Annotated in this window: 51 protein-coding genes (2 of these 51 cut by a window edge); 23 read left to right on the forward strand and 28 right to left on the reverse strand. The window is 71.4% G+C overall.

Features of this window, described 5'->3' with window-relative positions; translation table 11 throughout:
• Positions 1-163 carry the 3' portion of a pyridoxamine 5'-phosphate oxidase family protein gene (locus BJ964_RS46610; protein WP_188126650.1) on the forward strand. It extends 329 nt beyond the left edge of the window, so 163 of the gene's 492 nt are visible here — the last part of the coding sequence; the start codon falls outside the window, past its left edge; the stop codon is at positions 161-163.
• Here the strand turns inward: BJ964_RS46610 and BJ964_RS46615 are convergent.
• From BJ964_RS46615 to BJ964_RS49455, 3 genes are all read right to left on the reverse strand, one after another.
• Complete coding sequence (locus tag BJ964_RS46615) at positions 117-998, reverse strand: alpha/beta hydrolase family protein (protein WP_188126651.1); 882 nt, start codon at positions 996-998, stop codon at positions 117-119. The genes BJ964_RS46610 and BJ964_RS46615 overlap by 47 nt on opposite strands.
• Positions 999-1,007: 9 nt before the next feature.
• A complete protein-coding gene (locus tag BJ964_RS46620) occupies positions 1,008-1,562 on the reverse strand; it encodes an NADAR family protein (RefSeq protein ID WP_188126652.1) in 555 nt (184 codons plus the stop codon).
• A gap of 64 nt (positions 1,563-1,626) precedes the next feature.
• The gene (locus BJ964_RS49455) at positions 1,627-2,721 is read right to left on the reverse strand and encodes a glycoside hydrolase family 26 protein (protein WP_188126653.1); all 1,095 of its coding nucleotides are present in this window, start codon (positions 2,719-2,721) and stop codon (positions 1,627-1,629) included.
• 276 nt (positions 2,722-2,997) lie between these two features.
• Here BJ964_RS49455 and BJ964_RS46630 point away from each other — a divergent pair, with 276 nt between their 5' ends.
• Positions 2,998-3,594, forward strand: coding sequence for a hypothetical protein (locus BJ964_RS46630; protein ID WP_188126654.1), 597 nt, complete (start codon positions 2,998-3,000; stop codon positions 3,592-3,594).
• A gap of 170 nt (positions 3,595-3,764) precedes the next feature.
• Complete coding sequence (locus BJ964_RS46635) at positions 3,765-4,181, forward strand: hypothetical protein (RefSeq protein WP_188126655.1); 417 nt, start codon at positions 3,765-3,767, stop codon at positions 4,179-4,181.
• Between the two features lie 50 nt (positions 4,182-4,231).
• Here BJ964_RS46635 and BJ964_RS46640 read toward each other — a convergent pair whose 3' ends face one another.
• Both BJ964_RS46640 and BJ964_RS46645 read right to left on the reverse strand, forming a co-directional pair.
• Positions 4,232-6,067 (reverse strand): AMP-dependent synthetase/ligase, encoded by a 1,836-nt coding sequence (locus BJ964_RS46640; RefSeq protein WP_188126656.1) that lies wholly within the window; start codon positions 6,065-6,067, stop codon positions 4,232-4,234.
• Between the two features lie 109 nt (positions 6,068-6,176).
• A complete protein-coding gene (locus BJ964_RS46645; protein ID WP_188126657.1) occupies positions 6,177-7,382 on the reverse strand; it encodes a TetR/AcrR family transcriptional regulator in 1,206 nt (401 codons plus the stop codon).
• Positions 7,383-7,496: 114 nt separating this feature from the next.
• On the opposite strand from BJ964_RS46645, the gene BJ964_RS46650 reads away from it, so the two are divergent.
• The 4 genes from BJ964_RS46650 to BJ964_RS46665 all read left to right on the forward strand — a co-directional run bounded on the left by BJ964_RS46650 (position 7,497) and on the right by BJ964_RS46665 (position 12,540).
• Entirely contained in the window at positions 7,497-8,711 is a 1,215-nt protein-coding gene (locus BJ964_RS46650) for an acetyl-CoA C-acetyltransferase (RefSeq protein ID WP_188126658.1), read from the forward strand.
• Positions 8,712-8,725: 14 nt separating this feature from the next.
• The gene (locus BJ964_RS46655; RefSeq protein WP_188126659.1) at positions 8,726-10,870 is read left to right on the forward strand and encodes a 3-hydroxyacyl-CoA dehydrogenase NAD-binding domain-containing protein; all 2,145 of its coding nucleotides are present in this window, start codon (positions 8,726-8,728) and stop codon (positions 10,868-10,870) included.
• A 135-nt stretch (positions 10,871-11,005) separates the two neighbouring features.
• On the forward strand, positions 11,006-11,695 hold the full coding sequence (locus tag BJ964_RS46660; protein WP_188126660.1) for a phosphotransferase: 690 nt from the start codon (positions 11,006-11,008) through the stop codon (positions 11,693-11,695).
• Positions 11,696-11,760: 65 nt separating this feature from the next.
• Positions 11,761-12,540, forward strand: a complete 780-nt coding sequence (locus BJ964_RS46665; RefSeq protein WP_188126661.1) for a PIG-L deacetylase family protein — start codon at positions 11,761-11,763, stop codon at positions 12,538-12,540.
• Positions 12,541-13,291: 751 nt separating this feature from the next.
• Here BJ964_RS46665 and BJ964_RS46670 read toward each other — a convergent pair.
• Positions 13,292-13,546, reverse strand: a complete 255-nt coding sequence (locus tag BJ964_RS46670; protein ID WP_188126662.1) for a hypothetical protein — start codon at positions 13,544-13,546, stop codon at positions 13,292-13,294.
• A 1,549-nt stretch (positions 13,547-15,095) separates the two neighbouring features.
• The gene (locus BJ964_RS46675; protein WP_188126663.1) at positions 15,096-16,856 is read right to left on the reverse strand and encodes an ABC transporter ATP-binding protein; all 1,761 of its coding nucleotides are present in this window, start codon (positions 16,854-16,856) and stop codon (positions 15,096-15,098) included.
• 138 nt (positions 16,857-16,994) lie between these two features.
• Between BJ964_RS46675 and BJ964_RS46680 the strand changes: the two genes are divergently transcribed.
• From BJ964_RS46680 to BJ964_RS46715, 8 genes are all read left to right on the forward strand, one after another.
• Positions 16,995-18,332 carry an acyl-CoA synthetase gene (locus BJ964_RS46680; protein ID WP_188126664.1) on the forward strand — a complete coding sequence of 446 codons (1,338 nt, stop codon included), beginning with the start codon at positions 16,995-16,997 and terminating at the stop codon, positions 18,330-18,332.
• A gap of 36 nt (positions 18,333-18,368) precedes the next feature.
• Complete coding sequence (locus BJ964_RS46685; RefSeq protein WP_229807282.1) at positions 18,369-20,594, forward strand: putative bifunctional diguanylate cyclase/phosphodiesterase; 2,226 nt, start codon at positions 18,369-18,371, stop codon at positions 20,592-20,594.
• A 43-nt stretch (positions 20,595-20,637) separates the two neighbouring features.
• On the forward strand, positions 20,638-21,405 hold the full coding sequence (locus BJ964_RS46690; RefSeq protein WP_203832717.1) for a metallophosphoesterase: 768 nt from the start codon (positions 20,638-20,640) through the stop codon (positions 21,403-21,405).
• A gap of 194 nt (positions 21,406-21,599) precedes the next feature.
• Positions 21,600-21,836, forward strand: a complete 237-nt coding sequence (locus tag BJ964_RS46695) for a hypothetical protein (RefSeq protein ID WP_188126665.1) — start codon at positions 21,600-21,602, stop codon at positions 21,834-21,836.
• A 208-nt stretch (positions 21,837-22,044) separates the two neighbouring features.
• The gene (locus tag BJ964_RS46700) at positions 22,045-23,025 is read left to right on the forward strand and encodes an efflux RND transporter periplasmic adaptor subunit (RefSeq protein WP_203832718.1); all 981 of its coding nucleotides are present in this window, start codon (positions 22,045-22,047) and stop codon (positions 23,023-23,025) included.
• Positions 23,022-23,711 (forward strand): ABC transporter ATP-binding protein, encoded by a 690-nt coding sequence (locus tag BJ964_RS46705; protein ID WP_188126666.1) that lies wholly within the window; start codon positions 23,022-23,024, stop codon positions 23,709-23,711. Before BJ964_RS46700 ends, BJ964_RS46705 begins: the two co-directional genes overlap by 4 nt.
• A complete protein-coding gene (locus tag BJ964_RS46710) occupies positions 23,708-25,000 on the forward strand; it encodes an ABC transporter permease (RefSeq protein ID WP_188126667.1) in 1,293 nt (430 codons plus the stop codon). Before BJ964_RS46705 ends, BJ964_RS46710 begins: the two co-directional genes overlap by 4 nt.
• Positions 25,001-25,124: 124 nt before the next feature.
• A complete protein-coding gene (locus tag BJ964_RS46715; protein WP_188126668.1) occupies positions 25,125-26,111 on the forward strand; it encodes an ABC transporter substrate-binding protein in 987 nt (328 codons plus the stop codon).
• Here the strand turns inward: BJ964_RS46715 and BJ964_RS46720 are convergent.
• From BJ964_RS46720 to BJ964_RS46730, 3 genes are read right to left on the reverse strand one after another with little or no spacing between them, the layout of a single operon-like run.
• Positions 26,108-26,863 carry a pseudouridine synthase gene (locus BJ964_RS46720; RefSeq protein ID WP_188126669.1) on the reverse strand — a complete coding sequence of 252 codons (756 nt, stop codon included), beginning with the start codon at positions 26,861-26,863 and terminating at the stop codon, positions 26,108-26,110. The two genes, BJ964_RS46715 and BJ964_RS46720, sit on opposite strands and share 4 nt — an antisense overlap.
• A complete protein-coding gene (scpB, locus tag BJ964_RS46725; protein WP_188126670.1) occupies positions 26,832-27,902 on the reverse strand; it encodes an SMC-Scp complex subunit ScpB in 1,071 nt (356 codons plus the stop codon). Before scpB ends, BJ964_RS46720 begins: the two co-directional genes overlap by 32 nt.
• Positions 27,899-28,840, reverse strand: coding sequence for a segregation and condensation protein A (locus tag BJ964_RS46730; RefSeq protein WP_188127567.1), 942 nt, complete (start codon positions 28,838-28,840; stop codon positions 27,899-27,901). The genes scpB and BJ964_RS46730 overlap by 4 nt, the downstream gene beginning before the upstream one ends.
• A gap of 102 nt (positions 28,841-28,942) precedes the next feature.
• Between BJ964_RS46730 and BJ964_RS46735 the strand changes: the two genes are divergently transcribed.
• On the forward strand, positions 28,943-29,467 hold the full coding sequence (locus tag BJ964_RS46735) for a GNAT family N-acetyltransferase (RefSeq protein WP_188126671.1): 525 nt from the start codon (positions 28,943-28,945) through the stop codon (positions 29,465-29,467).
• A gap of 37 nt (positions 29,468-29,504) precedes the next feature.
• On the opposite strand, the gene BJ964_RS46740 is transcribed toward BJ964_RS46735, so the two are convergent.
• A complete protein-coding gene (locus BJ964_RS46740) occupies positions 29,505-29,747 on the reverse strand; it encodes a hypothetical protein (protein WP_188126672.1) in 243 nt (80 codons plus the stop codon).
• Between the two features lie 192 nt (positions 29,748-29,939).
• Between BJ964_RS46740 and BJ964_RS46745 the strand changes: the two genes are divergently transcribed.
• Positions 29,940-30,206, forward strand: coding sequence for an acylphosphatase (locus BJ964_RS46745; protein ID WP_188126673.1), 267 nt, complete (start codon positions 29,940-29,942; stop codon positions 30,204-30,206).
• A 28-nt stretch (positions 30,207-30,234) separates the two neighbouring features.
• Here the strand turns inward: BJ964_RS46745 and glpK (BJ964_RS46750) are convergent, their stop codons facing one another.
• Both glpK (BJ964_RS46750) and BJ964_RS46755 read right to left on the reverse strand, forming a co-directional pair.
• Positions 30,235-31,710 (reverse strand): glycerol kinase GlpK, encoded by a 1,476-nt coding sequence (gene glpK / locus BJ964_RS46750; protein WP_188126674.1) that lies wholly within the window; start codon positions 31,708-31,710, stop codon positions 30,235-30,237.
• A gap of 34 nt (positions 31,711-31,744) precedes the next feature.
• A complete protein-coding gene (locus tag BJ964_RS46755; RefSeq protein ID WP_188126675.1) occupies positions 31,745-32,506 on the reverse strand; it encodes an IclR family transcriptional regulator in 762 nt (253 codons plus the stop codon).
• Between the two features lie 81 nt (positions 32,507-32,587).
• On the opposite strand from BJ964_RS46755, the gene glpK (BJ964_RS46760) reads away from it, so the two are divergent.
• Positions 32,588-34,066: a glycerol kinase GlpK gene (gene glpK, locus BJ964_RS46760; protein ID WP_188126676.1), complete on the forward strand. Its 1,479-nt coding sequence runs from the start codon at positions 32,588-32,590 to the stop codon at positions 34,064-34,066.
• 22 nt (positions 34,067-34,088) lie between these two features.
• The gene (locus BJ964_RS46765) at positions 34,089-35,795 is read left to right on the forward strand and encodes a glycerol-3-phosphate dehydrogenase/oxidase (protein WP_188126677.1); all 1,707 of its coding nucleotides are present in this window, start codon (positions 34,089-34,091) and stop codon (positions 35,793-35,795) included.
• Positions 35,796-35,838: 43 nt separating this feature from the next.
• On the opposite strand, the gene BJ964_RS46770 is transcribed toward BJ964_RS46765, so the two are convergent.
• The 7 genes from BJ964_RS46770 to ald form a co-directional block, all read right to left on the reverse strand.
• A complete protein-coding gene (locus BJ964_RS46770; protein WP_203832719.1) occupies positions 35,839-36,585 on the reverse strand; it encodes an HNH endonuclease family protein in 747 nt (248 codons plus the stop codon).
• Positions 36,582-37,979: an AAA family ATPase gene (locus BJ964_RS46775; RefSeq protein ID WP_188126678.1), complete on the reverse strand. Its 1,398-nt coding sequence runs from the start codon at positions 37,977-37,979 to the stop codon at positions 36,582-36,584. Before BJ964_RS46775 ends, BJ964_RS46770 begins: the two co-directional genes overlap by 4 nt.
• Before the next feature lie 106 nt (positions 37,980-38,085).
• Positions 38,086-39,330 carry an MFS transporter gene (locus BJ964_RS46780; RefSeq protein ID WP_188126679.1) on the reverse strand — a complete coding sequence of 415 codons (1,245 nt, stop codon included), beginning with the start codon at positions 39,328-39,330 and terminating at the stop codon, positions 38,086-38,088.
• Positions 39,331-39,363: 33 nt separating this feature from the next.
• Positions 39,364-40,035, reverse strand: a complete 672-nt coding sequence (locus BJ964_RS46785) for a zinc metalloprotease (protein WP_188126680.1) — start codon at positions 40,033-40,035, stop codon at positions 39,364-39,366.
• An 11-nt stretch (positions 40,036-40,046) separates the two neighbouring features.
• Positions 40,047-40,979, reverse strand: coding sequence for a ParA family protein (locus tag BJ964_RS46790; RefSeq protein WP_183221662.1), 933 nt, complete (start codon positions 40,977-40,979; stop codon positions 40,047-40,049).
• A gap of 111 nt (positions 40,980-41,090) precedes the next feature.
• Positions 41,091-42,005, reverse strand: coding sequence for a site-specific tyrosine recombinase XerD (gene xerD / locus BJ964_RS46795; protein WP_223196232.1), 915 nt, complete (start codon positions 42,003-42,005; stop codon positions 41,091-41,093).
• Positions 42,002-43,117, reverse strand: a complete 1,116-nt coding sequence (gene ald, locus BJ964_RS46800) for an alanine dehydrogenase (RefSeq protein ID WP_188126681.1) — start codon at positions 43,115-43,117, stop codon at positions 42,002-42,004. Before ald ends, xerD begins: the two co-directional genes overlap by 4 nt.
• A 91-nt stretch (positions 43,118-43,208) precedes the next feature.
• Here ald and BJ964_RS46805 point away from each other — a divergent pair, with 91 nt between their 5' ends.
• Positions 43,209-44,420 carry a barstar family protein gene (locus tag BJ964_RS46805; RefSeq protein ID WP_188126682.1) on the forward strand — a complete coding sequence of 404 codons (1,212 nt, stop codon included), beginning with the start codon at positions 43,209-43,211 and terminating at the stop codon, positions 44,418-44,420.
• Between the two features lie 20 nt (positions 44,421-44,440).
• Here the strand turns inward: BJ964_RS46805 and BJ964_RS46810 are convergent, their stop codons facing one another.
• Entirely contained in the window at positions 44,441-44,836 is a 396-nt protein-coding gene (locus BJ964_RS46810) for a PPOX class F420-dependent oxidoreductase (protein WP_188126683.1), read from the reverse strand.
• Positions 44,837-44,888: 52 nt separating this feature from the next.
• Here BJ964_RS46810 and BJ964_RS46815 point away from each other — a divergent pair, with 52 nt between their 5' ends.
• Positions 44,889-45,971 (forward strand): nucleotide disphospho-sugar-binding domain-containing protein, encoded by a 1,083-nt coding sequence (locus BJ964_RS46815; RefSeq protein ID WP_188126684.1) that lies wholly within the window; start codon positions 44,889-44,891, stop codon positions 45,969-45,971.
• On the forward strand, positions 45,968-46,573 hold the full coding sequence (locus BJ964_RS46820; protein WP_188126685.1) for a YdbC family protein: 606 nt from the start codon (positions 45,968-45,970) through the stop codon (positions 46,571-46,573). The genes BJ964_RS46815 and BJ964_RS46820 overlap by 4 nt, the downstream gene beginning before the upstream one ends.
• Before the next feature lie 1,167 nt (positions 46,574-47,740).
• On the opposite strand, the gene BJ964_RS46825 is transcribed toward BJ964_RS46820, so the two are convergent.
• The gene (locus BJ964_RS46825) at positions 47,741-48,988 is read right to left on the reverse strand and encodes an MFS transporter (protein WP_229807285.1); all 1,248 of its coding nucleotides are present in this window, start codon (positions 48,986-48,988) and stop codon (positions 47,741-47,743) included.
• Between the two features lie 48 nt (positions 48,989-49,036).
• The gene (locus BJ964_RS46830; RefSeq protein ID WP_188126687.1) at positions 49,037-49,615 is read right to left on the reverse strand and encodes a TetR/AcrR family transcriptional regulator; all 579 of its coding nucleotides are present in this window, start codon (positions 49,613-49,615) and stop codon (positions 49,037-49,039) included.
• 93 nt (positions 49,616-49,708) lie between these two features.
• Between BJ964_RS46830 and BJ964_RS46835 the strand changes: the two genes are divergently transcribed.
• Positions 49,709-50,884: a macrolide family glycosyltransferase gene (locus tag BJ964_RS46835; protein ID WP_188126688.1), complete on the forward strand. Its 1,176-nt coding sequence runs from the start codon at positions 49,709-49,711 to the stop codon at positions 50,882-50,884.
• Between the two features lie 15 nt (positions 50,885-50,899).
• On the opposite strand, the gene BJ964_RS46840 is transcribed toward BJ964_RS46835, so the two are convergent.
• The 5 genes from BJ964_RS46840 to murJ form a co-directional block, all read right to left on the reverse strand.
• Positions 50,900-51,475 carry an NUDIX domain-containing protein gene (locus BJ964_RS46840; protein WP_188126689.1) on the reverse strand — a complete coding sequence of 192 codons (576 nt, stop codon included), beginning with the start codon at positions 51,473-51,475 and terminating at the stop codon, positions 50,900-50,902.
• Position 51,476: 1 nt separating this feature from the next.
• A complete protein-coding gene (locus tag BJ964_RS46845) occupies positions 51,477-53,156 on the reverse strand; it encodes a CTP synthase (protein WP_188126690.1) in 1,680 nt (559 codons plus the stop codon).
• Positions 53,157-53,363: 207 nt separating this feature from the next.
• On the reverse strand, positions 53,364-55,529 hold the full coding sequence (locus BJ964_RS46850; protein WP_188127570.1) for a hypothetical protein: 2,166 nt from the start codon (positions 55,527-55,529) through the stop codon (positions 53,364-53,366).
• Between the two features lie 62 nt (positions 55,530-55,591).
• Positions 55,592-56,704 (reverse strand): glycosyltransferase family 4 protein, encoded by a 1,113-nt coding sequence (locus BJ964_RS46855; RefSeq protein WP_188126691.1) that lies wholly within the window; start codon positions 56,702-56,704, stop codon positions 55,592-55,594.
• 97 nt (positions 56,705-56,801) lie between these two features.
• On the reverse strand, positions 56,802-57,671 hold the 3' portion of the coding sequence (gene murJ / locus BJ964_RS46860) for a murein biosynthesis integral membrane protein MurJ (RefSeq protein WP_229807281.1). Its footprint extends 648 nt past the window's final position; only the last 870 of its 1,518 coding nucleotides appear in the window; its start codon lies beyond the right edge, outside the window; its stop codon occupies positions 56,802-56,804.

Below are 57,671 nucleotides of genomic sequence, written 5' to 3' on the forward strand. Positions count from 1 at the left end.
GGCGATCGTCAGCCCGCGGATCGACGAGGCCGAACGCGCCAGTTTCCTCGCCGACCCGTCACGCTGTGTGCTCGGGGTGATCAGCCCGGACCGGATCGTCTACACCGATCACTGGCTCAAACGGGACGGGTACGCGCCCCGTCAGACTCTGAAGCTCTCCTGAGGAAGGCGACCGCACCGGCCACCGCCTCGGCACGGGCGGCGGCGCCCGCCGGATCGTCCGGGAACAGGTGATGGTGCTCGACGGCGTCGCCGAGGGTGCTGCCCGTCGCGCCCGGAATCAGGTCGAGGTAGCGCAGCGCGATCTGCTCGGGCGGGGTGATCACGTCGGCGCCGGCCCAGCGGATCTCCACCGGGCGGTTCACCGCGCGCAGGCTCACCTCGTCGGCCATCCCGCCGTCGCCCGGGCAGATCAGGTAGGCGGCCCGCACCCGGTCGTCGCTCTGGTCGGCGGCCGCCTCGGCCAGGAACGCGCCGATCGTCTCTCGCGTGACGGCGCCGCGCAGCCACTCGAACGCGGTCGGGAACTCGGGCATCGCCGGTTCGGGCACCCGGCCCTCGGCCAGCAGCCGCAGCGACGCCGGGTCGAGACGGACACCGACCAGGGCGGCCGACGCGTAGCCGCCGGCCGAGAATCCGGCCGCGGCCACCCAGCCGATCCGGTGCTCGGCCTCGATCACGTCGAGCGCGTGCCGCAGATCGGCGGGCCGCTCCCAGATCCGCAGGAACGCCGGCGCCAGGTAGCCGTCCACCCAGTTGTTGCCGTGGTGGTCCACCGCGGCGACCAGGAAACCGGCCCGGGCCAGCGGCTCGGCGAGCCAGGCCAGATCCTGTCCGGCGGCGCCGGTGCCGTGCGACAGCAGCACCAGCCGGGCCGGGTCGCCGGTGGCCGGGCCGTCCGGCTCCCACAGGTGGATCCGCACCGGCCGGGCCCGCTCCGGGTCCTCGAAGGACGGACGGCTCCGGTCGATGGACTCGATGGTCCGCGGCGTGGGCACGGACGGACGTTACCGCAACTCCTCGCGCACCCGCATGAGCGCGAATCCCAGCAGGTTGAGGCCGCGCCAGCGGGACGGGGCCGAGGCGGCGTCGTCGTCGCGGGACAGGCCGATGCCCCAGATCCGGTCCCGCGGGCTGGCCTCGACCAGGATCCGGTCGCCGGTGCCCAGCAGATAGGTGCGCAGCGCCGGGTCACCGCCGAACTTCGCCAGGTTGCCGGCCACCACGATCGGTACGCGGTGATCGTTCCACGTCCTCTGATCGAACCCGGCCACCCGGCCGCCCAGCTTCTTCGCCTCGTGCGGATGCCCGGCGGCCAGGATCCGCTGTGCCATGGCGCCGTCGCCGAACAGCACCGCCTTGCGCCACATCATGTAGTGCTCGGCCGTGGCGAACCGGGTGCCGTCGACGGTGAACGGCGACGGGAACCACTGGCTGAGACAGCCGGCGCCGATGCTGCCGTCGTGCTCGGGCTGGTGCCCCCAGAAGAACAGGAATTTCAGCCGCTGCTCGGTGACCTCCGCCACCACCAGGTCATCAACGGTACGCATCGCTCCGGACATGCCCGGAAGTCTGCCCGCCCCGGTCACAAAAGGCCCACGGTTTTCTCCGCCCGTACGATCGGAATCAACCGCTGAAGCGGGGGCTGCGGGCCATGGCCTGGTAGGCGGTCAGCGCGGCGGAGTCGGTGTCGAAGCGGAAGTTGTGGTCGGTGCCCTCCTGGATGTCGGTGTCGAACCAGACGACGGCGCCGACCGCGGGGGTCTTCTCGACCCAGGAATGCAGCTGCTTGATCCACTTGGCCTTGCCCTGGACCGCGGCGGTCTCCGACAGGATGATCGGCTTCTTGCCGCCGAACCGGTCGGTGACCGGGTCGAACAGGGTCGACGGGGTCTCGTTGAAGAAGTTGTAGCCGGAGATGCCGACCCAGTCGACGTAGTCGTCGCCGGGGTAGTAGCCCTGCACCCTGTTCCAGGAGTCGCCGGGTGACGAGTTCCAGTTGGGACTCCACACCCAGGACACGTTGTCGGCGCCCTGCTCGGCGAAGATGCGGTGCAGGCGACGCCACACCTTCACGTAGTTCGCGGCGCTCTGCCCGTTCTGTGCGCCGCCCCACTCGAACCAGTCGCCGTTCATCTCCCAGCCCCAGCGCAGCAGGATGGGGCGTTTCATGCCCTTGAGCTTGCGGGCGACCGAGCGGATGTTGCCGTCCGAGCCGCCGTCGAGGATGCCCGCGTAGGGGGCGCCGTGCCAGGAGACCATCAGAACGCTGCTCTTGGCGACCTCCGGCTCGGAGGTGGGCACGTAGCCGTCCCACGGGTAGAAGCGGTGGACGATCCGCTGCTCCCGGCCCAGCTGCCGGCGGCGCAGGGCGAGGCTCTGCTGGAGGCTCTTGCCGCCGAGCGCCAGATAGGAGCCGAGCATCACCCGGTCGGCCGGGGCCTGGACGGCACCACCGAGACCGGAGGACGCCACGGTGGACGCCGAGGCGGATGGGGCCGCAGCGCTGGAGGTGACGGTCATCGCCGGGCCGAGCCGGGCGGTCGCCCCGGGGGACGCGGACGGCGGCACGGACGGCGGCGCGACTCCTCCCGCCTGTACGGACGGCGTCTCCGCCGACGACGCCGAGCCACAGCCGGCGGCGCCGGTGAGAGCCAGCAGGGTCAGCAGCTGACGGCGCTTCAGCACACGCCCGTTGCCCGGCTCCAAAACGACACCCACCCCCGATGAGACGACCTGTGAATCCGCCTCATCATGCCCTACCGCCACGGAACGCGTCTCACCTGAACAGCCGGATGACCCAGCCCACAGCCGGATCCCGGGCACTTTCCATCATGTCCGACAAAGCCTCCGCGGGCATTCTTGTCCGGTTGTCACCGGACCGTCCGCGACCGTCTCGGCCGTTTCCCGGACGGTGACCGAAATGGCACGTAACTTCATCGGCGAGTGCCGGGGACGCTGTTCCAGCGGTCTCGGTGAGAATCAGGAGATTTGTTTATGAGAATTCGTAAGAATCGTGTTCTGGCCACCGGGTGCCTCGTCCTGGCGACTGCCGGGCTCGCCCTCACCACCGCCGCTCCGGCCGTGGCCGCGCCGGGCACCGTCGTCGTGGGAGCGGACTATCCGCCACCCGGCGACCCGTACGGCGACGGTTATCCCGGCGGGGGCGGCTACCCCGGCGGAGGCGACTATGGCGGAGGCAACTATCCGGGCGGGGGCGGCTACCCCGGCGGGGGTGGCTATCCCGGCGGAGGTGGCTACCCCGGCGGAGGCGGCGAACCGGGCGGAGGCGGCTACCCCGGCGGCGACTACCAGGGCGACAGCGGAATGCCTGGTGGTGGCTACCAGGACGACAACCGCAAGCCCGGCGGCTACCAGGACGACTACCGCAACACCGGGAAGGCGTCGAAGAAGCAGTTCAAGAAGGGCTTCAAAGAGGGCTTCAAGGACGGCCTCAAGCTGTCCAAGAGGTCGTGCAAGCGCCCGTCGAGCTTCCGGGAAGCGCCGGCGAAGAGCGGCGGCGCCTTCGAGCGCGGCTATGCGCAGGGATTCGACTCGGGCTTCACGAAGGGGTCCGGCAAGAACTGCCACTGATTGATACCACTCCGCGGGTTCGCTCGCGCGCTGTTACCTGAACGACCTCAGAATTCCGGCCGAACGTCTCTACCACACCGTTTCGCCGGATGCCCGCGGACTTGGAGCGTAGCTTTTTTGCCGAGTGCCGGAACACCGCAAAAGGCTCCGGCGACAACGGGGAGAGATTCATGAAACTTCGCAAGAGTTGTGTCCTGGCCGCCAGCACGCTCGTCCTGGCGACAGTCGGAACGTCACTGACCGGATCGCCCGCGATGGCGGCGCCGAACACCAGCGCCGCGAACACCGTCGCCTCGGTCTACCCGCCGCCGGGCGGCGACGACGACGAGTACGACTACGGCTACCGGGACCGTTACCGCGACCGCTACGACGACACCTACCGCGGCTACGGCGAGCGTTACGCCTTCCGGGCGGGCTTCGACCGCGGCTACGAGGAAGGCTTCCGTCAGGCCAAGCGGTTCTGCCGCAAGGCGCGCGAATACAACTACCGGTACGGCGGCGGCTACCGCAGCGCCTACGAGCGTGGTTACGAGCGCGGCTACGACACCGGCTTCGCGCGGGGATGGCGCATCTTCTGCTACCACTGAGTGCTAGTTGACGTCACCGGCCGGAACAGCACTGTTCCGGCCGGTGCCGTTCATCCGCCGTACAGTGCGCCGATCTCGCCGGCGTAGCGCTCCTGGATCACCCGGCGGCGCAGTTTCAGCGTCGGGGTGAGCTCCCCGGTCTCCGGGGTCCACGAGCGCGACAGGATCCGGAACGTCTTGACCTGCTCCGGACGGGACAGTTTCGCGTTGGCGACCGCCACCGCCGCCTCGATCTCGGCGATCAGCACCGGATCGTTCGCGAGCTCGGCGACGGCGCTGGACGGCAGCCCTTTGGACCGGGCCCAGAGCGGGGCGATCTCCTCGTCCAGGACGATCAGCGCGGTCACGTACGGCCGCCGGTCACCCACCGCGACCGCCTGCGCGATGAGCGGATGCGCCCGCAGCAGGTTCTCGATCTGCGCGGGTGAGATGTTCTTCCCGCTCGAGTTGATGATCAGTTCCTTCTTGCGGTCGGTGATGGTGAGGAAGCCCTCGTCGTCGAGGACGCCCACATCACCGGTGGCCAGCCAGCCGTCGGCGTCGGTGATCGGCTCGACGCCGCCGTCGGCGCGCAGGTAGCCGGCGCAGACCAGCGGCCCGCGGACCAGGATCTCCCCGTCCTCGGCGAGCCGGATCTCCATGCCGCCGTTGGGCCGGCCGACCGATCCGGTACGGAAGTGCTCCGGCGTGTTGATCGTCGCCGTACCGGTGGTCTCGGTCAGGCCCCACACCTCCAGCACGTCGATCCCGATGCTGGCCAGGTAGTCGAGCACCTCGACCGGGATCGGCGCCGCACCGCTGCCGGCCCACAGCATGTTGTCCATGCCGAGCCGGGCGCGCAGCGGCTTGAGCACCTGGGCGTCCAGGGTGGCGTGCTTGGCGGCCAGTTCCTCGGGGACCGGCTGTTCGGCCCCGCGCAGCCGGTAGACCTGGAGGGCGACCTCCCGGGCCATGTCGACGGCCGCCTTGATCTGCGGGTCGGCGGCGGCGAGCTGCCCCTGCACGCCGGCGACCATCTTCTCCCAGATCCGCGGTACGCCGAAGAACGACATCGGCCGGATCTTGACCAGCCCGCCGAGCAGCTGGGCCGGGTCGGAGCAGATGGTGACGTGCCCGGCCCGGTAGATCGGGTTGTAGACGCCGAGGACGCGTTCGGCGATGTGCGCGAGCGGCAGGTACGCCAGCGACTCGGTGTGCTCCGGGGTGTCGATGGTGTGCTGCATGACCACGGTCTGGTAGATCACGTTGTGGTGGGTGAGCACGACGCCCTTGGGGTCGCCGGTGGTGCCGGAGGTGTAGAGCAGGGTGACCGGCTGGTCCGGCCGGACCTCCCGCCACGCCTTCTCGAACGCGGCCGGGTCGGCCTGATGCGCGGCGGAACCGCGGACGGCGACCTGGCGCAGCGAGACCACCCGGTCGGCGCCGGTGTCGCCGGTGTTCTCCGCGTCGACCACCACCACTCGGCGGATCTCCGGTACGTCGTCGAGGATCGGCTGCCAGCGTTCCAGCGCCGCCCGGTTCTCCAGGACGACGATCTCGGCGTGGCTGTGCCGGGCCAGGTAGCGCAGCTGGTCGGTGGAGAGGGTGGCGTAGACGGTGGACGGGACGGCGCCCAGGTGGGCGGCGGCGAGGTCGACGATCCAGTGTTCGGGCCGGCTGGACATCATGATCAGCAGCCGGTCGCCGGAGCTCAGCCCCAGGTCGGCGAGCCCGCGGGAGACCACGGTGATCTCGTCGCGCAGCTGCCGCCAGGTCAGCGTCTCTGGTGAGCCGAGCCGGCTGAGCGCCGGCAGATCGGGGTGTTCGGTCGCGTTGCGGTGCACCAGTGCGGGAATCGTCAGATCGCGGGCGATGTCTGAGCATCGCTGTGCAAGGGCGGGATCCATGAGCTGCCTCCTGGAGAGCCGAAGACGGACGGCTATGGCGCGACTGTAAACGCGCACTAACTTCCTGGGAAGGCAAGGAGCGAATCCGGCCTAACTTTTTCGGCGCGGATCAGGCACGGAGCACCGTCAGAGCGAGCCGGACGAGGTGCCGGTCCATACCCGAGCGACGATCGAAACGAACCAGCCGGCTCAGGTCGGTGACCAGGTTGAGACCGGCATGGACCAGCACCCGGGCCTCCGGCACGGGCAGTCCGGGGCGCAGCCGGCCGAGCAGCCGGACCCACTCCTCCACATGCAGCCGCTGCACCTTGCGCAGCTCATGCCGGTCGGCCTCGGGCAGGTTGTTGTTCTCCGCGAGGTAGACCGACACCAGCGCGCTGCGCTCGAAGGTCAGCTCCACGTAGGACTCCGCCATCCGGCGCAGCGCGTCCTCGTCGTCGGTCGCGCCGGCCAGGGCGGCGGCGGTCGACTCGGCCACCCGCTCCGAGGCCCGATAGAAGGCGGCCGCGAGGATGTCGGCTTTGCCGGGGAAGTAACGATAGACACTGGACGCGTTGATCCCCGCGGCACGACCGATGTCCTCCACACCGACGGCGTGGTAGCCGTACCGATGGAAGAGCTTGACCGACTCGGCCAGCAGGATCTCCCGGCGCGCGGTCACCCCCAGCGTCGGCTCCGGTTCCGGGTACTCCGTCGTGGGCGCCGCCGGCGTCGCCGGCTCGTCGCGCAGCACCGCCCAGGCCACGCGGCGCAGGACGGCCTCACCCCGGCCCCGCGCGATCACCGCCCGGTGCGTGCCCAGGCTGCCGAACACGCTGAGAGCGGCGCGGACCATGGCGGCCGCGTCCCGGCCGGAGAGCTCGGGCCGCAGACCCCGCAACGGTACGGCGAGACGCTCCGCCAGCACCCCGAGGTCCACCATGAACTCCTCCCGGTGCTCGGGCGCCAGATAGCGCCACTCCCACTGGTAGAGCCCGGCCACCCGGCGGTGCTCGACGGCCAGCCGGGCCAGCACCACCAGCAACCGGTCGAGCCGCTGCTCCGGATCGGGACCGTCGGGCAGGTCGGTGGCGGCCAGCACCGCGTCGGCGAGCTGGCGGGTGGCGTGGATCAGCATCGCGTACTTGTTCGGGAAGTGGCGGTAGATGGCCGGACCGCTGATCCCGACCACGGTGGCGATCTCGTCGAGACTCACCCCGTGGTAACCCCGGTCACAGAACATCTCCGCAGCGGCCAGGGCGAGCTGCGTCTTACGGTTCTTCGGCCGCTTGCGGACCTCGGCTGGGGCCGGCTCGCCGGCCGCGGCGATGCTCATGACGCACAGCCTATCGGTGATCTGTGGTTCGCCCGACCTTCGTCGCCATATCCTTGACACCTAGCGGAAACATCGGCAAAAGTTAGCCGCAATTCGCATCCAGGGGAGCAGTCGATGACGACCGAGGCCTATCTGTACGACGCCGTGCGCACGCCGCGCGGCCGGGGGAAGAAGACCGGATCCCTGCACGGGGTGAAACCCATCTCACTGGTGGTGGGTTTGATCGACGAGCTGCGGCGACGTTACCCGGGCGTGGACCCGGCCGACATCGAGGACGTGGTCCTCGGCGTGGTGTCCCCGCTCGGCGACCAGGGCTCCGACATCGCCAAGACCGCCGCGCTGGCCGCCGGCCTGCCGTACGAGTCGGCCGGCGTCCAGCTCAACCGCTTCTGCGGCTCCGGCCTGGAGGCGGTCAACATCGCCGCCCAGAAGATCCGCTCCGGCTGGGAGGACCTGGTCCTCGCCGGCGGTGTCGAGTCGATGTCGCGGGTGCCGATGGGCTCCGACGGCGGCGCCTGGGCGATGGACCCGGACACCGCGCTGAACACCGACTTCATCCCGCAGGGCATCAGCGCCGACCTGATCGCCACGATGGACGGGTTCAGCCGTGAGGACGTCGACGCCTTCGCCGTCGGCTCCCAGCAGAAGGCGGCGAAGGCCTGGCAGAACGGGTACTTCGACCGTTCCGTCGTCCCGGTCCGTGACCGCAACGGCCTGCTCATCCTCGACCGCGACGAGCACATCCGCGCGGACAGCACGGTGCAGAGCCTGGGCAAACTGCCCGCCTCCTTCGCCACCATCGGCGACCAGGGCGGCTTCGACGCCGTGGCGCTCCAGAAATACCACTGGGTCGAGAAGATCAACCACGTGCACAGCGCCGGCAACTCCTCCGGCATCGTGGACGGCGCGGCACTGGTCATGATCGGCTCCGAGCGGGCCGGGCAGCGCGCCGGGCTCACCCCGCGCGCCCGCATCGTCTCCGCCGCGCTCAGCGGCGCCGACCCCACGATCATGCTGACCGGCCCGGCCCCGGCCGCCCGCAAGGCGCTCGCCAAGGCCGGCCTGACCGTCGACGACCTCGACCTCGTCGAGATCAACGAGGCGTTCGCGGCCGTCGTGCTGCACTTCATCGACGACCTCAAACTCGACCCGGAGAAGGTCAACGTCAACGGCGGCGCGATCGCCATGGGCCACCCGCTGGGCGCCACCGGCGCCATGATCCTCGGCACCCTCGTCGACGAGCTGGAGCGGCGCGGTGGCCGGTACGGCCTGGCCACGCTCTGTATCGGCGGCGGCATGGGCATCGCCACCATCGTCGAACGGCTCTGAGGGGAAAACCGACAGTGACTGACACCATTCGCTACGACCGCGGTGACGACGGCATCGTCGTGCTCACCCTCGACGACCCGCGCCGCGGCGCCAACACCATGAACGACGCGTACGTCGCCAGCATGGAGGCCACCGTCTCCCGCCTGGAGGCCGAGCGCGACCAGATCACCGGCGTCATCATCACCTCGGCGAAGAACTCCTGGTTCGCCGGCGGTGACCTGGACCAGCTCGGCTCCGTACCGGCCGACCAGGGCCAGGACGTCTTCGACCTGTCCACCCGGGTCAAGGGCCAGCTGCGGCGGCTCGAGACGCTCGGCAAGCCGGTCGTCGCCGCCATCAACGGCTCCGCGCTCGGCGGTGGACTGGAGCTGGCGCTGTCCTGCCACCGGCGGATCGCGCTGAACAACCCGAAGACCGAGATCGGCCTGCCCGAGGTCACCCTCGGACTCCTCCCGGCCGGTGGCGGCGTCGTCCGTACCGTCCGGTTGCTCGGTCTTGTCAATGCTCTGACCCAGGTGTTGCTCCAGGGCACCCGGCACCGGATCGCTGCGGCGCTCAAATTGGGCCTCGTCGACCAGGTCGTGGACACCCCGGACGAGCTGATCGCCGCGGCCCGCGAGTGGATCGCCGCCAACCCGGCCGCCGCCCAGCCGTGGGACACCAAGGGCTACAAGATCCCCGGCGGCACCCCGTCCACCCCGGCGCTCGCCTCGATGCTGCCCGCCTTCCCGGCGAACCTGCGCAAGCAGCTCAAGGGCGCGTTCTACCCGGCGCCGCGCAACATCCTGTCGGCCGCCGTCGAGGGCGCCCAGGTCGATGTGGACACCGCGTTCGTCATCGAGACCCGCTACTTCGTCGAGCTGGTCACCGGCCCGGTCGCCAAGAACATGATCAAGGCGTTCTTCTTCGACCTGAACGAGGTCAGCCAGCGCGACATCGGCGAGGTGCCGCCGATCACCAAGGTGGCCGTCCTCGGCGCCGGCATGATGGGCGCCGCCATCGCGTACGTCTGCGCCCGCGCCGGCCTGCCGGTGGTCCTGCGCGACGTCTCCCTCGACGGCGCCGTCCGCGGCAAGGGCTACGCCGAGAAGATCGTCGCCAAGGACGTCGGCCGCGGCCGGATCAGCGAGGACAAGGGCCGCGCCCTGCTCGGCCTGATCACCGCCACCGACCAGGTGGCCGACCTGGCCGGCGCCGACCTGGTGATCGAGGCCGTCTTCGAGGACCCGGCCCTCAAGCACAAGGTCTTCGCCGAGATCGAGGGCATCGTGGCGCCCGACGCGCTGCTCTGCTCCAACACCTCCACGCTGCCGATCACCGCGCTCGCCGACGGCGTCCAGCGCCAGGCCGACTTCATCGGCCTGCACTTCTTCTCCCCGGTCGACAAGATGCCCCTGGTCGAGGTGATCAAGGGCGAGAAGACCAGCGACCTGACCGTACGCCGGGCGCTCGACGTGGTCCGCAGGCTGCGCAAGACGCCGATCGTGGTCAACGACAGCCGCGGCTTCTTCACCAGCCGGGTGATCGGCACCTTCACCAACGAGGGCATCGCGATGCTCGCCGAGGGTGTCGCGCCGGCCAGCATCGAGCAGGCCAGCAGCCAGGCCGGTTACCCGGCCCCGGTGCTCCAGCTGATGGACGAGCTGACCCTCACCCTGCCCCGCAAGATCCGCAACGAGTACCGGGCCGCCGCCTCGGCCGCCGGCCAGCAGTGGGAGGCGCACCCCGCCGACGAGGTCATCGACCGGATGATCGACGAGTTCGGGCGGCCCGGCCGCTCCGGCGGGGCCGGCTTCTACGAGTACGCCGACGGCCGGCGCACCGGGCTGTGGGCGGGCCTGTCCGCCTTCGCCAAGCCCGACGTGACCATCCCGTTCGAGGACCTCAAGGAGCGGATGCTCTTCATCGAGGCGATCGAGACGGTGAAATGCCTTGACGAGGGGGTGCTGCTGTCGGTCGCCGAGGCCAACATCGGCTCCATCTTCGGCATCGGCTACCCCGGCTGGACCGGCGGTGTGCTCCAGTACATCAACCAGTACGAGGGCGGCCTGCCCGGCTTCGTGGCCCGTGCCCGGCAGCTCGCCGAGCGCTACGGCGACCGGTTCACCCCGCCGCCGCTGCTGATCGCCAAGGCGGACGCGGGCGAGATCTTCGCCTGAGTCTCCTCCGGGCCCGCTCCCCTGAGAAAGGGGGGCGGGCCTGGGCGATATCCGTCACTTGACGGCGGCCGGTAGGACACCCGGCCGATGCATGATCCATGATCTCCGGACTACCGTCCATGCCGGAGGTTGATCATGAATCAGGACGAGGAGTTACCGGGCGAGCCGTGGACCCCCGCGGTCGAGGCCCTGCTGCGGCACCTGGCGGACGCCGGGTTCGACGGCGCGCCGCCGGTCGAGGAGCAGACCCTCCGGGGCGTACGCACCGGAACCGTGCTCCCCTGGCCCGAATGGACCCGCCAGGACGACACCCTCTGGCAGGTCGCCCAGTGGCTGCGCGAATACCACGAGGCCGTCGCCGACTTCGTCCCGCCCGACGACGCGATCTGGCGCAAGGGCGGCGCCTGGGAACCCGGGCTCGTCATCGGCCACAACGACGTGGCGCCCTACAACGCCACCCGGGCCGGGCAGCGCCTCACCGGCTTCGTCGGCTGGGACTTCGCCGGCCCTGTCACCCGCGCCGCCGACCTCGCCTTCACCGCCTTCGCCTGGGTGCCGCTCAACGCCCGCGACGTCGGCTTCGCCGAGGGCTGGACCGCCTTCGCCGACCGGCCCCGCCGGCTGCGCATGCTGCTCGACGCCTACCGCTGGCAGGGCACCGCCGCCGACATGATCCGCGAGGTCCGCGACCGCATCAGCGCCGCCATCCACGACATCCGCCGCCTCGCCACCGCCGGCGACCACGACTGCCGCGAACTCGTCCACTCCGGATTCGACGCCCGCCTCGCCATGGCCGTGAAGGAGCTGGCCACCTTCCCGGGGTGACCCTGGGGTAACCCGGACAAGTGACCCGTGAGCATCCGGCGAGCACACGGCCCCAGCATGAGACCATGCTCACCGAACTCGGCACCATCCTGGGCGTCTGGGCGCACCCCGACGACGAGGCCTACCTGTCCGGCGGCCTGATGGCCCTGGCCCGCGACGCCGGCTCCCGGGTGGTCTGCGTCACCGCCACCCGCGGCGAACGCGGCACCCCCGACCCGCACACCTGGCCACCACACCGCCTGGCCGAGCGCCGCACCACCGAACTCGACGCCTGCCTGCGCCTGCTCGGCGTCGAGGAACACCACTGGCTCGGCTACCCCGACGGCCGGTGCGCCGAAATCCCGCCATCCGCGGCCGTCGACCGGCTCAGCACCCTGATCGCCGAGATCCGCCCGGACACCGTCGTCAGCTTCGGCCCCGACGGCAACACCGGCCACCCCGACCACCAGGCCGTCGCCCGCTGGACCGCCACCGCCGTCGACCACGCGGCCCCCGCACACACCCGCCTGCTCCAGACCGCGGTATCCGCCACCTGGGCCGACCGGTGGCGCACGGTCAACGACCGCTTCCGGATCTTCCTCCCCGGCTACCCCAAAACCCGGCCGGAACAGGCTTTGACCCTGCACCTCACCCTCGACGAACCCACTGTGGACCGCAAACTGCGCGCCCTGGCCGCCCAGACCACCCAGACCTCGGCCCTCATCGCCGAGATGGGCCCAGCCGCCTACGCCGCATGGATCGCCGAGGAGGCCTTCACCGAGGCGGCGCCCCTCCCCCACCATCCCTGCCCCCGCTGCTGGTGGAACCCCGACGAGGCCCGCTGGAGGTGCGCCACTCCCTCGTGAAAACCCGCATCGGTACGACCAACCCCGTCCCCAACCGCATCCACCCCGTCCCCCAGCTGTCCGCCACCTGATCCCCGGTCCATCAGGCGAGGCCCGCACCGGCCCGATCCGCGACTCACCCTCCGGGCCCTACCCCACCCACAGCATCCGGCCCGCCCCACAACCAGCCCGGCCCGCCACCCCACCTTCACGGCGCCCAACCCCCACGCCCAACCCCCGCGCCCCGCCACCGACACAGCCCCGGCCAGCCCTCGGTGCCCAACCAGCCGCGTTCCGCACCGCCCACCAACCACCCACACCCTCACCACCAAGCCCCACGCCACCACCACCCAGCCACACCCACACCACCCATCGCCCAGCCGCGCCTACACCACCCATCGCCCAGCCGCGCCTACACCACTCGTCAAGCCGGCACCCGACCCAGCCGAACCCCAGCCACTCACCACCGCGGCACCCGACCGGCCAGGACCGATTGCGATCAGGTGAATCACGCATGCATCCTGCTGCCGGCAACCTGGCGAGAATCGTGTCGACAATTTCCGAACGGATCGCATCTCCCAAATTGGCATGATCGACTTCTTGTACGGCCTTACACTTTTCCTTCTGGGCGCAGGACAATTTATGCATGGCCCAGATCCAGTTGTTCACTGCGAGTGAGCTTGCCACAATGCGCGATCGACGCGCACGTCGCAATTACTCTCCGGCGGCTGAGGAATTCCGCCGCGAGCATGAGCGTCATCGCGCATGGGGTCTAGGCCAGCGTCACGCACAGCGCTTGCGCCGCGCCCGCACGCAGGCAATTCCGTGGCCCCACACCCCCGCCGACCCCGTGCCCGAGGCCCACACCGACACCGTGCCCGACACCGAGGCCCAGACCCAGGCCCAGGCCGCGCCCGACACCGAGGCCCACACCGCCACCGCGCCCGACACCGAGGCCCAGACCCAGGCCCAGGCCGCGCCCGACACCGAGGCCCACACCGCCACCGCGCCCGGCACCGAGGCCCACGCGGACACCCGCGCTCAAACCCTTCCCGACACCTCCGCCGATGCCGAGGCCCACGCTGGCGTCTGCACTCAAACCCTTCCTACAGCCCGGGCCCTTGCCGGGGCCAAGAGCCGTGACCAGCGCGAAGGTGACATCCACGCCGATCAGGCCGCTGGATCGCCCCACATTTGCGTTCGAGCCCGTCACTTCGAAGCGTCGGCGTGGCGCCCAACCAGCTCACCGACGGTCGCCGGCCGGGCCACGACGCCCGGTCGACGAGCGGTCATGGGATCCCAGCTCTCGACAGCCGAAGGTAGAACTCAAACCCTCATCGGCGTGGAGCCTCTGGGACTCGGCCGACCCGGCGCCACTCCAGGACAGAGACCCGAGCAGGGCCGTTCAGCGACGGTACCCACCAGTGAAGACAGGGCCGCTGCTGGGCTAGCGGGTCTACCTTCACCCGTCAGCTGTTCTGCCATGCGGGCCACTCGCGAACGAGACTCCATCGCACGCCCGCTACGACGACCAGCCGGTGGCCGGCCAAGCCCACTGATCAGCCCAGCGCACCAAAGGCGGGTCATAGGCCGGCCAGTCCTACGCAGCCGCTTCCTAAACCATCCCAACCCTTTTATTCAGGTACAAACAAACTCACACGACTGGAGATCGAATCTATCCGGAAGCCCGCCCTGCATTTCGGTGGGCGCGACCACCCACAGGAATTTTCGCCTCGTGGTTTGCGACGGAAACCGAGCATCCCGCTTCACGCTTGATTCCTCGCCTGCCGCACTTTTTCTGGCAGGTCATCCGGAATGGCGTCGCGCCTCAATGACGGCACCATGAAGCGGGGCGCTCGAATCCGACACGCAATGCGCGGGAACGGTTTGGGCGTGTCCGTTTTCCGGTGGCTGTGCGCTGAGGCCGAGATTGTCCGGCTGGTCCTGGCTGCTATCTCAACGGCGCCGAGACGGCGCTCGAAGCAGTACCCGGGCGCGGACGAAGTTGACCGGGCAACCCAACCCGGCGCGCGGCACGCGGACGGGGAAGCGCGGGGTGGGCAACCCGGCCCGGCACGCGGCAACCGCCCGGGCAGCACGCGGACGGGGAAGCGCAGGCGGACAGTCCGGCCCGGCACGCGGACGGGGAAGCGCGGGTCGGCAGTCCGGCCCGGCACGCGGCAAACGCCCGAGCGGCACGCGGACGGGGAAGTGCGGGTGGGCAACCCAGCCCGGCACGCGGCAAACGCCCGAACGGCACGCGGGCGGGGAAGCACGGGTCGGCAGTCCGGCCCGGCACGCGGGCGGGGAAGCGCGGGTCGGCAGTCCGGCCCGGCGCGCGGCAAACGCCTGAGCGGCGGCCGGGTGTGGAAGAGGGTGGGCGGGTAACCCAGCTCGGAGCACAACGAGCGGCTGAGGGGGTCGTGGGTGTAGGTGAGGGTGAGTTGGGGCCCGGCCCGGCGTGCGGCGAACGACTGAAGGGGTTGTGGGTGTTGGTGAGGGTGAGTGGGCAGCTCAGCCCGGCGGGGGCGGCACGGGCTTGAGTGGGGACTGGGTCGCGGGAGATGGCGGAGCGGTCATAGGAAGGGGGACGGCGTCACTCGTACGATCGATGGGGTTTGATCTGCCAGGGAGCGGTAGTAAGGGTCGGAGCGCTGCAACTCGCTGTGTGTGCCTGTGGCTGTCACCACGCCCGCGTCGATGACCAGGATCTGGTCGGCGGAGCGGATGGTGGTGGAGCGGTGGGCGATCACCATGAGTGAGCAGACCGCGGAGACCTCGCGGAGGGTGGCCGTCAAGGCCCGTTCGCTGTCGGGGTCCAGGTGGGCGGTGGGCTCGTCCAGCAGGATCAGCTCGGGGCGGGCCAGCAGGCAGCGGGCGATCGCGACGCGCTGGCGCTGGCCTCCGGAGAGGCGGCGGCCCCGTTCTCCTACCGGGGTGTCCAGGCCCAGCGGGAGGGCGGAAACGACCGGGAGCAGGCCGGTCATCGCCAGGACGCGGCTCAGTTCGTGGTCGTCGGGCCGGGTGGCGCCGTAGAGGAGGTTCTCGCGGAGGGTTCCGGCCAGCAGGGGGCAGTCCTGTTCGACCAGGCCCACCGTGGCGCGGTGGTGGGCGTAGCGGGTCCAGCGGGCGTCGCGGCCGTTCAGCAGGACGGTGCCGCGGTCCGGGTCGTAGAAGCGTTCGGCCAGGGCGAAGATCGTCGACTTGCCGGCGCCGGACGGGCCGACCAGGGCCGTCTGGCCGCGGGACGGGACGGTGAAGCCGATGCCGCGCAGCACCGGGCGGCCGGGCTCGTAGCCGAACCAGACGTCGCGGAACTCCAGGACCGGCGACGGACGGCGGGTGGCGCCGCGGACCCGGGCCACCGCGATCGGGCGGTCGCCCTCGACCGGCAGGGACAGCACCTCGTTGATCCGGTGCAGCGCGCCGGAGCCCTGCTGGACGGCGCTCACCGCCTGGAAGATCTCGTAGATGGGGGCCGCCAGGTAGGTCATCGCCAGGGTGAAGCCGACCAGTTCGCCCAGGGTGATCGCGCCGGACGACACCCGGGACGCGCCGACCAGCAGGACCGCCAGGAACGCGCCGCTGACCGCCAGGTCGTTGGCCGGGCCGCTGAGGGCGACCATGCCGGCCATCCGCAGATTCGCCAGGTAGGCGTGCCGCGCCGACGAGTCCAGGCGGTCGGCTTCGGCCCGTTCCGCCCGGCAGGCCCGCACCACCCGGATGCCGCCGAGGACGCGTTCCAGATCGGACAGCAGCATCCCCTCCGCTGACTGGGCGGTACGCGACGCGATCCGCACCCGGCGCACCACCGCCAGCAGCGCCCCGAACGAGCCGCCGAACAGCACCACGACGGCGGCCAGCAGCCACGGGTCCAGCCACGCGAGCACGCCGACCGCCGCGATCAGGCCGATCAGCCCGGCCACGCCGGTGCCGAGGCTCTGCGCGATCAGCGTCTTCACGGCGGCCGTGTCGCCGCAGGCGCGGGCGATCAGATCCCCGGTACGTCCACGCTCCAGCACCGACAGCCGCACCCGCAGCAGGTGGCCGGTCACGTCCCGGCGCAGGTCACGGGTCATCGTCTCGCCGGTGTGCGCCTGGACGTACCGGGCCAGGGCCAGGGCGCTGGCCTGCGCCGCGAACAGGGCGGCCAGTGCGCCGATCACCGGCCAGGGCAGCCGGCCGGCCGCGGCGCCGTCGACCGCGAGCCGGGCCAGCAGCGGCTGGGTGAGCGCCAGCAGGGTTCCGAAGAGACTGAGTGCGGCCGCTCCCAGGATGCGCCCGCGATAGCCGCGGGCCAGCCGGTGCAGGTCCCGCCACCGGGCCAGGTCAGCCATCCCACCGCCCCTCTCACCAGGGGATTTGGACACCAGTAGATTTAGACCGTAGGCAGACGTTTCGGACAGCGACAACGCCGGTGCCCGGATCCCAGGCGCGGCAAGGGGCGAGCCGTCGCACTTTCGTAGGATCCGGTCATGCCGTTGCTCACCGCACTGCACGAAGCCGCCGACCTGGAAGCGGCGGTGACCGCGCCGGACGGGTCGCTGTCCCGTCACGAGTTGCTGGACCGGGCCGGGCGGGTGGCCGCCGAGATCGCCGGGGCGCCGATCGTGGCGGTGGATGCGACGCCGAGCCTGTCGACGATCGTGGCGGTGACCGGGGCGCTGCTGGCGGGGGTGCCGATCGTGCCGATCCCACCGGACGCGGGTGTTCTGGAGCGGCGGCACATCCTGGAGGATTCGCGAGCAGCGCTCATTTTGCCCGATTTTATCCCTCTAAATCCGGGCAAGTCGGAGGTCTCCGCGGCGCTCGTCCTCTACACCAGCGGCACCACCGGCGCCCCCAAGGGCGTCGTGATCTCCGAAGAGGCCATCGCCGCCGACCTGGACGCCCTGGCCGCCGCCTGGCAGTGGACCCCCGACGACACCCTGGTCCACGGCCTGCCCCTCTACCACGTCCACGGACTGGTCCTGGGCATCCTGGGACCCCTGCGCCTGGGATGCCGCCTGATCCACACCGGCCGCCCCACCCCGGCCAACTACGCGGCCGCCGCCGGAACCATGTACTTCGGCGTACCCACCGTCTGGTCCCGGATCGCCGCCGACCCCACCGCCGCGAAGGCGCTGGAACCCGCCCGCCTGCTGGTCTCCGGCAGCGCCCCGCTCCCGCCCTCGGTCTTCGACGGTCTCGCCACGCTGACCGGGCAGTCCCCGGTCGAGCGGTACGGCATGACCGAAACCCTGATCACGGTGAGCACCCGCGCCGACGGCGAACGCCGCCCCGGCCAGGTGGGCACTCCCCTGCCCGGGATCGCGACCCGGCTGGCCGACGAGTCCGGCGCACCGCTGCCCGCCGACGGCGAGACCATCGGCCACCTCCAGGTGACCGGGCCCACCCTGCTCGACGGCTATCTGCGCGACGGCGGCGTACGGGCCCCCGACCTGGTCGACGGCTGGTACCCGACCGGCGACGTGGCGACGATCGCCCCCGACGGCTGGCACCGCATCGTCGGCCGCGCCTCCACCGACCTGATCAAGACCGGCGGCTACCGGGTCGGCGCCGGCGAGGTGGAGGACGCCCTGCTGCTGCACCCGGCGGTACGGGAGGCCGCGGTGATCGGCACCCCGCACGCCGACCTGGGGGAGCAGATCACCGCGTACGTGGTCGGCGATCCGGTCACCGAGCAGGAACTGATCGCCTTCGTCGCCGAACGCCTGGCCGCCCACAAACGGCCCCGCCGGGTACGCCACGTCGCAGAACTGCCCCGCAACGCCATGGGCAAGGTGCAAAAAGGTTTGCTCTCCTCGGATTGACTCAACCGGCGGCCCACCGTTGCCGATCGAGCCGCCGTGACGAAACCATCCCTGCGCACCGCCACCGGGCTGGCCGTGTGCGCGGCGGCCTGGGTGCTGGCCGCCTTCATCATCGCCGTCGTCGGCATGCTGCGACCGGTGCCGTCCTGGCTGCTCTGGCCCGCCGCCGTCGGCAGCGTCGGCACCGCGATCGCGGCCTGCCGGGTCGCCGCGGCCGGCGGGAAGGGACCGGTCCGTCTCCTCTGGCGGCGGTTCTCGATCGCCTGCGCGCTGCTGCTCGCCGGCATCGGGGTGCAGATCGTCAGCCAGGCGGTTCTCGGTGCCGCCCTGAGGCCGATGAGCCCGATCACGGCGGCCCTGTTCGCCATCGCGGCCGGCTACGCCATGCTGGCGGTCTTCCGGCTGCCGACGGCCCGTGGCAGCTGGCGGACCACCCTCGCGACCTTCCTGGACGTCGCGATCGTCGGGGTGGCCGCGGCGGTCGTCCTCACCCACTTCCTCGTGCGTACCACCCCTGACGGCTCCGGTAGCCCGATCACCGCCGCGCTGCTGGTCACCGTGGTGCTGGTCGCGTCGTCGACGATCGTCATGGTGCTCAAGGTGGGCGTCACCGGCGCCGCACCGGTCCTGGCTCCGGCCCTGTGGGCGCTCGCCCCGACCGGCCTGCTCGGCCCGGTCGCCTGGCTGCTGCGGCCCGCCCTGGACCCGTGGCCGCACCTGAGCGGCGCCGTCATCGCGCTGCCGATCGCCGGTCTCCTGTTCACTCTGGCCGCCTGGGTCCAGACCCGGACCGTGGCGTCCGAGCCCCGCCCCGCCACACGCCGGATCAGCCTCGTCCCGTACATCGCGGTCGCGGTGGTCGTCATCCTGCTGATCACCGTCACCCTGCGCACCGGCTTCCTGCCGCCCCGCCTGGCCGGCGGGTCCGTGGCGCTGACCGTCCTCGTGATGATCCGGCAGCTCGCCGCGCTGCTCGACAACTCGGTGCTGCTCGACCGGATGGAGGACCAGGCCCAGCACGACGAACTGACCGGCCTGCCGAACCGGCGGCTGTTCACCACCACCCTGGCGGAACGCACCGCGCCGACCACGGTCGCGGTCTGCGACCTGGACGGGTTCGCGGCGCTCAACGACCAGCTCGGCGACGACGTCGGCGACATCCTGCTGCGCGCCGCCGCCGAACGGGTCGCCGCGGTCACCGGCGGCGCCGTGGTGGTGGCCCGGCTGCTCGGCGACGAGTTCGGCGTCCTGATGCCCGGCATCGACGCCGACCTCGCCGAAACCCTGGTGGACGCGTTCCGCACCCCGTTGCGGGTGGACGACCGGGTTCTCCTGGTGACCGTCACGTCCGGGGTGGCGACCGGCGCCGGGGAGGCGGTGCCGGACCTGCTGCGCCGCGCCGAGCTGGCCCTCCAGGCGGCGAAGTACACCGGCGCGGACCGGGCCCGCGAGCACACCAGCGCTCTCGACGCCACCGCCCAGCACCACGCCGAACTGGCCGCCGGCCTGCGCCGCGGTCTCGAACGGGGCGAGTTCAAGCTGCTCTACCAGCCGATCGTGGAACTGCCCAGCGGCTCGGTCGCCGCTGTCGAGGCACTGATCCGCTGGCAGCCGAACGACCAGCCGGTGATCTCGCCGGCCGAGTTCATCCCGGTCGCCGAGCACAGCGGCCTGATCATCGACCTGGGCGCCTGGATCATCGACACCGCCTGCGCCGACGCCGCCGCCTGGCAGCTGCGGTACGGCACCGCCGGACCACTCGTCAGCATCAACGTCTCGGCCCGGCAGCTGCTCGACCCGGACCTGCCCGGCATGGTCGCCGACGCGCTGTCCCGGCACGGGCTCACCCCGGACCGGATCACCATCGAGATCACCGAGACCGCGGTGTTCGCCGGCGGCGCGGCCATGGAGACCGTCCGCGAGCTCCGCGAACTCGGCGTCGGCGTGGCGCTGGACGACTTCGGCACCGGGCACAGCTCGCTCACCCTGCTGCGTACCTGCCCGGTCACCACTCTCAAGGTGGACAAGTCGTTCATCGACGACCTCAACGGCACCGCCGAGCAGGAGGCGATCGCCTCGTCGCTGAGCACCATCGCGGCGACGCTCGGCCTGCGCGCCGTGGCCGAGGGTGTGGAGACCCAGGACCAGGCGGACCGGCTGCACGCGCTCGGCTACCGGTACGCCCAGGGCTTCCACTTCTCCCGCCCGATCCCGGCCCCGGACATCGATGCCCTGCTCAACGCCCCGGTGCTGACCGCATGAGTCTCAACACCGCTGACATATGACAGGGCTATAGTCCTCGCCCGTGCCGCCTCTCTTCGCCGCCAGTGACATGCACGGACACCGAACCGAGTTCCGCGACGCCCTGCACGAAGCCGGCCTGATCGACGCGGCCGGCGACTGGTGCGGCGCGGACGCCCGGCTGTGGCTGCTCGGCGACTACTTCGACCGCGGCCCCGACGGCCTCGGCATCGTCGACGACATCCGCCGCCTGCACGCCCAGTCCGGCGGCAACGTCCGGGCGCTGCTCGGCAACCACGAGGTGTTCCTGCTGGCCGCACACCGCTTCGGCACCGATCCGGTGCCGGGCTGGCCGGCGTCGGAGGGCGGCTACTACGGGGCCTGGCGCCTCTACGGCGGCCGCGAGAACGACCTGCGCGGCCTCACCCCCGACCACCTGGCGTGGCTGGCCACCCTCCCGGCGCTGACCGTCGCCGACGACCACCTGCTGACCCACTGCGACAGCACCGCGTACCTGGAGTTCGGCGCCTCCCTCACCGCCGTCAACGATCACGTGGCCGGCGCACTGGCCAGCAGCGACCCGTACATCTGGCTGCACCTGTGGTCCCGCTTCTGCGGCCGCGGCGACCTCCGCTCCCCCGCCGCCGTCGACAAACTGCTGTCCGCCTACGGCGGTTCGACCATCGTGCACGGCCACAGCACGCTGCTCAGCCACTTCGGCCTCACCCCGGCCCAGGCCGTCTCGGCCCACCGCTACAACGGCGGCCGCGTCATCGCCGTCGACGGCGGCGTCTTCGAGGGCGGCCGCATCCTGGTCACCCGTCTGACCTGACACGGCTCGCTCCGCTTCGCCTCTTTCCAGCTTTTGTACGGCTACGCGCCCCCATTCGTGCGGGCGGCGACCTGATTGCCACGCGCGCCCGCGAGGCCCACGCCGGGCGTAGATCGTGTGCCCCCACCTCACCCCTTCGACAGCCCCGGCCAAGACCCGGGCGTGGCGGGCGAGGGCGCGGGTACGGTGCGGGTGTGAGTCTGTGTCCCGAATGCGGCGTGGCCGGGGTACCACTGATCTTCGGCCTTCCGGTGCCGGAGGCGCTCGCGGCCGCGCAAAACGGAGAGCTGGCACTCGGTGGTTGTCTCATGCCCCCGCGGCCACCCAACTGGGAGTGCCCCGGCGGGCACCGATGGCGCGACGGGGACGAGACCGCGTTCGACGAGCGGCTGCTGACGGTTCTCGCCGCGCACGGGTACCGCCCCGATTGAGCCCGGGCCACGACCCTCCGATCACGCACAGCTGCCACACAGCAACGCATGTCGTACCTGCTGATGACTCATCGTGCCGTCTCGAATACCGAGACCCGTTGGGCTCGCCCTGGCTTGCGACGGTCATGTACCGTTCCGTCGCGCCGGGGTCGGGTGGGCATCACCGTCGATACCGGTATGTCCGCTATCGGGGTGAACGGGGAACCGGGTGAAGAGACGTGTGTGCGTGATGGCCTCGGCTGTCGTGGTGCTCCTGGGCGGCTGTACGTCGGAGGGCGAACAGGCGCAGACCCCGGAGCTCGAGGCCCGCGGGACCGTGCTCACCACCGTTCAGCCGACACGGCAGGATCTGGTGAACCAGATCAGCCTGGCCGGGAAGGTGACCATCAACCCGACGTTCGGGATCGTCGCCCCGGCCGAGGGCGAGCTGCGGTTCACCGACCGGCAGCCGACGACCGTGCCGGTGGTGCGGGACACGTGGGTGGCGTCGGTGTGGGCCGGTGGTGCCCCGCGCCGGGTGTACATCCCGGAGGGCTCGATCATGGCCGGGCGGCTGATGGCCGACAAGTCGCCGGTGTCGAAGGGCATGCCGATCATCTCGGCGAAGCACGTCGGCTACGGCATCGTGGCCGACATCGACAGCGCGCAGGCGTACCGGATCTCCGGTTCCGTGAAGTCGATCAAGGCGCAGATCAAGAACGGTCCGGGGCCGTTCAACTGCGAGCCGATCGGCACCATCGCGGCGCTGCCCGCCGGGACACTGCCGGAGCCCGAGCCGGATCCCACCACGCAGCCGACCGCGAACCCGTCGGCGCCCCCGGTGACCCCGGAGGAGCCGGCGCCCGACGCCGGTGGCGCGACCGGTTCCGACCCGACCGGCCTTCAGGTGGTCTGTGTCGCCCCGGCCAAGATCAAGCTGATCAACGGCTCGGACGTCACCCTCGACGTGATCACCGGCCGGTCCGAGGACGCGCTGGTCCTGCCGGTCGAGGCGGTCGCCGGTTCGCAGGGTAAGGGCAAGGTCGACCTGGTCATCGGCGAGGATCGGCGGCGCAAGACGATCGACGTGACGCTGGGCATCTCGGACGGCAAGGTCATCGAGATCAAGAAGGGCCTCCAGGGGAACGAGACCATCGCTGTTCCCGGGCCGAACCTGCCGACCCCGCCGCCGGGCGAGGTGACCGGGTGACGGCCATCATCGAACTGAACGGCATCACCAAGGTCCTCAAGGGACAGGAGAAGCCGCGGACGATCCTCGACGGCGTCGGCCTGAGCGTGCACCCCGGGGAGAGCCTGGCCATCGTCGGCCGGTCCGGTTCCGGCAAGAGCACCCTGCTCAGTGTGCTGGGCCTGTTCGACCGCCCGGACCAGGGCAGCTACCTGCTGGACGGCACCGAGATCAGCCGGCTGCCGGAGCGCCGGGCCGCGAAGCTGCGCAGTTCCCACTTCGGTTTCGTGTTCCAGCGGTTCTTCCTTCTCAAGCATCTGACCGCCGCGCAGAACGTGGCGATGGCGCTGGTCAACGGCCAGGGCTGGCTGCCCCGCCGGCAGCGCCGGGCCAAGGTCATGGACGCCCTGGAGGAGGTCGGCATCGCGCATCTGGCCAAGAACCGGCCGGCCAAGATGTCCGGCGGCGAGCAGCAGCGGGTGGCGATCGCCCGCGCGCTGGTGCGGCAGCCGCGGATCCTGCTGGCCGACGAGCCGACCGGCGCCCTGGACACCGAGACCGGCACGCTGGTGATCGACGCCCTCCAGGGGGTCACCGCCCGCGGGTGCGCGCTCATCCTGGTCACCCACGACCGGGACCACGCCGCCCGGATGGGCCGGATCCTGCACCTCAACGAGGGTGTCCTGGCCGAGCAGGTCGCCGCATGATCCGTCTGTCGGGGCGCTTCCGCTCGGCTCTCATCATCGGGTTGCAGGGCATCCGGTCCCGCAAGACCCGCACCCTGCTGTCCATGATCAGCCTCTTCCTCGGTGTGCTCGCCGTCGTGGTGGTGCAGGCCGGCGCCAGCATCGCCGAGCGGGCCCTGCTCGCCGACATGGAGCTCCAGCGCGGCATCGACGGCACCAAGGTCATGAGCATGGCCCCGCAGCCGCGGGTCAGCGAGATCATCATGGACACCGTTCCCGGCCGGGACGACGCGGTGGCCATGGTGGGCGTCTCGGCGATCATCGGTGAGCCCGGGGTCCGGCCGGTCAACCCGAACGCCTCGCCGTTCGACGAGACCGGGTTCTACGGCATGCCGATGGTGTGCGACGCGACCGGCAACTGCCGGGAGCAGACCCCCGCGGAGGCCGGTCCGGAAGGGCAGGCCATCGAGGTACGGCTGACCGCGCTCACCGGCGACATCCGCCAGTTCAAGCCCTTCCGCCCGGAGTCCGGCCACTGGCTCGACTTCGATTCGATGCCGATGATGGCGCCGCGGCTGGTCCTCAACAAGGAGGCGGCCAAGGGCTTCGAGCGCTACCGGGTGCCGGCCGAGATGCGCGTGCCGGGTGCCAGTGCGAACCTGACGCCGCAGCTCATCGGTGTGGTCGACGACGGGGACTACTCGCCGCGGGCGTACGTGCGGATGGACGAGATGGCCAACTGGATCCCGGCCACGAAACTCGTCGACCCGTCGATGGGCGAGATGAACGTGCTGATGACCGGGAACACGCCGGTCGAGCAGGTGCTCACCAGCAAGCTCAAGGCGATCAACGCGGAGCCGTACGTCGATCTGATCAACTCGCGCAAGGACCAGGAGAAGGAACTGGCCCTGATGCGGCTGATCTTCCTGTCGATGGCCGGCCTGGTCCTGCTGATCGGTGTGGCCGGCATCCTGAACGTCGGTCTGGCCACCGTCGGCGAACGGGTCGAGGAGTTCGCGCTGCGCCGTGCGGTCGGCACACCCCGCGCCCTGCTGGCCGGCATCGTCCTGGCCGAGACGCTGATCACCGGCCTGCTCACCGCGGCCCTGGCGATCGGGGTGAGCGCCGTGGCCCTCAAGGGTTTGGTCATGCTGGCCGGCAACTCCGAGCCGTTCCTGAAGGGTGTCGTCTTCCCCTGGGACGCCGGGGTGGCCGGGGTGATCGCCGGCCTGATCGCCGGTGTGCTCGGCGGCTTCGTCCCGGCGATCCGGGCGGCCGGAATCCCCATCGCCACGGTCATGAGAGCGTGATCATTTGTGGCGCCGGCGGTGGTTTCCGCTGCTGGCGCCACATGGGGTAGAGCCCCGATCAACGCGTTGTTATCGTCAACACCCGTTCCGGGATTGATGATCGCCGTTGACGGGGGATTCACCGATGCGCAGACGTTTGTTCATATCACTCGGAGCCGCCGGCATGTGCTCGGTGCTGGCCGGCTGCGGGACCGACGAGCAAGAGGGCTTCAACCTGCGGGACGTCCCCAGCGGCCCGATCGTCCTGGGGTTCTCCCAGGTCGGCTCGGAGAGCGGCTGGCGTGAGGCGAACACCGCGTCGATCAAGAAAGCGGCCGAGCGCAACCGGATCACGCTGAAATTCGACAACGCCGAGGGCGACCAGAAGAAGCAGATAGCGGCGATCCAGTCGTACATCGCCGCGAAGGTGAACGTGATCGCCTTCTCGCCGGTGGTGGAGACCGGCTGGGACGACGTACTGCGCCAGGCCCGCGACGCCGGAATCCCGGTGGTGCTCACCGACCGGCTCATCGAGACCTTGGACGAATCGCTGTACGTCAGCTCGATCGGCGCCGAGTTCGCGTCCGAGGGCAACCTGGCGGCGCTCTACCTGGAGAACGACTACGAGGGCACGAGCGGCCACGTCAACGTCGTGGAGCTGCTCGGCACCCGCGGATCGTCGCCGACGAAACTGCGTACCGAGGGCTTCCGGGAGACCGCCTCCCGGCACGGCAAGCTGCGGGTGATGGACAGCGAGACCGGCAACTGGACCGTGGCCGGCGGTGAGGCGGCCATGAAGAAGCTGCTGCGCCGGGTCAAGACCATCGACGCCGTCTTCGCGCAGAACGACGACATGGGCCTGGGCGCGATCAAGGCGTTGCAGGCCGCCGGAAAGAAGCCCGGCACCGACGTCCGCATCGTCACCGTGGACGCCACCAGGGCCGGGTTGACGGCCCTGGCGGCGGGCAAGCTGAACTACGTCGTCGAGTGCAGCCCGGAGATCGGTGAGCAGCTGATGGCGGTGGTCGTCGACCTGTTCTTCGGCGGCCAGGTGCAGAAGCGCGTGGAGTCGGAGAAGGCCGTCTTCGACTCCGACAGTGCGGCCGACGCGCTGCCCGACCGCACCTACTAGTCGCCGACCGCCTTGAACAGGGCGGCGACCTCCGCCTGCGACAGGTGGCGGAACCCGCCGGGCCGCAGGTCGCCGAGGCGGATCGGGCCCACCGCCGTCCGGATGAGCCGGGTGACCGGGTGCCCCACGGCGTCCATCATCCGGCGGACGATGTGCTTGCGGCCCTCGTGCAGCACGATCTCCACCTGGGCGGTCTTGCCGATCGCGTCGACCAGCCGGAAGGAGTCCACCTTCGCCGGGCCGTCCTCCAGCTCGATGCCCTTCTGGAGGGCCCGGCCCACGGTGCGCGGCAGCGGCCCGACCACCTCGGCCAGGTACGTCTTGTTGATCTCGTACGACGGGTGCATCAGCTTGTGCGCCAGCCCGCCGTCGTTGGTGAACAGCAGCAGCCCCTCGGACTCGGCGTCGAGCCGGCCCACGTGGAACAGCCGCTGCTCGAAGTTGGCGCCGAGGAAGTCGGCCAGCTCGGTGCGGCCCTTCTCGTCGTCGAGGCTGGAGACGACGCCGCGCGGCTTGTTCAGCGCCACGTAGACGAGCTTGGTGTTGGTGATCACCCGCTGCCCGTCGACGTGGATCTCCGCCGTGGCGGGGTCGACCTTGTCGCCGAGCTTGGCGACCCGGCCGTTGACGGTCACGCGCCGCCGGAAGATCAGGTCTTCGCAGGCGCGCCGGGATCCAACACCGGCCGCAGCCAGGACTTTCTGGAGGCGTTCGGCGGTGTCAGCCTGAGGCATCGAGCACTTCTTCCACATCGTCGGGCAGGAATGGGGCGAGCGGCGGCAGCTGGTCGACCGAGTTGAGGCCGAGCTTCTCGAGGAACAGCGACGTCGTCCGGTACAGGTATGCCCCGGTTTCCGGTTCGGTGCCGCACTCCTCGATCAGGCCGCGAGTGACCAGCGTACGCATCACCCCGTCACAGTTCACACCGCGGATGGCCGAGATGCGCGATCGGGTCACCGGCTGTTTGTAGGCGACTACGGCGAGTGTCTCCAGGGCGGCCTGGGTGAGCCGGACCGATTGGCCGTCGAGGACGAACCGTTCGACGTACTGCGCGTACTCCGGGCGGGTGTAGAGACGCCACCCGCCGGCCGCCCGCCGCAGGTCGATGCCGTGCCCGGCCGCGGTGTAGCGCGCCGAGACGTCCTCCAGGACGCGGGCGATCCGCTCCACCGGCTGCTCCAGGACCTGCGCCAACTGCAACTCGCCCACCGGCTCGTCGACCACCAGCATGATCGATTCGAGGGCCGCCGCCAGCTCTGCGTCGTCCATCACAACAGCGGGGGTACGGGTCGGAGCGGGCGGTTCCTCCCGCCGTGGCCGCGCCTGGGCGGGAACCGCGGCCCTGGGTTCCGGCCGCGAAGGCGCCGCCTCGGGCTCGGGTTCCGAAGGCCCGGATTCCGAAAGCTCGGGTTCCGAAGACTCGGGCTCGGATTCCGAGAGCTCCGCCTCGGGCTGCGGAAGCTCCGGCTCAGCCAAAGGCTCGGGCTCCGTCTCGGTGGAAAGCTCGGCCTCCGCCTCGGCGGAAAACTCGGGCTCCGCCTCAGCCGAAAGCTCGGCCTCCGCCTCAGCCGAAAGCTCGGCCTCCGCCTCAGCGGGAAGCTCGGCCTCCGCCTCAGCCGAAAGCTCGGCCTCCGCCTCAGCGGGAAGCTCGGGCTCCGCCGAAGGCGAAGGCGCAAGCTCGGACTCGGCCGCGTCCTGGTACTCCCGGTCCGGCTCCCGGCGCCGCTCCCACGGCGGCACCCACGCGGCCGCCTGCGCCGCCAGCGACTCGGGACGCTCCTCGCTGCTCACGAACTCTCCTCCACAGCCACCGGGGCCTCATCACCCGTGCCAAGATCGCCATCAGAGCCGGGATCGTCAAGCCGTTCCGCCGGTGTTTCGCCCGATTCGGCACTTTCGGCCTCCGGTTTGCTGCCCTCGTAGTCGTCGATGTCGAGCTCGACGTCCGAGTCACCGCCGATCCATCGGACGGTCAGCTCGTCCAGCGACACCGGCTGCTCGAACTCGATCAGCCCTTCCCGGTACAGCTCCAGCAGGGCCAGGAACCGGGCCACCACCTCGAGGGTGTTGTCACAGTCGGCGACCAGCAGGCTGAACGTGGCGGTGCCGGCCCGGCGCAACCGGTCGCGCAGCAGCGTGGCGTGTTCCTTGACGCTCACCCGCACCTGGTGGATGTGAGCGATCGACACCTGCGGCGGGCCGGGCTTGGGCAGGAAGCTCTTCAGCGCCAGTTTCAGCAGCCGTTGCGGGCCGACTCCGAGGACCAACTCGGGGAGCGCGTCCGCGTACCGCTGCTCCAGGGTGACCAGCCGCGGCCAGCGACGCGCCCCGGTGGCCTCGAGCTCCGCGATGTGCGCGGCCGCCTCTTTGAAGGCCTTGTACTGCAGGAGCCGGGCGAACAGCAGGTCGCGGGCCTCCAGCAGGGCCAGGTCCTCCTCGTCCTCGACCTCGGCGGCGGGCAGCAGCCGGGCCGCCTTGAGGTCCAGCAGGGTCGCCGCGACCAGCAGGAACTCGCTGGCCTCGTCGAGGTCCCAGTCGTCGCCCATGGCCCGGATGTAGGCGATGAAGTCGTCGGTGACCTGATGCAGCGCCACCTCGGTGACATCCAGCTTGTGCTTGCCGATCAGCTGCAGAAGCAGATCGAACGGCCCGGTGAAATTCTCCAACCGGACCGTGAAGCCACCAGTGGGCTCCGTCTCCTCTTCAAGCACGTGCCGACCGTAGACCATGCCTATGCCGAGTTCCTCCGAGCGCACTCCTTTCCAACGTCACAGACGTTGCCGGGTTACCGGCCGGTTACATTCCTTCACAATCCCCGTTACGCTGCGGCGATGCGGTCACTGATCTCGCCACGGCTGCTTCTGCGTGAGTGGGAGGAGAAGGACATCGACTTCCTCCTCGACATGTACTCGCGCTGGGAGGTGGCCCGCTATCTCGGCTCGGCGCCACGCGCCCTCACCGGCCACGACGACGCCGTCGCCACGTTGACCCGGTGGCGGGCCCGGCAGGACGACGTGCACACGATCTGGGCGATCCAGGACCGGGCGACCGGTCACCTGCTCGGCACCGCGCTGCTGGTCCCGCTGCTCGGCTCCGGCGAGAAGCTGGCCCCCACCGGCGAGACCGAGATCGGCTGGCACCTGCATCCGGACGCGTGGGGCAAGGGGTACGCCACCGAGGCGGCCAACGCCGTGATGGCGTACGCGGCCCGGTCCGGCGTCTCGCCCGTGCTGGCCGTCACCTGGCCGGAGAACACCGCGTCGCAGGCGGTCTGCCAACGGCTCGGAATGCGCCACCTGGGGCAGACGGACCGGTACTACAACAGGACTTGCGAACTGTTCACGAACGCATCGTGAAACGGACCGCCGCGTGATTGCGCGGCGGTCCGGCGAATCACTTCTTCTTGGACTTCTTGTCCTTCTTGGACTTCTTCTCGGCCTTGGCGGGAGCGGCCTCCACGGGAGCCTCCTCGACGGGAGCGGCCTCCACGGGAGCCTCCTCGACGGGGGCGGCCTCGACGACGGCCGCCTTCTCCTTCTTGGCCTTCTTGACCTTGGCCTCGACGACCGGCGCCTCGACAACCGGCGCGGCCTCGACCACTACCGCCTTCTTGGCCTTCTCTTTGGTCTTACCCACGTCGGCCTCCTTTCGCATGACTGCTTCACGCGACCCGGCCGGCGCGCGTGTGCACGCGACTGTAGTGGATCTTGGGATATCTGTGGTTGGTGTGATGGAAGTGAAATGTTCACCATCCGGCTAACCGGAAAGCCCGCCGGACGCCGGACCAAAATCGACTCCCCGTGACACATCCCGACGTAGGGTGGGCCGGTGATCCGCAAACACGTCCTCGCCGAAGGCCTGGTGCAGGGCGTCTTCTTCCGCGATTCGTGCCGCCGCGTCGCCTGCCGGCACGCGGTCCGCGGCTGGGTGCGCAACCTGCCGGACGGCCGGGTCGAGGCGGTCTTCGAGGGCGATCCGGAGGGCGTCGCGCAGCTGGTCAGCTGGGCGCGGACCGGCCCGACCGGCGCCCGCGTGGACAACCTGGAGGTTCACGAGGAGCCGGCCGAGGGCTTCGACGCCTTCACGATCCGCTGACCACTGTCCAGCTCGGACGATGAAACGGCTACGACGGTTCGGGCCGGCTGAACAGGATCGAGCACTCCACGGCACGCCGCCAGTTCGCGTATTCGCCGGCACGCCGGGCCGCGTCCATCCGGGGCCGCCACCGGCCGGCCATGTGCCGGTTGGCGTGCAGGTCCCGCAGATCCGACCAGTAGCCGACGGCCAGCCCGGCCGCATAGGCGGCGCCCAGCGACACCGTCTCGGCGACCATCGGCCGCAGCACCGGGACCTCCAGGAAGTCGGCGACGATCTGCATGAGCAGGTTGTCCGCGGTCATGCCACCGTCCACGTTGAGCGCGGTCAGCGCCAGGCCGGAGTCGGCGTTCATGGCGTCGACCACGTCGCGGGTCTGCCAGCCGGTCGCCTCCAGCACCGCACGGGCCAGGTGCGCCTTCGTGATGTACGAGGTCAGCCCCACGATGACGCCCCGCGCCTCGCTCTGCCAGTAGGGCGCGAACAGGCCGGAGAACGCCGGCACGATGTAGCAGCCGCCGTTGTCACGGACCGTCCCGGCCAGGGTCTCGATCTCCGAGGCGGTGCCGATCAGGCCCAGGTTGTCACGGACCCACTGGACCAGCGACCCGGCGATCGCGATCGATCCCTCCAGCGCGAAGACCGGCTTCTCGGCGCCGATCCGGTAGCCGACCGTGGTGATCAGCCCATGACTCGACCGGACCTGTTTCGTACCGGTGTTCATCAGCAGGAATCCGCCGGTGCCGTAGGTGCACTTGGCCTCGCCCGGCTCGAAACACGTCTGCCCGAACAGTGCGGCCTGCTGGTCGCCGATGGCGGCGGCGATCGGCACTCCGGGCAGGACGGCTTCGGCGGTGCCGTAGACCTCGGCCGATGATCGGATCTCGGGAAGCATCGCCCGCGGGATCCGGAACAGCCGGAGCAGTTCGTCGTCCCAATCGAGATCGTTCAAATTCATCAGCATGGTACGGCTGGCGTTGGTCACGTCGGTGAGGTGCCGTCCGCCGGTCAGGTTCCAGATCAGCCACGAGTCGACGGTCCCGAACAGCACCTCACCGCGTTCGGCGCGCTCCCGCAGCCCGGGGGTGTGCTCCAGCAGCCACTGGATCTTCGTGGCCGAGAAGTAGGTGGCCGGCGGCAACCCGGTCCGGCTCGTCACGAGATCCGCGTCGATGTCGCCGGTGGCCGCGCGGGTGTCCTGCCAGACGATCGCCGGCGCCACCGGCACCCCGGTCGCCCGGTCCCACAGCACCGTCGTCTCCCGCTGGTTGGCGATCCCGATGGCCGCCACCTCGGATGGAGCGACGCCGGCCTCCCGCAACGCCCGCTCGATCAGCCGCCGCACGTCCCGCCAGATCCGGGCCGCGTCGTGCTCCACCCAGCCGGGCCGCGGATACGACTGCGAATGCTCGGCCCGCACCACCGACACGACGGTCGCCCGCCGGTCGAACAGGATGCACCGCGTCGACGTCGTCCCCTGATCCACCGCCAGCACGTAGCTCATGACTCCGCCCCCTCCCGGTCGCCCGCACGCCCGCTCATGACCCGGACACGTCCCGCGAGATCGACCGGGCGGCCGCCACCACGTGCTCGACCAGGCCGGGCCGGGCCTGCCGCCGCGTGTCGGTGAGCCGCTCCACCGGCCCGGCGATCCCGACCGCGCCGACGACCAGCCCGCCCGAGGTGCGCACCGGCGCGGCGATCGCGGCCAGGCCCGGCCGCCACTCCTCCACCGAGAGGCCCCAGCCCCGGGCGCGGGTCTCGGCGAGTGCCCGGGCGAGGGCTTTCCGGTCGGTCACCGTCCTTCGGGTGTACGCGTCCAGCCCACCCGCCACGGCGGCCTCGGTGGCCGTCGCGTCGTGGGCGAGCAGCACCTGACCGAGCGCCGTCGCATGGGCGGGCAGCCGCACCCCGGTGTCGAGTGACTGGGCCGAGTCGTCGGGCCGGAACACGTGGTGCACCACGACCACCTCACCGTCGCGCAGCACGCCGAGCCGAACCTCCTCGCCGCTGCGGGCGGCCAGCGCGTCCGCCCAGTTGAGGGCGCGCCCGCGCAGTTCGTTGGCGTCGATCCCGGTGGAGCCCAGTTCGAGCAGCCCGCGGCCGAGCCGGTACCGGGCGGTCCGCGGGTCCTGCTCGACGAACCCGACGTGCTCCAGGGTCCGCAGGATGCTGTGTGCCGTGGATTTCGGCAGGCCGAGCGCGTCCGCGATCTCCTTGACGCGCAGCCGGTCCTCCCCCGCCGCGAGCAGGCGCAACACGGCCGAGGACCGCTCGATGGACTGGATCATGCCGGGCACGTGCGACATTGTCGCACGAGGGCCGTTGCCCCGCCCCGCTGTGCTCCCTAACGTCCGCGTCGTCGAGGACGGGAGGCACTTGTGGCGCACTACATCGGCGCGCTCGATCAGGGCACCACCAGCACGCGGTTCATGATCTTCGACCGGGCCGGTCGTGAGATCGGCCGCCACCAGCTGGAACACCGGCAGATCCAGCCACGCTCCGGCTGGGTCGAACACGATCCGGCGGAGATCTGGGAGAACACCCTCAAGTGCATCGAGGGGGCGCTCGCCGGCGCCGGGCTGACCCCGGCCGACCTGGCCGCCATCGGGATCACCAACCAGCGGGAGACCGCGGTGCTGTGGGACCGGGCGACCGGCACGGCGGTGGCTCCCGCGATCGTGTGGCAGGACACCCGTACCGATTATCTGGTCTCCGCTCTCGATCCTGACCTGATCCGGGAGCGCACCGGGTTACCGCCGGCCACCTACTTCTCGGCCACGAAGATCCAGTGGCTGCTGGAGCACACCCCCGGCCTGCGGGAGCGCGCCGAACGCGGTGAGGTGCTGTTCGGGACCGTCGACTCGTGGCTGATCTGGAACCTGACCGGCGGACGGCACCTCACCGACGTGACCAACGCCAGCCGTACCATGCTGATGAATTTGAACGATCTCGATTGGGACGACGAACTGCTCCGGCTGTTCCGGATCCCACGGGCGATGCTCCCCGAGATCCGATCATCGGCCGAGGTCTACGGCACCGCCGAAGCCGTCCTGCCCGGAGTGCCGATCGCCGCCGCCATCGGCGACCAGCAGGCCGCACTGTTCGGGCAGGCCTGTTTCGAACCGGGCGAGGCCAAGTGCACCTACGGCACCGGCGGATTCCTGCTCATGAACACCGGCACCACACCGGTCCGGTCCAGCCACGGCCTGATCACCACGGTCGGCTACCGCTTCGGCGCCGAGAAGCCGGTCTTCGCACTGGAAGGCTCGATCGCGGCGTGCGGATCCGCCATCCAGTGGCTGCGCGACCAGCTCGGCGTCCTGGACAGCGCCGCCGACAGCGAAACCCTCGCCCAACAGGTCGACGACAGCGCCGGCGTCTGCTTCGTCCCGGCGTTCTCCGGCCTGTTCGCGCCCTACTGGCGGCCGGACGCGCGGGCCGCCATCGTCGGGCTGTCCCGCTTCCACACCGCCGCCCACATCACCCGGGCCGCGCTGGAGGCCGTCTGCTACCAGACCCGCGACGTGGTCGAGGCGATGGCCCAGGACTCCGGCACCGTCCTCGACTGCCTCCAGGTCGACGGCGGCGTCACCGCCAACGCGCTCTGCATGCAGTTGCAGGCCGACATCCTCGGCGTACCGGTCAGCCGCCCGGTGGTCGCCGAGACCACCGCCCTCGGCGCCGCCTACGCGGCCGGGCTCGCGGTCGGCTTCTGGACCTCCCTCGACGAGCTGCGCGCCAACCGCCACGAGGACCGGCGCTGGCAGCCGTCCTGGTCCGCGGCCCGGCGCACCGAAGGCATCACCCGCTGGCGAGCGGCCATCGACCGCACCCTCGACTGGGTCAGCGTCGGCTGACCAAATTTCCGGAAGGAACAGAATGAAAACCGGAGTGATCTCGCCCCAGGCCCGTGCCAAGGCCCTTGAAGTCATGTCGTCCGGCGACGAACTGGACGTGCTGGTCGTCGGCGCCGGAGTGGTCGGGGCCGGCTCGGCCCTGGACGCCGCCACCCGTGGCCTGTCCGTCGGCCTCCTGGAAGCCCGCGACTTCGCCAGCGGCACCTCCAGCCGGTCCAGCAAGCTCATCCACGGCGGCCTGCGCTACCTGGAGATGCTCGACTTCAGCCTGGTCCGGGAGGCACTGCGGGAACGCGGCCTGCTGATCCAGAAACTCGCCCCGCACCTGGTCCGCCCGGTGCCGTTCCTCTACCCGCTGCAACGCCGGGCGTGGGAGCGCCTCTACGTCGGCGCCGGCGTCGCCCTCTACGACATCCTGGCCCTCTCCGGCGGCGGCGCGGGCGTGCCCGTGCACCGGCACCTGAGCCGGGTCGAGGCGCTCAAGGCGTTCCCGTCGCTGCGCCCGGAGACGCTGGTCGGCGCGATCCGCTACTACGACGCGCAGGTCGACGACGCCCGGCACACCATGTTCCTGGTCCGCACGGCGGCCGCGCACGGGGCGCACGTGGCGTCGCGTACCGAGGTGGTCGGCTTCCTGCGGGAGGGCCGCCGGGTCGTCGGCGTCCGGGCCCGCGACCTGGAGACCGGCGCCGAGTTCGAGATCCGCGCCCGCACGGTGATCAACGCGACCGGTGTGTGGACCGGCGACAGCCAGGCCCTGCTCACCGGTGAACGCGGCGAATTCAAGATCACCGCGAGCAAGGGCATCCACCTGGTGGTGCCGCGCGACCGGATCGCCGGCCGCACCGGCATGATTCTGCGTACGGCGACGAGCGTGCTGTTCGTGATCCCGTGGGACCGGCACTGGATCATCGGCACCACCGACACCAAGTGGAACCTCGACAAGTCCGACCCGGCGGCGTCCGGCCAGGACGTCGACTACCTGCTCGACGAGGTCAACAAGGCCCTCGCCACGCCACTGACCAGGGACGATGTGCAGGGTGTCTACGCCGGCCTGCGCCCACTGCTGTCGGCCGAGGCGGCCAGCACCGCCAAACTGTCCCGCGAGCACGCGGTCGGCAACCCGGTCCCCGGGCTGATCGTGGTCGCCGGCGGCAAGTACACGACGTACCGGGTGATGGCCAAGGACGCGGTCGACGCCGCCGCCCGCGACCTCGCCACCCGCGTGCCGGCGTCCTGCACCGACCAGGTGCCGCTGCTCGGCGCCGACGGCTACCGCGCCGCCTGGAACCGGCGCGCCGCCCTGGCCCGCGCCCACGGCCTGCACGTCACCCGGGTGGAGAACCTGCTCCGCCGCTACGGCACCCTGATCGACGAGGTGCTCACCCTCATCGAGGACGACCCGGCCCTCGGCCTCCCGCTGGACGGCGCACCCGGCCACCTGCGTGCCGAGATCGTCTACGCGGCCAGCCACGAGGGCGCCCGCCACCTCGACGACGTACTGGCACGGCGTACCCGGATCGCTTTCGAAACCCCCGACCGGGGCGTCGCCGCATCCCGCGCGGCCGCCGCCCTGATCGCGCCGGTCCTGGGCTGGTCGCAGGAGGAGACGGACCGCGAGGCCGCCACCTACGAATCCCACGTGATCGCCGAACTGGCCGCCCAGTCCCAGCCCGACGACGAATCCGCCGACGCCACCCTCCGCGGCACGGCCCTCACCCCGGCCTGACCGACCCGGCGCTCCGGCGTGCGAGGGGGCACGCCGGAGCGCCTCACCTCAGCAATGCGCGGCGCACCACCGGGTCGCGCAGGACCCGCACGATCTCCGGCACCTTCCGGAAGACGACCGCCGCGCCCGGCGACTCGACCTGGCGCAACATGGCCTGGCAGACATCCGCGCAGGGCTGCTCCCTGATGATGTGCGACAGGGCGTCCGGCTCGTAGAGGCCCGAGCCTCGCTCGGCCTCGCGCCACTGCCGCAGGCACATCACCACCACGGCGAACGCCTGAAGCCGACCGCGCGCCAGAATCGGGCGGTTCAGGCCGAAGACCTCGATGCTGCGGGTGCCCTTCTCTGTGAGCGGCCGGTATTCGCCGACCGACAACGACAGCAGCAGGTGCTCGAAGGGGTCCTCGGCGCTCGGATCGATCAGCAGCGGACGCCCGTCATCGTCCACCGGGTACCGGTCACGCTTGTGGTGGCTGTTGCAGTGCGAACAGGCGAGCAGGTGGTTCAGCCAGTCGAAGGTGCGCAGCGGGTTGCAGGCCAGCGGCTCGTGATGGTCGATGTCGGTGCCCTGGTTGTCACCGCAGTACATGCAGCGTTCGGCTCCGGGCGCCATCCGTGCGAGCAGTGCCCGGACCGGTGTGGTGACGTCGGTCCTCGTGCTGCTACGCCGCCATGTCTCCCGTGCCGTCGCGGCCCGGCCGGAGGGTTCCACCGCGCGGATCTCGCCTGTCAGGACCGCCATGCGGTTGCCGACGTCAGTCGGCAGGTCGGCCCGGATGATCGGGATCACCGCTCGGGACGGTCCCGGTCGGCGACGATCCGGGCCGCGAGTTCCTCGACTCTGGCAACCGGTGAACTGGTGAGCTTGTCCCGCAACTGTTCATACCGGCGGACGGCGTCCGCGCCGGCCCGGCCGAGGAGGACGTCCGTCTCCAGGTCGACCAGTTCGCGTCGCAAGCGCAGGGCCACGTCCGAGTACGGCGTGTCGAGGCCGAACAACTCGGACATGACCGCGTCGTCGCCGCTGCCGTAGACGATCCGCTCGTACATGTCCCGCCCTACGATGCGCGGTGGCTGCTCCTCCTCCGGCCCCGGCAGACGGATCAGGCCGTTCTCGTCCGCGGCCTGGCAGATGTACGGACTGTGCGTGGTCACTATGAACTGGATCCGCGGGAAGTGCGTCTTGAGCCAGCCACCGATCCGCTGCTGCCAGGACACGTGCAGGTGCGCGTCCACCTCGTCGATCAGGACCACCCCCGGTGCGGTGATGACGATCGACCCGTCGCGCTCGTCGACCGGCAGCCGGCCGTGGGCATCATGAATCTGCTTGAGGAGATCGACGACGAGGGCGGCCACGGTCCGGTACCCGTCACTCATCTCGCGGAGCGCGAACCTGTTCCCGTCCCGCTCGACCCAGAGTCCTTCCGAGTCGACATCACAAACCTGATAACGGTCGGGCAGCAGTCCATCTCCGAGGACCGCAAGCGCGGCATCCTTGAGTTCCTCCGCGCCGGGTCGCTGCTCCAGAGCTCGGAGATGTTGCTCGATCAACCAGGTCACGCCGTCCGCCAGCGAGGCGTCCTCGTAGAAGAGGCTGGCCATCCGGGCCGCGGGAACACGACTCGACTTGAGCCGCTGCGCATCGCCCGAACCACCGGCAAGCCGCCGGAACGGCCCGTACCCCACGCACAGCCACCCCAGCGGGTTCTGCCTCCAGGGTCCACGCCGAGAAGCATCCCCGTGGATGTCCGGCTCATCGGGATCCGCATCGGGCCCGGTCAGGAACCGCACCGGCATCAGTGCCGGCTGGTTCTCCGGGTGGCCGGCCATCATGAAAGGGATATTCGACCAGGCCAGTCCGGCACGGAAGGATTCGTCAGGTGGACGGTGGCTGTTGGCGAAACGATCGACGGCCGGGTCGAACTCGAGCCGCACGGTCACCATCGCATTGTCGACACCGATCGATATCCAGGATCCGAAGTCGGCCACCAGATTGCGGGCGACGTCCGGCCCGGCGGCGGCGAGTGCCACCGCTCGAAGAAGCGAGGTCTTGCCGGAACCGTTACGGCCGGCGATGACCGTCCATCCGGCTAACGATCCATCCGGGCGAGTGAGATCCAGCCGGAAACTTCGGGAGCCATGGAAGCCCCGGATATCCGCAAGCTCGATCTCCTTGATGTACATGGGGCCAGATTAGCGAGCAGCGCCCTCGCTCTCCCGCCATCACGGCCCACACCGCCGACCGCACGCCGGCCGGCGCGCACGCGGCGGGCCTCCGAGCGGAGCCGGGTCAGCGGTCGGGGCCGGCCACCCGGCGCGGGGTCGCGTAACGATGGCGGGCCGCCGGGCGGGGCGGAGCCGGGGCCGATGGGCCGGCCGGTAAGCGCGGCCGCCGGATGCGGGAGGCCGTGCCGAGGGCGAAGGCGACCGCCGCCGCGACGGTGACGCCGCCGCACAGCAGGAGGGTTCCGGTGTAGCCGAGGATTTCGACGGCCCCGCCGGCCACGATGCCGGCGATCACCATCCCGGCCGTGGTGGCGTTGGCGAACAGGGTGGTGGCGCGCCCGGTGGCCGGCGCCATCACGTCCTGGAAGTAGCGGATCCCGGCCGCGCCGACGACGGCCACCGCCACGCCGCGTACCACCTGGCCGGCGATCAGCAGGGGCAGGCCGCGGGCCAGGACGGTGAGGCCGAAGAAGAACACGAAGCAGCCCATCCCGGCGAGGATGACCAGTCGCTGGCTGACGTGCCCGGGTACGGCGGCAAGCGCGAGCGCGGCCACCACCTCGACGGCCGCGCAGACGCTGAACAGCACGCCGACGGCCGAGTACGGCTGGTGCAGTTCCCGGGTGACGTACAGCGGCATGGCGACCGACCCGGCGAACATGGCGGTGAAGAACAGGGTGACGCCGAGTGTCAGCAGGACGGTGGCGATCCGTGGCAGGGGCCCGCCGGCCGGCGCACCCACCAGCGCACCGGCCGGCGGGTCGTGGCGGGGTGCCGGGACGGCGGCGAGCACCCAGGCGGCCGCCACGGCGAGGACGGCTCCGGCGTACCGGGGTATGGCGGCGTGCCCGGCGGTGGCCAGCACCGCGGTGCCGAGCAGTGGGCCGAGTGCCCAGGCCAGCGACCACACCGACCGCAGCAGTGGCACCGAGCTCCGGGCTGCCGGGCCGCCGCCGGGCAGGGTGCGGGCGAGGGCGAACAGTTGGGGGAAGGCGGCGGCGAGCGCGCCGAGCAGGGTGACGGCCAGCAGGATGAGCAGCGGGAACGAGGTGATCACGGTCATCAGGCAGAGGGCCACGCCGCCGGAGAGCATGGCCGCGGCGGCGTAGCCGCGGGATGGTCGCCGGTCGAATCCGCGGCCGGCCAGCCAGCTGAGGAGGATGCCGCCGACTCCGTGGACGGAGACGAAGACGCCGGTCTGCCAGGGGCTGAGCCCGATCACATCGGTGACGAACAGGACGAAGTACGAGCCGACCATCGAATCGGCGACGCCGAGCAGCAGCACAGCGACAGCCAGTGACATCGACATCGCTCAAACACTAGCTGTGCCGAGCGGGAAAAATCAGGCCCAGATCCGCAGGAAAAGTGCACCCAGGAAGTCGATGATCATGACGATGATCGGGTAGCCGGTCGGGAAGAAGGCGCAGATCAGGAGGATCAGGACACCGATGTTCTTGTCCTCGAGCCAGAGCCGCATCCAGTTCATGCTCGGGCCGGGCGTACGCAGCGCGTTCCACAGGACGCCGAACCCGTCCAAAGGCGGAATCGGAATGAGCGCCAGCAGACCGAAGGCGAGCAGCCCCACGCCCAACGACAGGACCACCTGCTGCACGTACGGCAGGAATCCGGCCCCGAAGAGCACATCCCCGACATTCAGCTGGTCGAGCGGATTGTCCGGGAACGCCAGCGAGTACCCCGCGATGATCACCTCACCGCTGAGGATGCAGGCCACCGGCCCGGCCGCGAACACCGCCGCCGCCCGGCCCCGGCCCCGCCAGCGGGACACCTCGTCGACCGACACCACCTTGCCCCAGCCGGTACCGCCGACCGCCGCCGCGACCGCCCCGAACGGGTCGATGTCCTCGCGCAGCCGCAACCGCAGCGACTGCCGGCGCTCGGCCAGCCCGACGGTGCGCGCGGTGAACCGCATGGCCGCGGCACGCAGCCACAGGGCCAGCAGAAAGGCGACCAGCAGAGAAGCGAACGCCACCGGATCGCCGAGCGCGAAGAGCACGGGTGCGGAACCTAGCCTCGATCTGCCTGGGCGGCGATGACCTCGCGAGCGAGCTGACGGTAGTTACGGGCACCGGAGGAGGCAGGATCCAGCGTAGTGATCGGGGCGCCCGCCACGGTCGACTCGGGGAACTTCACCGTCTTGGTGATGACCGTCTGGTACACCTTGTCGCCGAACGCCTCGACCACCCGCTGCAACACCTGGCGGCAGTGGGTGGTCCGGGAGTCGTACATGGTGGCGAGGATGCCCTCGAGCTCCAGGTCGAAGTTGAGCCGCTCACGCACCTTGTCGATGGTGTCCAGCAGCAGGGCCACACCGCGCAGCGAGAAGAACTCGCACTCCAGCGGGATGAGCACGCCGTGCGCGATGGTCAGCGCGTTGATCGCCAGCAGGCCCAGCGAGGGCTGGCAGTCGATCAGGATGAAGTCGTACTCCTTGCGGACCGAGCGCAGCGCCCGGGCCAGCGCCATCTCCCGGGCCACCTCGTTGACCAGCTGGATCTCGGCCGCCGAGAGGTCGATGTTGGCGGGCAGCAGGTGCAGGCCGGCCACATCACTCTTGATGATGACGTCCTCGGTGGTGACGTCGTCCTGCATGAGCAGGTTGTAGACGCTCAGGTCGAGGTTGTGCGGGTTGACGCCCAGGCCGACCGAGCAGGCGCCCTGCGGGTCGAAGTCGACGAGCAGGACCTTGCGCCCGTACTCCGCGAGGGCGGCGCCCAGGTTGATCGTGGTGGTCGTCTTGCCGACGCCACCCTTCTGGTTCGCCAGGGCGATGATCCGGGCCGGGCCGTGCTTGTCGGTCGGCATCGGCTCGGGGATCGGGCGGCGCATCGTGTACGCCGTGGGGTCGGCGGGACCCAGATCGGCACCGAGATCCAGGGAGCTCTGCTGTTCCCGGAGCGCGGAAGTCCAGGCCTCTGCGCGCTCGCCGTTCCCTGACATCGTCCCCGCCCCCTTCCGACCCGTGTCGGAGCCGATGCCCGACTGTACGCCACGCACACTGCCCCTTCGGGGTCAGCCGTTCGGCGTGTCGCGCCTACGCATCCATAGCCTCTAACGAGCCCGCGGGTGTGTGGTCGCGTACACCTCACGGAGGCGCTCGACGGTCACCAGGGTATACACCTGCGTCGTGGTGACCGAGGCGTGTCCCAGCAGTTCTTGCACCACCCGAACGTCAGCCCCACCATCGAGCAGATGCGTCGCGTACGAGTGACGCAGCGTGTGCGGACTCACCGCATAGGGACCGTCCACCGGGAGACCCACGGCGCTGGCCCACCGGTGCAGTACGGCCCACGCGCTCTGCCGGGACAGCCGGCCGCCCCGGGAGTTCAGGAACACCGCCGGCGTCCCGCGACCGCCAATGATCAGGGTGGGCCTCGCCCGTACCAGATAGGCCCGCATCGCGGCCCGCGCGTAACCGCCCACCGGGACCAGCCGGGTCTTGCCGCCCTTGCCCCGCAGCACCACCGCGGGATCGACGTCCAGGGCCAGGTCGTCGATGTCGGCGCCGACCGCCTCGGAGATCCGCGCCCCGGTGCCGTAGAGGAACTCCAGCAGCGCCCGGTCCCGCAGGCCCAGCGGCGAGTCGCTGTCGGGCGCCGCCAGCAGCCGCTCCACCTGGTCCACGTCGAGCGCCTTGGGCAGCCGCCTCGGCGGGGCCGGCGGGCGCACGTCGGCCGCCACGTCGTGCGGTACCAGCCGCTCGCGGACCGCGAAGCGGTGCAGGCCGCGCACCGCGGAGACGGCCCGCGCCGCCGACGCCGACGCCAGCCCCTCCTCGCGCAACCGGGCCAGGTGCCCGGCCACGTCCGACGCCCGCACCCCGGCCAGGTCGGTGATGCCCGCCGCGGTCAGCCCTTCGGCGTACCGGTCCAGGTCGCGGCGGTAGGAGGCCACGGTGTTGCGGGACAGGCCCCGCTCCACGCTCAGATGGTCCAGATAGGTTCGGATCGCCCGGTCCAGGCTCAGTGGAGCACCTCCGTCAGGGCGATCGACCGCATCCCGTGCGCCTCGGCGACCGGACCGCAGACCACTTCGCCGCCGAACGTGTTCAGCCCCGCGGCCAGCGCCGGGTCGCCCCGCAGGGCGTCGCGCCAGCCGAGGTTGGCCAGTTCGAGAGCGTACGGCAGGGTCACGTTGGTCAGCGCGTAGGTGCTGGTGTGCGGCACCGCCCCGGGCATGTTCGCGACGCAGTAGAACATCGACCCGTGCACCCGGTAGGTCGGGTCGTCGTGCGTGGTCGGGTGCGAGTCCTCGAAACAGCCGCCCTGGTCGATCGAGATGTCGACCAGCACGGTGCCCGGTTTCATCCGCGCCACCAGATCGTTCGGGATCAACGTCGGCGCCTTCGCGCCGGGCACCAGCACCGCGCCCACCACCAGGTCCGCGTCCAGGACGGCCTTCTCGATCTCGTACGCGTTGGAGGCGATCGTCTGGACGTGCCCGCGATAGTCGGCGTCCACCGCCCGCAGCCGGGCCACGTTCTTGTCCAGCAGCAGCACCTCGGCCTGCATGCCGAGCGCGATGGCGGCCGCGTTCAGCCCGGACACGCCGGCGCCGATCACCACCACCTTCGCGGCGTACACCCCGGGCACCCCGCCCATCAGCACGCCGCGCCCGCCGCCCTGCCGCATCAGGTGGTAGGCGCCCACCTGCGGGGCGAGCCGTCCGGCCACCTCGGACATCGGGGCCAGCAGCGGCAGCGACCGGTCCGGCAGCTCGACCGTCTCGTACGCGATCCCGGTCACCCGGCGGTCCAGCAGCGCGTCGGTGCACTCCTTGGACGCCGCCAGATGCAGGTACGTGAACAGCACCTGACCCGGGCGCATCCGGGCGTACTCCTCGGGGAGGGGTTCCTTGACCTTGAGGACGAGATCGCCGGCCTCCCAGACGGCGTCCGCGCCGGGCAGGATCGACGCACCGGCGGCCCGGTAGTCGGCGTCGCTGATCGACGATCCGTCACCGGCGCCTGACTGCACGCTGACCTGGTGTCCGGCCCGGACGAACTCGTTGACCCCGGCCGGGGTGACGGCCACCCGGTACTCGTTGTTCTTGACCTCGGTGGGTATCCCGACCCTCATATCCGGCCAGCGTACGCCTGACCTGCGGATCTTTCCGGATTCGTGCACCGGTATCCCCCGGTCGACGGTCCGGGCTGTACGGTTCCACCCGATGAGCGGCTTTCCCTGGCTTCTGGTGGACCAGAACAGCGACGACGGTGAACTCGTCATCGCCGCCTGCTCCGACGTCGACGGCCTGTTCGTCGATGCACCGCAACCGCCGGTCGAGCGGTACAGCCTGCTCGGCTGCGAACCGGCCGGACGGCTGCGCGACGCGTGCGACGGCTTCGGCGCCGGCTGGCTGGGCAACATCGGCCTGGACGCCATCCACCCGCCGCACTCCAAGCACCCGGCGCACTGCTGGCACTGCGCCGAGGAGCTGCTCGACATCAGGGTGCTGGGCGCCCGCCCCTCACTGCTCGGCTCCCGCCTGCTGGACGTGACACTGGAGGGCCGCCTGCGGATCGAGGAGCTGGCCCGGTTCGCCCGCGGCGCGGACCGCGCGCCGGAGGCCGACGGCTACCTTCTGGTCGGCGTGACCGGCCACGGCGACGAGGACTTCGGCTCCTGCCGCGAGGTGGACGGGGTGTTCCGCAACCGGCCGGCGCCGTCGCCCCGGGGCGCCGCCCTGATCGGCTGCCGGCCCGAGCCGCCGCTGCAACGGGCGCTGGACGCGCTGGCCCGCGGCGGCGCCCGGCGGCGGCGCTGGATCCAGGCGTCGATCTTCAGCGTGGACCGGGACGGCACGGCGGTCGGCATGGTCGGCGCCGCGATCGGCGCGGAGGTCGCCGCGGTCCGCCCGTCCCGGCTCGGCGACGGGCTGGTCGACGTCACCCTGGAACCCACGTACGGCGACGCCATCGGCGCCCCCCGCCCGACCGGCGCCCGCTCGGTGTGGCACCGCTGGCGGGCCGGCCGCCCGGACGTGGTCGGCGAGTGGGCCGAGTACGACGCCGACCTGCGCCACGAATGGGCCGGTGTGGCGCTGGCCCACCATCACCACGGCCGCCCGGACCGCCCGGCCGGGGCCACCTACCACCTGGCCGGACGCCACATCACCGACGTCGAGGGCTTCTTCTGCGCGATCGGCGAGGCGATCAACGGCCCCGGCGGCTACTTCGGCTGGAACCTGGGCGCCCTGCACGACTGCGCGGGCGGCGGCTGGGGCGCGGGCCCCGGCTTCCGGCTGGTCTGGCACGACTCCGAGGTGGCCCGCACGAACCTGGTCCCGGGCTACGACCGCCGCTTCTGGACGCCGGCCGTGACGATGGACGACCTGCTCGGCTACCTGGCCGACTCGAACGTCGACGTCGAGCTGCGCTGACCGATTCCGCCCACACCGCCTCAGGTGCTGACGTCGCGCTTGTTCGCGGTCAGCGTGTGCGCGTCCTGGTCCGGCTGGCCGAGGCCGAACGAGATGATCCGCCGCGGGTGGATCCGGATGATCGGCTCCGGCCCGTCGACCGCCTCCCCACGGCCGCGGATCTCCAGGCAGCGCACCCGCCACGGGTTCACCGACGGCACGTCGTCGACCACGAACGCGACCCGGCCGTTCGCGGCCACGTTCCGGTACTTGCGGCTGGCCGCCATCTTCCAGCCCCGGACGTCGATCGTCGCGGTCTCCGGGTTGTAGGTGAAGCCGACCGGGCTGACCTGCAACGTCCCGTCCGGCTGGACGGTGGCCAGACGGCCGAGCCGTTGTCCGGCGAGATACGCGAGCTCCTCAGCGGTGAATGCCATGAACCCACCTTGCGACCTCAACAAAGGTTGAGGTCAAGACTACGATGTATCGATGCGTGTCCTCTTCGTCTCCGCGCCGCTGACAGGACACGCCTTTCCGCTGGTCCCCCTGGCCCGGGCGGTCCGCGAGGCGGGCCACGAGGTGCTGCTGGCCACCGCCGGCGACGGGTTGCGGGCCGATCTGCCGGTGCGGGACGTGGCTCCCGGGTTCCGGTTCGGTGCGGTGGCGGCGGCCACGATGGTGCGGCATCCGCTGCTGATCCGCTCCGAGCTGGCCGGCACCGGCGGCACCCGGATGGTGGGCCACCTGTTCGGCGCGGTCAACGACCGGCTGATCCCCGGGGTGCTGGCCGCCGCCCGCCAGTGGCGCCCGGACCGGATCGTCTACGAGCCGCTCGCCGCGGCCGGGGCGGTGGCCGCGGCCGCCGAGGACGTGCCCGGCATCCTGCACGAGAACTCGCTGTACGACGGCCCCGTCCTGCTCGCCGCGACCCGGCTGCGCGGCCGTCCGGCCCTGGCCGCCCCGGCCGCGGTGATCCGGATCGCGCCGGCCAGCGTCGCCGGTCGAGGGCTCCACCTGCCGATGCGACCGATTCCGCACACCGGCGGCGAGCCGCTCCCGGCGTGGCTGGCCGAACCGCCGCGGCGCCCGCGCGTACTGGTCAGCCGCAGCACCGTCGCCCAGCCCGGCCCGGACCGGCTGATGTCCCGGGTGGCCGCCGCCGCGGAATCCGTCGACGCCGACGTCGTACTGGTCCGCCCGGACCGCCGGGCCGCCGCCCGGACGCTGCCGCCGAACGTGCGCACCACCGGCTGGATCCCGATCGCCACCGCCCTGGCCGCCGGCGCCGCGATCGTCCACCACGGCGGCGCCGGCACCTGCCTGGCCGCGCTCACCGCGGGCGTGCCACAGCTGATCGTCCGGGGCGCCGGCGACCGGCGGCACAACGCCGAGCTGGTCGCGGCCCGCGGCGCCGGCATCGCCACCGACGAGCGCGACATCACGCCCGAACTGCTGACCCGCCTGATCACCGATCCGGTGGTGGCGGCCGCGGCCCGCGAGGTCAGCGCCGAGATCGCCGCCATGCCGCCGCCCGAGCAGCTGATCGAGGCGATCCGGCAGGCCGGCCGATGACACTGATCAAGTGGGTGACCTGCGCGGTCACCGACACGGACCGCTTCCACACCGGACAGTCCGGCTGGGGTGAGCTGCGGGCGCGGCCCGGCTTCCTCGGCCAGTCCGGCGGCTGGAGCCGCAACACGCCCGGCTACGCGCACGTCTTCGGCCTCTGGCACGACCACGCGGCCTACCGGGCGTTCATGGCCGGACCGCACGACCGGCTCGCCGCCGCCCAGGCCGGGACCTACCGGTCCATCGAGACACGTCTCTTCGAGGCGATCGAGACCGACCTCACGGCGGCCGGGCTGGTGCGGCTCGCCCACTGTCGCGTCCATCCCGGCCTCGACCACGATTTCGTACGCGCACAGCAGACCGTCTGGACCCCCGGCATGGCCGCCGCCCCCGGTTTCCGCGGCTGCTCGTACGGCACCGCCGACGCGCCCGGCCGCCCCGGCCAGATCGAGTTCCTGGTGCTCTCCGGCTGGGCGTCCGCCGCCGACCACGACCTCTACCGCCGGGACCGCTTCCCCGGCCTGTACCGCCGCTCCGGCGCCGCCGGCCACCTGGCCGCGATCGACGGCGACCTGATCGACACGGTCCCGGAGTGGACCGTCTGAAGACCTTCCGGTGGTCGAGGTCCGCGGTTTCGCTTCCGCCCCTTCCCGGTACACGTGACGCCGTCCCGCCTCATCCGCCCCGTCCCGTCCGGTCGGCGCGATCTCCCTGCCCGCTCCCGCCCGTGCCGCGCCCGCCGGGCTCAGATCGGTGCCCGGGCAGGCCGGCCAGGCCACCACTTCCTCAATTGCCGCCGGCTCACCTTCCGGGTCACACCAGGCGAATGGCCGCGGTGCCGCCGGCCTGCCCACTCCCAGCCGCAACGCCGGGTGGGTGGTTGCGGTGGCGGTCGCCAGGCAACCCGGGGCGCTACTCCCAGCCATCACGCCAGTCACGCCAGGCGGGTGGTTACGGTAGTGATCGCCAGGCACCCAAGACGCTGCCCCGGCCATCACGCCAGTCACGCCAGGCGGGTGGTTACGGTACTGATCGCCAGGCAACCGGGGCGCTGCTCCCGGCCGTCACGCCGGTCGCGCTGCGGGAAGCCGTTGGGAGTCACTCCCCGTGACTATGGCGGTGAGCGAGTGGAGGCGCGTGGTACATCGGTGCTGTTCCGGCAAGCTCGATCTTCCACAAGGGTCGGTGAACGGGGTCCCTCGCTTACACGGAGTGCCGGCCGGCCGGGTTTGTGGGGTGAGCGCGCACGAAAGCCGTCGAGTGGGCGGCCGTCCCGGCGATGGGCGGGGTGGGCGCACACGCTAGCGATGTCGTGGTCGCCTACCTGCCCTATAACGGTGGTGGCCGCACATGCGGCGACTTGCGTGTGCGGCCGCCGGCCCCGACGGGACCGCGGATGACGATCGCCGTGACCGGCGCAACGGCCGAGAGCGGCAACCCGGGTGCCTGGCCAGCAAGACCGCAACCGCCCACCCCGGGCGACCGGCGGCACGGCCAAGAGCAGGCACCCGAATGCCTGGCAACCACCACCGCAACCACCCACCCGGGGCGACCGGGCGCAGAGGACGGGGAGCCGGCCGTGAGCGGCGGCAGACAGGGGGTGACGGCGACCAGCCGGGCCCGCCCGGACACCGATCTACGCCCGGCGGGGGCGGCACAGGCGGGAGCGGGCAGCAAGCGTGCACCGACCGGACGGGACAGGACACATGAGGCGGGACAAGGTCACGCGTACCGGAAAGAAGTGAAACGCGGACCTCGACCACGAACGATCTCTAGGCGGTCGCGGCGGCCGGGACGTTGCGGGGTGTCCGCTCGACCCAGCGCACCACCGGCAGGCACAGCGCACCGCACAGCGCGAAGACCCCGCCGATCACCCACCAGCCCCAGCCGCCGGTCTCGATGGCCAGGATGGTGAACCCGGCCGGCCCGACCATCTTGGCGAGCCCGCCCACCGACCGGCTCATCCCCACATAGGCGCCGCGCTGCCCGGCCGGCGGCAGTTCGGTGTTCAGATACCACTGTGCCGACGACAGCCACAGTTCGGTGCCGGTGAACAGCACCACCGCCACCGCCAGCACGGCGACCGTCACCCAGCCCCCGGTCCACCCGCTGAGCGCCACGATCGGGCAGGCCACCGCGGCCGCCACCGCCGACCACCGCAGCAGCCGGGTGGACCCGGTCAGCGTGTCGGCGCCCCGCGCGGCCCGCACCTGGAGCAGCACCGCCATCGCCGTGTTCAGGGCGAAGAGCGCTCCGAGGACCGGTTTCGGCGCGTCGGTCATGGTGATCGCCCACAGTGGCAGGATCTCCGCCCAGACGGTGCTGTGCAGCCAGAGCACCCCGAAGAGCACGGCCAGGCCGGTGAACGGGCGGTCCCGCAGCACACCCCATGGGCTGGGCCGCTCCCCGTCGGCGGGCGGCGGCGCCACGGCGGGCGGCATCCGGGCCACGAAGACGGCGTTGAGGGCGGTGCCGGCGGCCGCGGTCAGCACCAGGATCAGCAGGCCGGGCCGGGAGTCCAGGGCCAGCGCGAGGGCGCCGATGCCGGAGCCGACGGTGAACCCCACGTTCAGGTACGCCCGGGCGAACGCCATGACGCGTACCCGGTTCTCCTTGGGCACGACGGCCGCGGTGTAGACGACCCGGCCCGCGTTCGCCAGTGTCTCGGCCGCCGTCTGCGTGCTGATCACCAGCAGGAACAGCGCGAATCCGTCGGCCAGCGGGTACGCCGCGAATGCCGCCGCCTCGGCGATCGCCCCGGCCACCCAGGCGCGCCGGCCGCCGATCCGGTCGGCGAGGTGCCCGAACGGGAACGATCCGGCCAGTCCGACGAACCCGGCCACGGACAGGCCGATGCCGATCTGGACCGGTTCGAGGCCGACGTACAGGCTGAAGAAGACCACGCTCCCGGTGAGGAAGGTGCCGTTGCCGACCGCGTAGAGCGCCGACTGGAACGCGAGCGCACGCGGCAGCCCCGGCGGCGGCAGGATCTTCCCGATTCTTCCCCAGAGCGCATTCATCAACACCTATAAGATCATTGCCCACCGCCCCGGAAGAAGAGGGGTGGCTCAACGACGTAACGCGGCCAGCGCCAGATCGAGCAGGCCGTCCGCGTACTCCTCGGTGAGCGGCCCGGTCCGCAGCATCCACCGGTGGTACATCGGCCCGATGAGCAGCTCGACGGCCTGATCGAGGTCGGCGTCCGCCCGCAGGTCACCGGCCTCTCGGGCGGACCGCAGCCGCGCCACGATCGTGCCGAGCTGTGGCCGCAGCAGCCGGTCGCGGACCTGCTCGGCGAAGGTCTCGCTGGTCAGCGCCTCGACGGTGAGCGCCCGGGTGGTGGCCGACAGCCGCGGGTCGGCCAGTTCGGCGACGATGGCCCGGATGACCGGCCGCAGATCCGCCTCGAGGTCGCCGGTGTCCGGCAGCGGCGGCGGTTCGGACGCGCCGGCCTGCTCGACGAGCGCGTCGAGAACCACCGCGCCGCGTCCGGACCACCAGCGGTAGATGGTCTGTTTGCCGACGCCGGCGCGGGCGGCGATCGCCTCGATGGTCAGGTCGGCGTATCCCGACTCGTGCAGCAGGGCCAGCGCGGACTCCAGGATCGCCTGGCGGGAGCGTTCGCTGCGGCGGGCGGCGTTGGGCATGACGGCATTTTACAACGAGACGCTACGTCTCGTCTTGACAGCCCGGCGTGAAAACGAGACGCTACGTCTCGTCTAGTTGAAAGGGAGAACCTCATGCCGCACATCGCCATGGTCAGCATCCCCGCGCCCGGACACGTCAACCCGAGCGCCGAGGTGATCCGGGAACTCGTCGCCCGCGGCCACCGGGTCACCTACGCCAACGACGTGAGCTGGGCCGACGCCCTGACCGCCACCGGGGCCGAGTTCAAGCCGTACACGTCGACGCTGCCCGCCGCCGGCAACGGCGCCGACGGCGACATGATCGACCAGCTCACGCTCTTCCTCGACGACGCGATCGCGATGCTCCCGCAGCTGCGCGAGGCGTACGGGAACGACCGCCCCGACCTGTTCCTCTACGACATCGCGGCCGCACCGGTCCGGCTGCTCGCCGAACAGTGGGGCATCCCCGCGATACAGATCTCCCCCACCTACGTCGCCTGGGACGGCTACGAACAGGAGATGGCGCCCTACGTCGACCAGATGCGCGCCGACCCACGCGGCGCCGGCTACTACCGCCGCTTCGAACAGTGGCTGCACGACAACGGCTCCTCGATCACCGACAGCGCCGCCTTCCAGGGCCGCCCCGACCGCGCGCTGGTGCTCATCCCCCGGCACATGCAGCCGAACGCCGACCGCGTCGACGACAAGGTCTACTCGTTCGCCGGGCCGGTCCTCGGCGACCGCGCCGCCCAGGGCACCTGGACCCGTCCCGCGGAGGCCGCGAACGTGCTGCTCATCTCCCTGGGCTCGGCCTTCACCGAGCACCCGGAGTTCTACCGCCGCTCGATCCGGGCCTTCGGCGACCTGCCCGGCTGGCACGTCGTGCTCCAGATCGGCTCGAAGGTCGAGGAGTCCGAACTCGGCGACATCCCCGCGAACATCGAGGTCCACCCGTGGGTGCCGCAACTGGAGATCCTGCGCCGGGCGGACGCGTTCCTCACCCACGGCGGCATGGGCGGCAGCGTCGAGGGCCTCTTCTGCGGCACCCCGATGCTCGTCGCACCGCAGGCCGCCGACCAGTTCGGCAACGCCGACCGACTGGTCGAGCTGGGCGTCGCCCGGCGGATCGACACCGCCGGGATCACCGCGGATCAGTTGCGCTCCGCGTTCCTCACCCTGATCGACGATCCCGGCGTACGCGCGACGAGCACCCGGATCAGCCGGGAACTGCACACGTCCGGTGGCGCCGGATACGCCGCGGCGCTCATCGAGGCGGAACTGCCCCGATGAGCGCCACGGTAGGACTCAGGAACCCAGCAGGGCCCAGCCGGAGTCGCGGGCCCGGGCGGCGGCCAGCAGGCCGCAGACCGCCGCGGCGTTGGTGATCTCGCCGCGGAAGACCATAGCGACGCACTCGTCCAGGTCGACCCGGCGCACCTGGAGGTCGGCCTCCTCGGCGGTCCGCACGTGCCGGTCCGCCTCGGGCACCGGCGACAGGTCGCGGGCCAGGAAGACCCGGACGAACTCGTCGGCGAAACCGGGCGAGGTGTGCAGGTCGATCAGCGGCTCGATCCGCCCGGCCGTCAGGTCGGCCTCCTCGGCCAGCTCGCGGCCGGCGGTGAGCGCCTCGTCCTCGCCGACCACGTCGCGCAGCCCGGCCGGCAGCTCCCACAGGTGCTGCCCGACCGGATGCCGGTACTGACGGATCAGCACCACCCGGTCCTGCTCGTCGAGGGCGACCACGACGACGGCGCCACGGTTCTCCACCACGTCGCGGGCCGCGGTGCCGCCGTCGGACATGGTGACCTCGTCGGTGTAGACCGAGAAGATCGCACCGTGGTACCGCTCCTCCCGGGACAGCCTCTCGTGTGCGAAGGCCATGTCAGGAGGCCTCGACCGGCAGCTCGTCGGCGGAGGCGTAGACGATCGCCGCCTTGACCAGCCCGTCGAAGAGCGGGTGCGGCCGGGTCGGGCGGCTCTTCAGCTCCGGGTGCGCCTGGGTCGCCACGAAGTACGGGTGCACCTCCCGGTCCAGCTCGATGAACTCGACCAGCCGGCCGTCCGGCGACGTGCCGGAGAAGACCAGCCCGGACTGCGAGAGCTTGTCCCGGAAGTCGTTGTTCACCTCGTAGCGGTGCCGGTGCCGCTCGGAGATCTCCGTCGCGCCGTACACCTCGGCCACGATGGAGCCGTCCTTGAGCTTCGCCGGGTAGGCGCCCAGCCGCATGGTGCCGCCCATGTCGCCCTTGCCGGCGACGATGTCCTGCTGGTCGGCCATCGTCGAGATGACCGGGTACTGGGCCTCCTCGTCGAACTCGACCGAGTTGGCGCCGGCGAGCCCGGCCAGGTTGCGGGCCGCGTCGATGGTCATGCACTGGAGACCGAGGCACAGGCCGAGGATCGGGATCCGGTTCTCACGCGCGTACCGGGAGGTGTTGACCTTGCCCTCGATGCCGCGGACGCCGAACCCGCCCGGAATGACGATGCCGTCGACGCCCTTCAGGGCGGCGGCCGCGCCGGCCGGCGTCTGGCAGTCGTCGCTCGGCACCCAGCGGATCGAGATCTTGACGCTGTTGCCGAAGCCGGCCGCCCGGATCGCCTCGCTCACCGACAGGTACGCGTCCGGCAGGTCCACGTACTTGCCGACCAGCGCGACGGTGATGGTCCGCTTCGGGTGGTGGACCCGCACCAGCAGGTCGTTCCAGGTCTTCCAGTTGACGTCCCGGAAAGACAGACCCAGACGGCGTACGACGTACGCGTCCAGCCCCTCGTCGTGCAGCACCTTCGGGATGTCGTAGATGCTCGGCGCGTCCGGGCAGGCGATGACCGCTTCGGCGTCCACGTCGCAGTAGAGCGCCAGCTTGTGCTTCATCTTCTCCGGGATCTCCCGGTCGCTGCGGCAGATCAGCGCGTCCGGCTGGATACCGATGTTGCGCAGCGCCGCCACCGAGTGCTGCGTCGGCTTGGTCTTCAGCTCGCCGGACGGGGCCAGGTACGGCACCAGCGACACGTGCAGGTAGAAGACGTGGTCCCGGCCGACCTCGTGCCGGACCTGGCGGATCGCCTCGAGGAACGGCAGCGACTCCATGTCGCCGACCGTGCCGCCGACCTCGGTGATCACCACGTCCGGGACGTTGCCGTCCTCGTCCGGGTCGGCCATCGCGAAGATCCGGCTCTTGATCTCGTTCGTGATGTGCGGGATGACCTGCACGGTGTCGCCCAGGTACTCGCCGCGCCGCTCCCGGGCGATGACCGCCGAGTACACCTGGCCGGTGGTCACGTTCGCTTTGCCGGAGAGGTCCCGGTCGAGGAAGCGCTCGTAGTGGCCGACGTCGAGGTCGGTCTCCGCGCCGTCCTCGGTGACGAACACCTCACCGTGCTGGAACGGGTTCATCGTCCCAGGGTCGACATTGAGGTACGGATCCAGCTTCTGCATCACGACGCGGAGACCGCGGGCGGTGAGCAGATTGCCGAGGCTGGAGGCGGTGAGGCCCTTGCCCAGCGAGGAGGCGACGCCCCCGGTGACGAAGATGTGCCGCGTGTCGCGCACTGTAGAGGCCAACGCCCGCTCCCGTGGTCGCCGATGTTCCGGTTCTTGCGGCCGGGGCCTGGCCCCATCCACGGGAGTTCACCGTAACACTGTTTGCCGGGGCCGCCATGTTCGGGCTGGTCGGCGTGCGTGTCAGTGAGGCTTGTTCACGACCCGCCGCGCGCGGCGCCCAGCGGGGAGGCGGCTAAGATGCGCCTCCCCGTGGCGAAGAAGCCGCCGTTACGGCACCCGAACCGGGTCATCGTCCGATTTGCGGAGCAACGGACCGCCCGGACCGTCGGTCTCACCCGGCGGTGGGGTCCGGTCGGCGGCGTGCAGCAGCACCCGCAGCGCCGTGAGAACCGCCACCGGCACCGCGGCGGCCGCCGCCGCACCGGCCGCACCCAGCGCTGTGCCGCCCAGCACCCCGGCGATCAGGGTGGCCACCACGGTTCCGGCCATCCCGGCCCGGACCGCCGGATGCAGGCCGTAGACCCGGTTCAGGCCACCCCACGGCGAGAACTGGCAGAACACCAGCATCGCCGCCCCGAGCAGCGCCAGCAGGCTCAGCGGGCTGTCCAGCAGCGCCAGCCCGTTGGCCGCGGCGGCCCGCTGCATGGCCGGGCCGGCCGTGCCGTCGCCGAGCGCGGTCAGGAACCGGCCGAGCGTGCCCTGTTCCAGCGGCGCCCGGCTCAGGTCCAGCACCGCGAACGTGATGGTCACCGCGATGCCGGTCATCGCCGCCCAGGCGAACCGGGGGAAGGTCAGCCAGCCGCCGGTGCTGATCGCCGCGGCCACACACACCCCGGCCGTCACCGCGATCGCACCGACCGGGTCGGCGCCCAGGTACGGGCTGCCCACCATGACCACACCCAGCCCGCCGAAGGTGACCACGACCAGCGGCCGCCACCGCCGGCTCACCCACTGCGCCAGCGACCCGGCCAGCAGCAGCAGACCGGCCACGAACACGCCCAGGCCGACACTGCCCAGCCCGGCGTACCGGATCCCGTGGATCGCCGAGTACCCGGCCACCCCGTTGAGCTGCAACCGCGCCCCGGTGAGCAGGTCCACCGCCACCACCAGCACGCTGACCGTGGCCACCGCGGCCATCGGCCACAGGGTCCGCTCGTACCGCGGCGCCAGCCGGATCAGCAGCGTCCCCACGGCCATCAGCACGGCCGTCGCCGCCCCGAACATCCACGCCGGGTGCTCGCTGCCCCACCACGGCACCACGTCGGCCAGCAGCGCCGCCGGAATGGCCAGCCCGGCCGCGATCAGCGCCAGCTCGGCCAGGACGACGAGACGGCGCGGCGGCAGCGGCGGCCCGAGCGGCCCGGCGTGCCGCCGGGCCCGGATCAGCACCGGGACGACGGCGGCGAACAGCAGCAGCTGCACGATCGCCAGCACGGTGAAGAAGATCTCAGCGACACCGCGCTGGGCGATGGCCCGCCGGTCGGCGTCCCGGTCGCCCTGCATCGCCTTGCCCGGGTCGTCGGGGCGGCCCGGCAGGACGGTCGCCGCGTACCCGGCGAACAGCTTCTCCGGGGCCGGCCGGCCCAGCGCCGACAGCACGGTCGGGGCCAGGTCGACCAGTTGCAGGTAGCCCTCCCGGCCGGTGCCGGCCGAGGTGAGCCAGCCGCCCTCCCAGCCGGGGCCCTCCGCGATCGCCACGTGCAGGCGCGAGGTGCTCTCGGTGTCGGCCAGGCCGGCGATCAGCATCAGCGAGCGCGGCGGGCGGGCCGCCAGGACCCGGGCCAGGGTCCGGTCGGCGGCCGCGACGGCGGCCTCCCGCTCGGCGCCCTCGCCGGTGATCGTGCCGAGGTCGACGACGTTCAGCACACAGTCGCCGAGCAGTTTCGCCGGGTCCTCGGGCAGCTCGGGCACGTACCGGTCGACGCGGCCGAACGGGCGGGCCGCGGCGATGGCGGCTCCCGGCCCGACCGCCACCGAGCAGCGCACCGATTCGGCCAGGGCGCCCGGCGTGGTCCCGTACGGAAGCCGGTTCTGGTTGCTGCGGACCACGTTCGGCTGGTCGGTGACGTTGGCGCCGATCCCGTCCGGCTGGGTGAGCCGGGGTTCGGCCGCCGGGCACCGGCCGGGCACCGCCCGCGTGTCCCAGGCCGCGTAGTTGCCCGCGCCCAGGGTCAGCCAGCCGTCCGCCGGGCAGGTCACCTCGTGCGCGGAGCGGACCGACAGCCAGCCCACCGAACCGTCGGTCGCCTCCTGCCACAGTGCCGGGGTGCGCTGCGGGTCCAGGTCCTCCCAGCGCAGCCCGGCGGCGGCCGCCACGATCACGTAGTCGGCGTCGCCGTGCCGTGCCGGTTCGGCCGGCCGGACCGACAGCCCGGCGACGGCCGCCGCGACCACCACGGCGATCAGCACGAACGGCACCCAGGCGGCGGCCATCGGCCCGCGCGGGGTGCCCGGTGGGCGGACCCGCCGCACCCGGTCGAGCCTGCGTGGGCCGATCACCGCCGGACCGCCGCGACGTCCGCGTAGGCCGAGCGCACGTCGGCGACCACGTCCGCCTCGCCCGGCCAGGTGGCCGCCCTCAGCGGGCCACGGGCCGCGTAGTCGGCGCGCAGCCCGGGGTCGGCCAGCAGCCGCCGGACCGCCTCGTCGAGCGCGTCCAGGTCACCCGGCGGGATCTGCACCGCCGCGTCGCCGACCAGGCCGGGCAGCCCGCCGACCGCCGTGGTGACCAGCGGCACCCCGGCGTGCAGCGCCTCCTGCGCGAACAGCTGCCGTGCCTCCCAGTCACTGGTGATCACCGCGAGGTCCGCGCCGGCCAGCAGGTCGGGCACGTCGGTGCGGTGCCCGAGCAGGTGGACCGGGGCGTGCAGCCGGGACGCCCGCTGCGCCAGCGGCATGTAGCTGGGCCCGGACCCGGCGATCGCCACCACCGGCGGGTGTTCCAGCTCCCGCCACCGGGCGGCGGCGTCGACCAGCAGGTCGTAGTGCTTCTGCGGGTGCAGGCGGCCGACCGACAGGATGAACGGCGTCTCGCCCCGCAGCCGGAACTCGGCGCGCACCGCCGTCCGGGTCCGCTTCGGCGGCGCGAGCTGCGGTGTCGCGACCGGGCCGAGCCGCGCGTTGCGCGCGCCGAGCGCGACGGCCCGCTCCACCAGATCCTCCGACGCGCCCAGCGTCAGCGCGGCGTTGCGTGCCACGATCCGTTCCAGCAGCGCGCCGGCCTGGCCTCTGAGACCACGCGCGAGCACGGCGTTGTGCCAGGTCACCACGAGGGGTACGCCGGTGCGCGCGACCGAGGCCACGAAGGCCGCCCGCAGCCCGTGCGCGTGGATCACCTCGGCGTCCCGCCCGGCGATCGCCCGTCGCAGCTGCCGGATCGCGCCGGAGTCCTGCGGTCCGGGGTCGGCCGGGATCTCCACGACCGAGTACTCGATGCCGCCGGCCGTGAACCCGAAGTGCTGATCCACCGCGGCCGGCCCGCACACCAGCACCCGGCACCCTCCGGCGACCAGCCCACGGGCGAGTGAGGCGACGTGCTGACCGATCCCGCCGGTACTCGACGCGACCACCAGCACGACCGAGCCGCGCCAACCCTCGTCGCTGCTCACGACCTCGACTACCCCTCTCGTCCGGCGACCGCAGGCACGATCGCTGGTCCTTGCACGGCACACACGGCGTCGGCGGTGGGTGGCGTGGACACGTCGCCTATCGGCGAAGCCGCCGCCCAAGTGTGCTCACCAGCGGGCCGATGTCCCGCCGGTCCAGCACGAAGGCCAGCGCGGCGAAGACGCCCGCGACGACCGCCCCGCCCAGCATGCCCGCAACAATGCTGCCGAACACGCCCGGGGTGGGCCACACCGTCGCCTCCAGCGCCCGCACCACACCCCACCCGGCGAGCCCGGCCACGGCGGCCGCGACGACCGCGGCCGCACCGGCCCGGCCCAGACCGGCGAGCGCGGCCCGGCCGGCGTGCCGCCGCACCGCCAGGACCAGCAACAACCCGGTGACCGACATGCCGACGGCATTGGCCAGCCCGAGACCGTACACCTCCCGCGGACCGTCGGCGACCGCTGTGGCGACGATCACGGCGGCGCCCGCGGTGAGCCAGCCCACCGCCGAGGCGACCGCGGCGGCCACGGTCGCGCCACGGGCGTACAGAGCCCGGGAGAGCAGCGCGAACAGGGCGTAACCGAGCAGCCCGGGCGCGAACCCGACCACACCGGGCACCGCGTCCGGAACCTCCATGAGCCGCGTCATCGGGATCGCCAGCCCGGCCAGCGCGGCCGTGCCGAACCCGGCGAGCAGCACCACCGAACGCGCGGTCGCGGACAGCGAGGCCGCGTACCCCGTCTCGTCGCCCTCGGAGGCCGCCGCCGACAGCCGCGGATAGACCGCGGTGGCCAGCGGCACCGCGAGCACCGCCCACGGCAGCAGGAACAGCGTCTGCGCACCGCTGTAGGGCGCCATCTGCCGGGCCGCGAACACCACGATCAGCGCGGCCACCACCTGCTGCGCCCCGACCGTGACCGCGCCGGCCCAGCCGAGCCGGACCGCCTGACGGCCCTCGCCGCCCGG

Origin of the sequence: Actinoplanes lobatus, assembly GCF_014205215.1 — a bacterium.
GTDB lineage: Bacteria > Actinomycetota > Actinomycetes > Mycobacteriales > Micromonosporaceae > Actinoplanes > Actinoplanes lobatus.

Excerpts from the sequence above, each read along its gene's own strand:
- BJ964_RS46665 (WP_188126661.1), top strand. The coding sequence starts at position 11,761 with ATGCTCACCGAACTCGGCACCATCCTGGGCGTCTGGGCGCACCCCGAC.
- glpK (WP_188126674.1), bottom strand. The coding sequence starts at position 31,710 with ATGAGCTACGTGCTGGCGGTGGATCAGGGGACGACGTCGACGCGGTGC.
- BJ964_RS46825 (WP_229807285.1), bottom strand. The coding sequence starts at position 48,988 with ATGAATGCGCTCTGGGGAAGAATCGGGAAGATCCTGCCGCCGCCGGGG.
- BJ964_RS46680 (WP_188126664.1), top strand. The coding sequence starts at position 16,995 with ATGCCGTTGCTCACCGCACTGCACGAAGCCGCCGACCTGGAAGCGGCG.
- BJ964_RS46850 (WP_188127570.1), bottom strand. The coding sequence starts at position 55,529 with ATGGCCGCCGCCTGGGTGCCGTTCGTGCTGATCGCCGTGGTGGTCGCG.
- BJ964_RS46635 (WP_188126655.1), top strand. The coding sequence starts at position 3,765 with ATGAAACTTCGCAAGAGTTGTGTCCTGGCCGCCAGCACGCTCGTCCTG.
- BJ964_RS46675 (WP_188126663.1), bottom strand. The coding sequence starts at position 16,856 with ATGGCTGACCTGGCCCGGTGGCGGGACCTGCACCGGCTGGCCCGCGGC.
- BJ964_RS46735 (WP_188126671.1), top strand. The coding sequence starts at position 28,943 with ATGCGGTCACTGATCTCGCCACGGCTGCTTCTGCGTGAGTGGGAGGAG.
- BJ964_RS46660 (WP_188126660.1), top strand. The coding sequence starts at position 11,006 with ATGAATCAGGACGAGGAGTTACCGGGCGAGCCGTGGACCCCCGCGGTC.
- BJ964_RS46840 (WP_188126689.1), bottom strand. The coding sequence starts at position 51,475 with ATGGCCTTCGCACACGAGAGGCTGTCCCGGGAGGAGCGGTACCACGGT.
- BJ964_RS46650 (WP_188126658.1), top strand. The coding sequence starts at position 7,497 with ATGACGACCGAGGCCTATCTGTACGACGCCGTGCGCACGCCGCGCGGC.
- BJ964_RS46805 (WP_188126682.1), top strand. The coding sequence starts at position 43,209 with ATGAGCGGCTTTCCCTGGCTTCTGGTGGACCAGAACAGCGACGACGGT.
- BJ964_RS46830 (WP_188126687.1), bottom strand. The coding sequence starts at position 49,615 with ATGCCCAACGCCGCCCGCCGCAGCGAACGCTCCCGCCAGGCGATCCTG.
- BJ964_RS46640 (WP_188126656.1), bottom strand. The coding sequence starts at position 6,067 with ATGGATCCCGCCCTTGCACAGCGATGCTCAGACATCGCCCGCGATCTG.
- BJ964_RS46710 (WP_188126667.1), top strand. The coding sequence starts at position 23,708 with ATGATCCGTCTGTCGGGGCGCTTCCGCTCGGCTCTCATCATCGGGTTG.
- BJ964_RS46790 (WP_183221662.1), bottom strand. The coding sequence starts at position 40,979 with ATGTCAGGGAACGGCGAGCGCGCAGAGGCCTGGACTTCCGCGCTCCGG.
- BJ964_RS46820 (WP_188126685.1), top strand. The coding sequence starts at position 45,968 with ATGACACTGATCAAGTGGGTGACCTGCGCGGTCACCGACACGGACCGC.
- BJ964_RS46765 (WP_188126677.1), top strand. The coding sequence starts at position 34,089 with ATGAAAACCGGAGTGATCTCGCCCCAGGCCCGTGCCAAGGCCCTTGAA.
- BJ964_RS46835 (WP_188126688.1), top strand. The coding sequence starts at position 49,709 with ATGCCGCACATCGCCATGGTCAGCATCCCCGCGCCCGGACACGTCAAC.
- BJ964_RS46730 (WP_188127567.1), bottom strand. The coding sequence starts at position 28,840 with ATGGTCTACGGTCGGCACGTGCTTGAAGAGGAGACGGAGCCCACTGGT.
- BJ964_RS46810 (WP_188126683.1), bottom strand. The coding sequence starts at position 44,836 with ATGGCATTCACCGCTGAGGAGCTCGCGTATCTCGCCGGACAACGGCTC.
- BJ964_RS46645 (WP_188126657.1), bottom strand. The coding sequence starts at position 7,382 with ATGAGCATCGCCGCGGCCGGCGAGCCGGCCCCAGCCGAGGTCCGCAAG.
- BJ964_RS46720 (WP_188126669.1), bottom strand. The coding sequence starts at position 26,863 with ATGTGGAAGAAGTGCTCGATGCCTCAGGCTGACACCGCCGAACGCCTC.
- BJ964_RS46780 (WP_188126679.1), bottom strand. The coding sequence starts at position 39,330 with ATGTCGATGTCACTGGCTGTCGCTGTGCTGCTGCTCGGCGTCGCCGAT.
- ald (WP_188126681.1), bottom strand. The coding sequence starts at position 43,117 with ATGAGGGTCGGGATACCCACCGAGGTCAAGAACAACGAGTACCGGGTG.
- BJ964_RS46620 (WP_188126652.1), bottom strand. The coding sequence starts at position 1,562 with ATGTCCGGAGCGATGCGTACCGTTGATGACCTGGTGGTGGCGGAGGTC.
- BJ964_RS46815 (WP_188126684.1), top strand. The coding sequence starts at position 44,889 with ATGCGTGTCCTCTTCGTCTCCGCGCCGCTGACAGGACACGCCTTTCCG.
- BJ964_RS46775 (WP_188126678.1), bottom strand. The coding sequence starts at position 37,979 with ATGTACATCAAGGAGATCGAGCTTGCGGATATCCGGGGCTTCCATGGC.
- BJ964_RS46715 (WP_188126668.1), top strand. The coding sequence starts at position 25,125 with ATGCGCAGACGTTTGTTCATATCACTCGGAGCCGCCGGCATGTGCTCG.
- BJ964_RS46630 (WP_188126654.1), top strand. The coding sequence starts at position 2,998 with ATGAGAATTCGTAAGAATCGTGTTCTGGCCACCGGGTGCCTCGTCCTG.